Source organism: Acidithiobacillus sp. (assembly GCF_023256195.1).
In the GTDB taxonomy this organism is placed as follows: domain Bacteria; phylum Pseudomonadota; class Gammaproteobacteria; order Acidithiobacillales; family Acidithiobacillaceae; genus Acidithiobacillus_A.
The window spans coordinates 1-54,952 of record NZ_JAGDWX010000018.1 but is presented as its reverse complement, the minus strand read 5'-3'; the positions used below and the strand labels follow the sequence as shown (position 1 = coordinate 54,952).

The window sequence follows — 54,952 nt, the reverse complement described above, 5'->3', positions numbered from 1 at the left end:
CCGCGAGCTCTTCGGCGCGGCCGCCATCGTGCGCTCCAAGCGTCTGCGTCTGGTGATAGAGATCAAGGAAATGGCCGATATGGAGATGGCGGATATCGATCGTCTGCAGGGCAAGGTGGATCGACTCCAGATCCTCGGCGTAGAGTTCACGCGCCTGCGTCTGCCCGTGAGCCCCGCCCGCAATCTGGCCGTACTCGTGGAGGCCGCCGCACGCAGTCAGTACGTCAAGGAGTCCGGTATCGACATGCTCGCCGAGTTCGATGCCCAGACGCGCCTGGCCGCCGCAGGGTTGCCGTGACCGTCGCGCGCGATTTCATCGTCGTCAGCGGTCTGTCGGGTTCGGGCAAGTCCACGGTCCTGCAGGCGCTGGAGGATCAAGGCTATTACTGCGTCGACAATCTTCCCGCCACACTCCTGATACAGTTCAGTCGCACCCTGCGGGCGCGCGCGCCGGAGCAGGCTCTGGCGGCAGTGAGTGTGGATGTGCGCAACCGCGAGTTTCTCGACGACCTGCCCGCAGCACTGGCGCAACTGCGCCAGGAGGCGCAGCCCCGTATCCTGTTTCTGGAGGCGGATGAGGACACCCTGATCCGCCGCTACAGCGAAACCCGCCGCCGTCATCCTCTGACGGATGCCACCGACCGGAGCCCGGCAGCGGGACTGCGGACCGTCCTCAGGCGGGAGCGGGAAATGCTGCAGAGCCTCGCCGGCGAGGCCGACAAGCGCCTCGACACCTCGCGCATCAATGCCCACGAACTGCGCCTGCGGGTGCAGGCCTGGAGTCTGGCTTCGCAGCACTATCGAGGGCTGGTGCTGCTCCTGCAATCCTTCGCCTTTCGCAACGGCCTGCCTCTGGATTCCGATTTCGTCTTCGACTTGCGGGCCCTACCCAATCCCCATTATCACCCGGAACTTCGAGAGCTCACCGGTCGCGATCCCGGGGTTCGGGATTTTCTGGCGGCGCGTCCGGAGCTGGTACGCGCCCGCGACAGCCTCAACGATTTTCTGCAGCAGTGGCTGGCGCCTTTCGCCCGCGATCATCGCAACTACGTCACCGTTTCCCTGGGTTGCACGGGTGGCAGGCATCGCAGCGTGTATCTGACGGAGGTGCTTGCCGATCTCCTGGCGCAGGAAGGTCGGCGGGTGCTCATCCACCATCGCGAACTGCAGATTACCGAGATGCGTCCGTGAATCGCATCCTGTTGCTGACTCACCGCGGTCTTGGCCGGGGTTTTTTGGCCGTATTGGAGCATATCTTCGGCACGGTCCCCGATGCCGTGGAGCTGCGGGAAATTGGCGCAGACAGCGACCTGGAATGGGAAAAGGTGTGGCTGCAAAATTGCATTCGGGGCCTGGCGCCGGCGGATGCCCTGCTGATTCTCACGGATCTTTTTGGCGCAACACCCACCAATATCGTCCCTGTGGAAATGCTCGGAGCGCGTGCCCGACTGGTGACGGGTATCAATCTGCCCATGCTTTTGCGCGCCCTGTCCCGCCGCGAGATGCCCCTGGAGCTGTGGTTGGATGCGGTGCTCTCTGGCGCTCACGAGGGAATTCGTGTTTTTCCCCATAAGGATGGAGTTTCGCTGCCCTAGCCGTTTTTTTCGTTCTTTGCTCTGTTCGGCATATTGAGTGCGGGTACGGAACTGCTACAATGGCGGCCTCGGAATGCTCGACAGCGGGGCGCAGCCAATGGCTCCGTGCGTGCTGGTGCGCCGGACTTTTTTTGACTATGCTTTAACTGCTCGTTATCCAACTCAACAAAGGAGACTGTCATGAGCAAGTTCACCACCGCTTTGAAGGTTACTGCGCTGATTCTGCCCTTGGGTCTGGCCGGTTGCGCCACCACCTCCGACCTGAACAAGGTTGCTGCCAAGGCCGACGCCGCGCAGTCCACGGCCAACGAGGCGCTTGCGAAGGCTAATGCTGCTCAGAACACCGCCACTGAGGCCCTGAGCAAGGCCAATGCCGCACAGAGCACCGCCGATCAGGCCATGAGCACTGCCAATTCCGCCAATCAGAAGGCTGAAGAAGCCAATGAGAAGGTGGAGCGCATGTTCAAGAAGGCGATGATGAAGTAAGACCACCGAAAGTTTTCGGGAAAAGCCCCGCCGACGGCGGGGTTTTTTTTGCAAGAGCAACGACTATTCCGCCGGAGGCAGGATGGCAACGAGTACCGGCACTCCTTCGGCTCGGTGCAGAATCTCCAGAGCGCGCGCCGGCGCGATCTGCACACCTTTGGGCGCGCTTTCCTTCAGCCAGATCATGAAACGGGCCTCGATTTCGGCGGGACTGGAGTCATCGTCCAGTACGGGATTGACCTGCAGGTACAGATGATCTCCTCGCCGCCCCCACAGCCAGGGCTGGTTCACGACGGTGACGGTGGTGCCCGCCGGCACGGCGGCATAGAGTTTGGCAATGTCTTCGGGGTAGAGACGGATGCAGCCGTGGCTGACGCGCATGCCTACCCCCCAAGGTTTGTCGGTACCGTGGATAAGATAGCCCGGCCAACCCAGGCGCAGCGCGTACTGGCCCAGCGGGTTGTCGGGCCCAGCGGGGACCACGTCCGGAAGCATGTCGCCATTTTGCGCATGCTCAGCACGGATGCTGGCCGGCGGCGTCCAGGTGGGATCCTTGACCTTGCTCGTCACCCGCGTCTGCCCTAGAGGCGTGCGCCAGCCCTCGCGGCCGATCCCGAGCGGGTAGCTCACCACCGTCGCACCCTTCCCGCCCTGCGGGTAATAGAAAAGACGCATGGCGGCGAGATTGATGACGATGCCCTGGCGTGGCGCGTCGGGCAGTACGGTCTCGCCCGGGATGAGTACCTGCGTCCCGGCACCGGGGAGCCAGGGATCGACTTTCGGATTGGCGAGACGCATCTGGTCGTAGCCGATGTCGTGGCGGCGAGCGATGTCGATGAGGGTATCTTCGTAGCGGGCCTCGGTATACGCGAGGCTGCCGATCACATTGTCCGGCGGCGGTGGCAAAGGGAATTCCGCTGCGGTGACGGAAGCCGCACTACACAGACAGGCGAGCGACAACGCAATACGAGTGACGATGTTCAAGTAAGCTCCCTCTTGGGTTCTGGACTCACGGTCGGGTCGACCCGATCTGTGTGCCTGCCGCGCTCAGCCCATGGCGCTTGGCCGCCGCAGTGCTCCCATCATGGTAAAGACCTTGCTGAACCTTAGCAATCGGGTGTGGCCCGCGCTGCTGGGATGGAACTCTCCCAGGGCGTAGACCCCGAGCACCGGCAAGGCACCAAAACGCTCCTTCCATAGGACGAGATCGTCGTCCTGCTGGCCAAAGAACTGCGCCCCCCGCCCGACGGAGCTGCTGATCCACGCCGTCTCTGCCACCACATCGCTGGCCGCGAGGGCGTCCAGGGCCAAGCGGGTATCGCGCCGTGCAAGCTCGGGATCGCGGACCGCCAGATAGGCCCTGGCACCGTGGCGCAGGGGTCGCTCCAGCCACAGACCGCTCTGACCGATATCGGTAGCGGTGATGGACAGGAGTTCCGGCTCCATGTCCTCGTCTTCCGCCACTTCCACCACCACGAAACGATCCAGGGGCAGTTTACGGGATTGGCGCAGGGCGTAGGGAATATTGCGGGCCAGCAGGGGTAGTGCTGAGTAGCGCTCCAAGGCCAGGAGCAAGGCACCTTGCTGACGGCGCACGGGCAGTAGCTCGGTGAGCGCCCGCAGGCCCCGCGAGGCCTGACTCCGCGCCTGCAATGGTCCCACCAGTTGCAGGCACAGACCACCCGGAAGCGGTCGACCGTTGGCCCCTTGCCACTGGCTGATGTGACTGCCAACGGCACCGAAGGCGCCGCCGGGGCAAGTTTCACCATAGTGGGGCGGTCCGACCCTGGGCCGGTCCCACAACAGGAAGGGAGTGCCCGCCAAAGAACGCGCCGACTGGGCCCAGGCAAGACCGAGGGGCGCAGCGAAAAGCTGTACCGCACAGGCGGAACTGCCCAGGGCACTGCCGTCCTGGGTGAAGACGCCGGGAAAGGTACCGACCACGAACTGAAGACAACCGAGTTCGGTCCGCGCGCGACGCAAGGCCTCACGCGGCAGCAGGAGGTGCGGCGGGCTGAACAGCACGATGGCGGCGGTGATCTCGGCCTGCCCTATGGCCGCGCGCGCCATGGTGATGGCTTCGGTCAGGAGGGCCGCCGGCGCCCGCGCACCCGAGGCGAAACCGGTGCTTAGCTGGGGCTCCGCTGCCAAAGAGTCTTGTCGGGCCAAGCACAGCAGGAGAAGAGGGCACAGCTGCCGCAATGTGGTTTACGCGCCGTGCAGGTGTAGCGACCGTGCAGGATCAGCAGGTGGTGGGCATCTTTGCGCATTTCCTCCGGGACCACCTCCATGAGGCCTTTCTCTACCGCGAGCGGGGTCTTGCCGGGGGCGATCCCCAAGCGATTGGCGACACGAAAAATGTGCGTATCCACGGCGATGGTGGGTTCACCAAAGAGGGTGTTGAGGACCACGTTGGCGGTCTTGCGTCCCACTCCAGGCAAGGATTCCAGCGCTTCGCGCGTGTTGGGGACCTGTCCGGCATAACGCTCTACCAAGACCCCCGCCAAGGCGTGGACGTGCCGTGCCTTGGCGTTGAAGAGACCCAGACTACGGATGTGGGCGCGGATACCGTCCTCGCCCAGTTCCCACATCGCTTCGGGTGTGGGTGCTGCCGCGAACAGGCCGGCGCTGCAGAGGTTGACGGCCTTGTCGGTGCTCTGCGCCGAGAGCACCACCGCCACCAGTAACTGAAAAGGACTGGCGTAGTGAAGTTCCGTGCGCGGGTCCGGGATGCTTGCGCGCAGCGCTGCAAAACATTGCGCCGCGCGCTTCCTGCGGGCCTGCTTCAAGGTCGGGAGGGAGTGCCGGGCAACTCAGACGTGGCGATAGCGTCCGATCTCCGGAGCTTCGGGGCGGGGATGCTTGGCCGCTACGGCGTTGGCGTCCTCTATCCAGTGGTGGTGCTCTTCTTCCAGCCGGTGCAGGGCATCGGGATCCAGCTTGGGCAAGATGCTGCCCTTGATGAACTCGCCAAGGTCCAGCAGGCGGGTAGCGATGGCATAACCGTGCAGGTGGAACTCATGATCCGCGTGGGTCCCGAAGTGGAAATGCTCGCCCTGAAAGAGCACACCCTTGGCTGCCAGCAGATCCGGGTCGTTCATGACGAAATTCTTGGTCCAGGTATACCAGTGCTCGAAGTACTTTTCCTGTGCTTCCAGGCCCCAGTTATGGGCCTCGAAGAAGGCAAAAACGGAAACCCTGTTGGCCTTGCCGGAAAAAGGAAAGTGTCCTGCCATGCTGTACTCCTTGGGATCGTTCATGAATTATCGCGAGCCATTATAGACCCGTTGCCGGGTTATGGGGTAGCGCGGCCGGCCACCCAAGCGACCTCGCGGCAAGACGAGCCTCGTCCAGGAGGTTCGTAAAAACGCTGCCGCCGCGTTTTGCGCGCCGCCCTTCGCTGTGCGGCACGGGACCTTAGAGGAGGCTGCGATAGAGGTCCCGATAGGCAAGGGCGGCACTTCGCCAGCTATGGTCTTCGCTCATGCCGCGCCGTTGCAACTCGTGCCAGAGTGCGGTCCGCCGGAAGTAGCGCTCGGCGCGCAGGATGGCGGCACGCAGGGTATCGACCTGCGCCGGGTGGAAGACAAAACCGTTGCCGAGCTGGGCCATGGGTCCGTCGACATCGTGGACGGTATCGGCAAGACCACCCGTTTCCTGGACGATGGGGACGGTACCGTAGCGCAGACTGTACATCTGATTGAGGCCGCAGGGCTCGAAGCGGGAGGGCATCAGGAACATGTCGGCACCGGCCTCGATGCGGTGGGACAGGGCCTCATCGAAGCCGATCCGCGCTGCCATCTGGCCACGGTGTGTAGCACCGAGTTCGCGCAGACGCTGCTCCAGCGACCGTTCGCCACTGCCCAGAACCACCAGCTGCAGACCGCGCTTGAGGAGTTCCGGGGCGAGGGCGAGGACGAGGTCCGAGCCCTTCTGTTCTACCAGGCGACTGATCATGCCCAGCAGCGGCACGTGCGGATCCGGAAACAGCCCCAGCTCCTGCTGCAGGCGCGCCTTGCAGGTGGCTTTGCCCTGCAGATCGTCGGCGCTGTAGTGGGCCGGTAGGTAGGGATCGGCGGCTGGATTCCATTGCTCGCTGTCGATGCCGTTGAGAATTCCACTGAGCGCGCCGCTGCGGGCCCGTAACAGACCATCGAGCCCCATACCGAATTCCGGGCGCTGGATCTCCCGGGCGTACGTGGGGCTCACCGTGCTCAGGTGATCGGCGTAGACGAGGCCCGCCTTGAGGAAGGAAAAACTGCCGTAGAGCTCGGTCCCCTGCGGATGAAAGTCCGTGACTGGCAGATGCAGGCGCTCCAGAACCGCGGGGTCGAATCGACCTTGATAGGCCAGATTGTGGATGGTCAGGAGCGTGCGCGGTCGCGCTGCGCCGATGCGCGCCTCCAGCTCCAGCAGATAGGGCACAAGCCCCGTCTGCCAGTCGTTGGCGTGAACGAGCTCCGCCTGCCAGGAGAGTTCCGGTACCCGTCCCTGGGCAATTTCTGCGGCAGCCCGGCACAGACGGGCGAATCGCTCGGCGTTGTCGGGCCAGTCCTCACCCGCGGGATTCTGGTACGGGGACCCCGGGCGCTCATAGTCCGGGTGTCGCAGGAAAAGCCACTGCGGATGATCCATCGGGCTCAGGATTTCCACCCGCTCGCCACTGAACGGCAGCCAGAGATCGGCGCGATGGCGCAGCTGCGCGGAATCCGGCCGACCATACCAGGGGACCAGCACGCGTACATCTTCCCCTGCCGCCAAGAGCTGGCGGGGCAAGGCGCCGCTGACATCCCCGAGGCCGCCGGTCTTGGAAAAAGGGGCCATTTCCGAGGTCACGAAGAGGATCCGCAAGGGCTGCTCCCGTTTTGCCAAAGGGACCATACCCTAGCACGAAAGCCCGTGGGCTTCATCGCCTTTTTTGAATATTCCCGGTGTCTCCCGTATATTCCTCAAGGATTGCGACCCCTCGCCGCAGGGGGCTTTGGCCAAGGAAGACGGGACATGGATATCTGTGAACGTTTCAAGGAGTTTCGGGATCGCGGGCGACTGGTGGTGTACTTCCCCAACACCCATCAGGATGAGGAGCCCGAGGCCTACGCCGTGTTTCTGGCGCTGATGCGACTGCGCATGGGCGTCATGATTCTCGCGCCGGACCTCCCGGAACGCTACGAACCCGTCTACCGGGACGCCATCAAGTACCACCTGCAGACCATCCGCCACAGTCGCCTGTTCACGAGCTTCGTGCCCATCAAGACCCGCGTCTATTTCGTCGAGACGGCAGCGGTGCGGGACGACTTCTACGGCTGTGCCGATTTCTGTGTTCCCGGGGGGAGTCTGGTCGGGGGTTCCGTGGATCTGGCGAGCCCCATCCAAGCGGGCTGCCCCATCGTTCTGGGACCCAAGGCCAGCGATGCCGCGAGCCGGGCCCTGGTGGCCGCAGGCGGCGCCGTGCAGGCCGACAGCATCGCCGCTATCCCGGAACTTGCCAAGGCCTGGCTTACGGAACCGGAAGCGGCCCGGGAGGCGGCTGGAAAGGCCCGCGCCTGGTGGCAGACCCGCTGAGCGGACAGACCATCTCTCTGCTCGGGTAGCGGGGGCTATGCCTCAGGCGTAGTGGCGCTCGATCCAGTCGCGGTAACTGCCGTCCAGAATGGGCCGCCACCAATCGGGGTGTTCCAGGTACCAGCGGATGGTCTGACGGATCCCCTCGGCGAAGGAGAATTGCGGCGCGAAGCCTAGCGCGCCGCGAATTTTCTGGGCATCGATGGCGTAACGGCGATCGTGGCCGGGACGATCGCGCACGTGCTGAATGAGTTCGGCCGATGGCCGTCCACGGCTCGGAGCCGCCAGGGGGTAGCGTTGCAGCCAAGCATCGTCCTCGGCAAAGATCGCATCCACTTCAGCGCAGATGAGCTGGACGATATCCAGGTTGCTCCACTCATTGCAGCCGCCGATGTTGTAGCTCTGCCCCACCTCGCCGCGTTCGAGGATCTCGGCAATCCCGCGGCAGTGATCCTCGACGTACAGCCAGTCGCGAATCTGTCGGCCATCGCCGTAGATGGGCAGAGGCTTGCTGTGGAGGATGTTGACGATGACCAGGGGGATGAGTTTTTCCGGGAAATGGTAGGGCCCATAGTTGTTGGAGCAGTTGCTGGTGGTCGTCTGCAGTCCATAGGTGTGGTGGTAGGCCCGTACCAGATGATCGGCGCCGGCCTTGCTGGCGGCATAGGGTGAGTTGGGTGCGTAGGGTGTATCCTCGCGGAAGGGAGGGTCTTCGGGACCCAGGCTGCCGTAGACCTCGTCCGTCGAAATGTGGTGGAAGCGATGGGGCACGGACCCCTGGGGTCCGTCCAGCCAAACCGCCTTGGCTGCCCGCAGCAGGCTGTGGGTACCCAGGATGTTGCTGCGGATGAAGGCGTCGGGTTCGTGGATGGAGCGGTCGACGTGGCTTTCCGCGGCGAAGTGCACCAACACATTGAGGCGATGATCCCGCAACAGCCGCTCCACGAGATTCTGATCGTTGATGTCGCCCTGGACGAAGCGAAAGCCCGGCCGCTTTTCCAGACCGGCCAGACTGTGCCGGTTGCCGGCGTAGGTCAGGGCATCCAGTACGACCAAGGTGGCGTGGGGATGCTGATGCAGCCAGTAGTGGCAGAAGTTGGCACCGATGAAGCCGGCACCGCCCGTCACCAGCAGGCGTCTCTCCGGGAAGATGTCGTTGTTCGGCATGGTGGCTCTCTTGGAATCAAGCGGTGGATGAAGTCGCCTGGGCGCTGAGCACCCGGCGCAGGGCAACGCGCCAGTGCGGCGCCGCGCCCAGGGCGGCGTAGGCCTCGGTCTTGTCCAGCTGACTGTTGGCTGGACGCCGGGCCGGAGTCGGATAGGCACTCGCAGGAATCGCCTCGATGGGGATGCTGCGGGAGAGCAGACCCAAGGCCAGGGCCTCTTCCTGGATGGCCACGGCAAAATCGTACCAGGAGGCGACGCCGGCGTCGGTCCAGTGCTGGGTACCCCGGAAATCCCGCTGTGCGGTGGCCTGCCAGAGGGCGTCGGCGAGACTCAGGGCGGAGGTGGGGCTGCCCACCTGATCGCAGACGACGCGCAACCGTGGCCGGGTTTCCATGAGTCGCAGCATGGTCTGCAGAAAGTTCTGGCCCCAAGGAGCATAGACCCAGCTGGTGCGCAGAATGAGGGCGTCTTCGCCCAGGGTTTCGCGGATGGCCTGCTCACCCGCTGCCTTGCTGGCACCGTAGACGTTGACGGGTGCCACGGCATCCCGAGGTCGATAGGGCTCTCCCTGACTCCCCGAGAACACAAAATCGGTGGAGATGTGGAGCAGTTCCGCACCCAGGGTCGAAGCGGCGCGGGCAAGGTGGCCAGGGCCCACGGCATTGATGGCCTGGGCCCGGTCCGGTTCCGATTCGGCCCGATCCACGGCGGTGTAGGCGGCTGCGTTGATGATGATCTGCGGTCGGTGGGCGCAGACGCAGGCGGTGACCGCTGCCGCATCGCTGATGTCCAGTTGCTGGCGATCGACGAAGATGGCCTGGACCCCTGCTGGCACACTCTGCGCCAGGGCACGCCCCACCTGGCCCCCCGCACCCGTGATGAGAACCCGCTTGGAGGTTTTGCGCTTATCAGCGTCCATAGCGGTCGAGCAGGTCGTGCAGGGCAGGATAGAGGATGGTGGAGGACGATTCGCGTCCCGCGGTGGCAGTGGGTGGGTAGGGATAGAGAAATTCGTAGAAGTTGTCCATGGGCAGGCCCTGGGTATCGTAGGCTTGGACGCGAATCTCCGCACCCTGGCGCTCTACCCATATGTGGCAGGCGCGAAGACCGCGGGCACTGGGCAGCTCCGTCTGGAAGGGCGAGTCGGCGGCGCCGCAGGCGGCACGCGGGGCAGCGTCGCGCCATTCCCGCAGAAGACTGTCCTCGAGCTTGGCAGCGACCTTGGCCGAGGGCAACAGCAGGGCCCGCCGATCGGTCCAGGCGGCATCGACGGCCGCACGGTCCTGTGGCGCACTGATGGCCACGAGCTGGTGCAGGCGATCCAGGTTTTCCAGGGCCAGGGTGAGTTCCGTCCGGACGGCGGCCTGGCGATGGATGATGTGCACACTCAAGGCGATGGCGCCAATACCATAAGCGCCGATGATGCCCAGTAGAAGCCAGGCAAAAAGGCGGCGTGCGCTGGGCGAGGGGGCGGTCATCAGACGTTGCTGCGGCGCGAGTCGCGCCGCGGAATCTCACCGAGCAGGCTGGCCCGCTTCTGCGCTACGCTGCCTGGCTCGTAGTGCATCACCAGGTGGTTCTCCTTGGCAAAGTGGAGAATCTCCTTGTAGGCCTCGGGGCGGATCTTTTCGAGCTCCTCGTCCATGAGGATGGCGGCGTTGCCGTTGATGGTGGCAGGCTCGATGTACGGCAGGTAGTGGATCTTGTGGTCGCTTCCAAAGTGGGCGAGGCCCACGCCCTCGATGAGCATCTCCGCCCAGGCCGAGGGTCGGAACTTGCGCCCGCTGGCCGTGATTCCTTCAATGATGATCATGCAGCGCCCCTCCGTGAACCGGCGCCATAGCATACCGCAAAGCAGGGCGGTCAGGAAAAGTCAGGGGAAACACTCCAGGTCCGCAAGCAGGCTGCCGGCGGCGTCCTTGGCGGCCAGCGTAGGCAGGGTTCCGGGCGACAAGGGCCAGCGGACGCCCACCGTAGGATCGTCCCAGCGCAGGCAGCGCTCCGCCTCGGGCAGGTAGTAGTCCGTTGCCTTGTAGAGAAAGTCCGCTTGCTCCGACAGCACCAGAAAACCGTGGGCAAAGCCCGGCGGCACCCAGAGCATCTGCGCATTGCCGGCACTCAGGGTGGCGCCGGCCCAGCGGCCGAAATGTGGCGAACTGCGACGCAGGTCCACGGCCACGTCGAATACCTCGCCCGCCACGACGCGCACCAGTTTGCCCTGCGGCTGGCGGATCTGATAGTGCAGGCCGCGCAGGACCCCGCGCTGGGAGCGGCTGTGGTTGTCCTGGACGAAATCCAGATCCAGCCCGGCGGCGGCAAAGCTGCGGCGATTCCAGCTCTCCAGGAAGAAACCACGGGCATCACCAAAGACCCGAGGCGTGATGAGCAGTACATCGGGGATGCTCAGGGCTTCGATCTTCATGGCTGGCGTGGCTCCTCCTCGAGCAGGCGCAGCAGATATTCGCCATAGCCACTCTTGCGCAGGGGCTCGGCCAGCCGGCACAGCGTGTCATCGCCGATGTAGCCCAGGCGCCAGGCGATTTCCTCGGGACAGGCCACCTTGAGACCCTGACGTTCCTCCAAGGTGCGGATGAATTGGGCGGCGTTGAGGAGATCGGCGTGCGTCCCAGTGTCGAGCCAGGCGGTACCGCGGCCGAGAATTTCCACCCGCAATCGGCCGTGGCTGAGATAGAGGTTGTTGAGGTCGGTGATCTCCAGCTCACCGCGGGCCGAGGGGCGCAGCTGCCGTGCCAGCCGACTGCCATCCCCGTCGTAGAAGTACAGACCGGTGACGGCGAAGGAGGAGCGTGGCTGGGCCGGTTTTTCGGCCAGGCTGAGCGCCCGGCCCGTGGCATCGAATTCCACCACGCCGTAGGCCCGGGGATTGGCTACGTGGTAGGCAAAGATGGTGGCCCCATCCGCCTGTGCCGCGATTGCCTGTAGCTTGTCGCTGAGCTCGTGCCCGTAGAAGACGTTGTCGCCCAGTACCAGAGCCGAGGGCGCGCCGGCCAGAAAGTCCTCGGCGATGATGAGGGCCTGGGCCAGCCCTTCGGGTTGGGCCTGTTCCGCATAGTGAAACTCCAGCCCCCACTGGCGACCATCGCCCAGCAGTTGCCGAAAGCGAGGCAGATCGGTGGGGGTGGAGATGATCAGGATCTCGCGGATGCCAGCGAGCATCAGGGTGGACAGCGGATAGTAGATCAGCGGTTTATCGTAGACGGGCATGAGCTGTTTGCTCAGAACCTGCGTCAGCGGATAGAGACGGGTGCCTGAGCCGCCCGCGAGAATGATGCCCTTACGCATGCGGCTGCTCGCCGGCACGCGCCTGGCAGAGTCCGTCGAGGTAGCGCACGAAAGCCGGACCGACCTCCGGATGAAGCTGGGCAAAGGCGATGGTGGCCTGCAGGTAGCCAAGTTTGTCGCCGCAGTCGAAACGCTGTCCTTGGAAGCGGTAGGCGAGAACCTGACGCTCGCCCAAGAGATTCGCTATGGCGTCTGTCAACTGGATTTCCCCACCGGCGCCGCTGCCGAGATTCTCGAGAAAATGGAAGATGCGGGCCGGCAGAATATAGCGCCCCACCACACCGAGATTGGAGGGGGCCTCTTCCGGCTTGGGTTTTTCGACGATGCGGCTCACCTGATAGATGTTGTCGTCCCAGGGACGGGCATCGACGATACCGTAGCGGGAACTGTGCTCCCGCGGAATCTCTTCCACACCCAGTATGCCGGCCTGGTAGCGCCGATACTGCTCCACCATCTGCCCGAGCACCGGCTCCGTCGCCAGCATGAGATCGTCCGCCAGCAGCACCGCAAAGGGTTCATTGCCCACCACCGGGCGCGCCATGAGCACAGCATGGCCAAGGCCCAGGGGGTAGGGCTGACGCAGGAAAATGGTGCTCACATGGCTCGGCAGAATGGCCCGCACCTGTTCCAGCAGGGCGGTCTTCTGCTTTTTTTCCAGTTCCATTTCCAGCTCGTAGGAGACATCGAAGTGATCAGCGATGGCGCGCTTGCCGCGGCCGGTGACGAAGATGAGCTGATCGATACCGGCGGCGATGGCTTCCTCCACCGCGTACTGGATGAGCGGCTTGTCCACCACCGGCATCATCTCCTTGGGACTGGCCTTGGTGGCGGGAAGAAAGCGGGTACCCAGACCGGCTACGGGGAATACGGCTTTACGCACGAGCTCCATGTCGTCTCCTCACTGTATCGTTGGCGCCAGTATAGTGAGCCGCGTCGAGCGCGGCAAAAGTCGAGCTCAGTGCGGGGCCTCCCCCGCTTCGGTTTTATCCGTGGCTTCCGCGGCGGCCTTGACCGCCTGTAGTTTTTCACGCAGATGCCGGCCACTGCCCACACCGCCTGCCATGGCAAAGCGCAGTGCCTGCTGCGGCGAGAGCTCCGGCAGAGGAATGAGCTGGTCGCGTGGCACCACGTAGGTAAAGCCGCCGATGTTGTAGGCCATGGGGACGTAGACGGCCAGACAGTCCTCGCCCAGGCCCGGTATCTCGCTCAATTCGTCGCGAGTGACGAGGCCGATGACGTAGGCGCCGGCGCCGTTCTGCGGCACCAGCACGGCGCTGCGAAAGCCACGGTCCTTGCCGCCCAGCAGCAGTTCCACGGTTTCCTGGATGGTGCTGTAGATGCTGTGGAACACTGGGATACGCTCGAGCACGGCATTGATTCGTTCGAAGATCCAGGCCGACAGGGTGTGCGAGGCGAGAAAGCCGACGCCGAGGATGGTGACCAGGGTCAGCAGGATACCGAGGCCCGGAATGTCGACGCCGAAGAGCGCGTGGATCGGGCCGTTGAAGATCCCATCCACCCAGCGACCCACCATCAGGACGAAATAGATGGTCAGTCCGATGGGGAGGGAGATGAGCAGGCCTTGAACGAACCAGCGGCGCAGGTGCCAGCGCCGCGAGGAAGGGGCTTTCGGAGGACTGGATACCGGTAGCATGGTGCCTCAGCGAAATTCAGTAGTGGCCAGGGAAGCATAGCAAGGCCACCTCCCGGGGCAAAGCGGCAGCGCATCCGTCACAGATCGTCTTCGTCGCCCTGGCTCTTGAACTCTTGAGGCGTGAGTTCGTGCTTGCGCATCAGTTTATAGAGATCCGTACGGTGGCGGCCGGCAATCCGCGCAGCGCGGGAGATGTTGCCGTCCGTCGCCCGCAGCAGGTTCTCCAGGTAGCTGCGCTCGAAGGCTGCCTTGGCGTCCTGCAGCGGTGGGAAGGCGCTGCGGCCGCCGGTACGACTGGCGTCGGGGATGGCCTCGGCCGCGACCCAGCCTTTTTCTGTCAAGGCAGCTGCCAGGGTGACCACGTTCTCCAGCTCGCGGACGTTGCCTGGCCAGGGCCGACAGATCAGCTTGTCCAGGGCCTCAGGGCTGAAGCCTTGGATGGGGCGGCCCAGGCGGGCAATCTCCCGGTCGAGAAAATGCTGGGCCAGCAGGAGGATGTCCTCGGGTCGCTCGGCCAGGCTCGGTACCCGCAGCGGGATGACGTGCAGACGATAATAAAGATCCTCACGAAAGGCGCCGCTGGCCGTCAGTGCGTAGATGTCTTGGTGGGTAGCGCTGATGACGCGGATATCCACGCGATACTCCTCCCGGGAACCCACAGGCCGCAGGGTACCCTCCTGCAGGACGCGCAGGAGCTTGACCTGCAGATTGAGGGGAAGATCAGCAATCTCGTCGAGAAAGAGCGTGCCACCATCGGCGGCGCGAATGAGGCCGAGATGGTCCTGGCTGGCGCCGGTGAAGGCCCCCTTGACGTGACCGAAGAGTTCGCTTTCGGCGAGGTCGGCGACGATGGCGCCACAATTGACGGCAATGAAGGGCCCCTGGGCGCGGGGACTGGCGGCGTGGATGGCGCGTGCTACCCGCTCCTTGCCCGAACCGCTCTCGCCGGTGAGGAAGACGCTGGCCTGCGAGTGGGCGACGCGGGTCAGTTCGTCCACGAGCTTGGCCATGACCGGGCTGCGGTGCAGGATCATCTGCCCGGCCAGATCCTTCAGCGTGGCCCGCAGTCGGCCAGTCTCGCGGCTCGCCTGGCGTTGCCGCAAGGCGGCGGCGACCAGGGATTCCAGCTCCTCACTGCTGAAGGGCTTGCCCAGATAGCCGAAGGCCTGTGCGCGCATGGCAGCCACGGCATTGGGGATGCTGCCGTGGGCGGTGAGGATGATCACCGGCAAATCGGGATCCAGCTCCTGCACCGCTTCGAGAACTTCCATGCCGTCCATCTCGGGCATACGCAGATCGGTGATGACCAGATCCGGGGTCTCCCGCTCCAGGGCCTTTACGGCCTGCATCGGCGCGCTGAAGGCCTGCACCTGGTGTCCCTCGCTCTCGAGCCATAGGCCCAGAAGCCGCAGGAAGTCGGGGTCGTCGTCGATGATGCAGATGTGCGCGGGGTCTATGCCGAGGGATTTCTGAGTCATTGCGGGGCCTTGCTGCTAAGACTTTCCTGCGCCTGTTGATGTAGGAGCTGCTCCAGGCGCTGCAGGCGCTGCGCCGCCGATTCTTCCGCCGCGGATCGGGCGGGGGTGGTAGCGGGAGCAGCGGCACGCGGGCTTCTGGTCGCCTCCGCCGGTGGACAGGAAAGGCCGTGCTGCTGCGAGCGGCTGTAGGCCACCAGGTTCTGCCATGGCCGAATCTCTGCGGCGACGCTGGGGTTCTGGGCGGCCAGCTGCAGTTCCCGACCGGCATTGTCGACACTGGTACGGTTCAGTGGCGTCTGCTGCAGATAGCTGCGGGCGAGAGCGAGATGGATGCGGGCGCAGTCGACGCCGTCGGCTGCGCCGCAGTGGCCAAGGTCTGCCAACAGCTGCGCCCGACTGGAGTTGGGGGCAGGTTGTGCCGACGGCAGTATCTGGGCGCAGGCAGCGAGGGTCGGCAGGGCCATGAGCAGAAAGGGTGTGCGAAGGTTCATGGGCGCGACTCTCTGGGGGGTGGACAGGGGAGCCAGACCTCGGCGCTGAGACCCCCTTGTGGATGATTGCGCACGCGGATCTCGCCGTGCTGGGCCAGTACGAGTTCGCGGGCGATGGCCAGACCGAGACCCGTTCCGCGTGGCAGGTTGCTGCTGGCAGAGACCTGAAAGAAGCGTTCGAAAACGCGGCCCAGGAGTGCCTCGGGTATGCCCGGCCCGTGGTCGCGAACCTGAATCCGCACTCCGCCGCCCTCCGCCTGTGCGGCGACGCGGATGGTATCGCCGGCGACGCTATATTTGTGGGCATTGCTCACCAGATTACTGAGGATCTGGAGCAGACGCTTGGGATCGGCGCGCACCTGGAGTCCCTCGTCCACCGCGATCTCCAAGGTCTGCTGGCGACGGTCCAGCAGGGGCTGCATCCGGCCACGCAACTCCTGCAACTGCGCCGACAGGGGCAGGTCCGTCAGCGAATACTCCAGACTCTGCGCCTGCAGCGCGTGCATGTCCAGCATCTCCTGGATGGCGACGTAGAGCTCCTGGACCTGGCGGGAGATGATCTCCAACACCTCGCGCTGGGCCTGCGAGAGCTTGCCCAGGCGCTCGCTGAGCATCAGCTCGGCGCCAGAGCGGGCCGAGGCCAGTGGGGTTTTCAGTTCGTGCGACACCTGGCTCAGAAAGACGTGGCGCAGGCGCTCCTCCTCACGCAGGCGGCTCTGCATGGTCTCGATGCTCGCCGCCAGATCGCGGATCTCCTGGGGACCCTCCCGTATCAACCGCGTTGCCCGCCCTGCGCCGAGATCTTCCAGAGCGCGGCGGATCTCCCCCAGAGGACGCGTCAGCGCCACCGCGACCCGCCAGGGAATCCACAGGGCGAGGGCCGCCGTCACCGCCACCAGCAGGTAGAGCAGCCAGACCGCTCGGGTCCGTGCTTCGGCGGCCTGTTGTGACTCCTTGAGAAAGAGTTTCTGCAGACTGCCGTGGAGCTCTGCCAGAGCAGCGTCCACGCCTCTCTGGCCAACATCCGCACCGTTTGCCTGGATAGCCGCGCGACCGTATTCGGTGAGGGCGCGACTGAGGGCGAGGACCCGACTGCCAAGCTCGGGATGCTTTTTCTGGACGATGGGCAGCAATGCTTGCAATTCCTGCTGTTCCCTCTGCACCAGGGCGTGAAAGGTGTGCTCATAGCCGCTGTGCGGCAGCACTCCCGCCAGGCGCCGGTAGAATTCGGCCTGTCCCTGAGTGTCACGGATCTCCAGAAGCTGCCGTTGCACCGGCAGTGCCGTATCCAGCAATACATCGCTGCTGCTGCTGAGGCTGTGGATGGCCTGCAGGGCGAGGGCAACGAGCAATGCCACCATGAGGAATATGAGTATGGCAGCGGCTCGTACCCGCCGTGGGATGGACCCGGCTCGACTTCGGTCCTCGGGTTTGCCGGAAAACCAGCTCCGTTCCGTCTCCAATCCTTTGACTACGCTCATGACTGAAACCCCCGCAGTGCTTTGGGGCCCCCTCGATTCTGGCAAGCAAGGCACCAGTGTACGGGAGCGACAGTCTTTCGCCCACTGTAGTCATCTCGCTACGGCAGCGGAAGTCCTGTGTCCGGGAGCGTCTGGCCGGTCCATGACGATGGCGTGGCCGTGGGCGTCGGTATTCGTCTACAGAAAGACCGCTCCCGGGGGACCGATGGCTCGCGCCGCGGCCACTACTTACCGCGCTGGAGCAGGTTTTTTCTCGGCTGGCACGGACTCTGCTTAGGCAAACTGCATAAAATCAGAAAAATACCATGTTCTAATGAACCGACGGTGAAGGAGTCACGATGCAGATACTAGCTTTTTCCTCAGAGCGACCGCGCCACCAGTACCGTCAGGCCCTGTGGGATGGGGCGAGCCACGAGGCGCTGCTTCTGGATTTCACCAGCGCTGCTTTGGAGGCGGATCTGGACCAGCTGCTGGAACAGGACCCGGACATGCGGCCGCGCTATATCCTGGTCAGTCATAGCGACCCCGATCTCAACGAGGCCGCGGAACGCCTGGCTCTGCTCCTGCCCGATGCCCGCCTGCTCTTGCCCAGTGAGGGAAACTGGGACCAAAGCGCCATAGGGCCTCTGTTCCTGGGTCGGCAACCACTGCAGCTCATTCGTCTGGGCAATGGCCATTGGGGCGTCCACGCTCCGGGACACTGCCTGTGTACCGCCGTCTGGGACCGCCACGGTCGCTGGCGCGGAGACGAAGTGGGCTATCAGCGAGTCCGGCATCTGCCAGCCAGTACGCGCCTGTACAGCGCCGGACTGCCCGACAGCGGGCTCGCGGTGGCAAGCTGGCACGCCGCGCGTGGACAGGTGCTGACGCTGGCGCAGCAACGGAAGCACCGCGCCGCCTGAGCGCGTCTCAGGCTTTGTTGGCCTCATCCAGAAGCCGCTGGGCGGCCATGTGGATGCTGTCGTCCAGTTCGATCCCACCGAGCATACGGGCGACCTCGTCTCGTCGTCCCTGAGCATCGAGTACCCGCAGGCGACTGCGGGTTGCCCCATCCTCCACCACTTTCTCTACCAGGAGCTGGTGGTGTGCCTGGGCCGCCACCTGCGGCAGGTGCGTCACGCACAGCACCTGCTGCGCCTTACCCAGGCGGCGGAGCAGACGACCGATACGCTCGGCCACGGCGCCACCCACACCCACATCCACTTCGTCGAAGATCAAAGTGTCGACCTGCTCCGGCTCCGCCAGAATCACCTGCAGGGCGAGGCCGATGCGGGCGAGTTCACCGCCAGAGGCGACCCGGGCCAGTGCTTGCAGGGGATGTCCCGGATTGGCGCTGAAGTGCAGTTCCACCCGGTCCCAGCCTTTGCCTTGCCAAAGGCTGGAATCCTCAGGGTAGCTCTCAATCTCGACCTTCACCGTGGCGTGGGGCATGCCGAGCCCCTGGATTTCGGCGGCAATGGCCGCCGCCAGTTGCGGTGCCGCGGCGTGGCGCGCGCTGCTGACCCGCTGCGCTTGCTCGCGGTAGGAAGCCTCGCTCTGGTGCGCCGCTGCCTGCAGACGCCGCAGACGCTCCTCATCCTGCTCCCCGTCGCCTATTTCCGCGCGCAGCTCTTGCAGCAATGCCAGCAGTCCGGGCATATCCTTCTGGTGCTTGCGTTGCAGATCCTGCAGTACTTGCAGACGCTGGCCGATCTGTTCCAGACGCGCGGGATCCGCCTCCAGATCCTCGTGGTAGCTGCGTAGGAAGCGGCAGGCTTCCTGCACCTGGATTTCCGCACTGTCGATGAGCGCGGCGCTGTCGCCGAGCTGAGCATCCTTCTGGCAGGCTGCCAACAGAGCGTGCTGCGCCTCCCCCAGCAGACCCAGGGCACCGCCGTCGTCCTCCAGCGCCGCCAGGGCCGTCGCCACGGCTTCCCGAAGCTGTTCCACGGCCCCCAGGCGACGCGCCTCATCGCTCAGTGCTTCCCATTCACCGGCGCGCAGACCGACCCGCTCCAGTTCCTCCAGCACGAAGCGGCGCCACTCCCGCTCTGCCCCGCTGCGCTCGCGCTCGCTGCGGTACTGCTCGAGGGCATCCTGAGCAGCACGCCAGGCGCGTTGCCGACGCGCCAGCTCGTCCAACTCCTTGTCCAGGCGCGCGAAGCGATCCAGCAGGGCGCGCTGGCGCTCCGGTCGCAGCAGACCCTGCTGCGCGTTCTGGCCGAGCAGTTCCACCAGATACTCCCCTAGTTCACGAAGCTGGCTGCCCGCTACCTGACGACCGTTGACGAAGGCCCGACTGCGCCCCTGCCGGGGGATGAGTCGACGGACGATGCAGTCCTCGGTATCGTCGTCCAGACCCTGATCGCGCAGCCATTGGCGGGCCGGCGAAGCCTCCGCCAGGCTGAAGCCCGCGGCGATCTCCGCCTGCTCGGCGCCAAAACGCACCAGATCGGCGCTGGCTTTGTCGCCCAGGATCTGGGAGATGGCATCGACGACGATGGACTTGCCCGCGCCCGTCTCTCCCGTCAGCACCGTCATGCCTGCAGCAAGTTCCAACTCCAGGGACTCGATCAGGGCAAAATTACGGATCTCCAGGCGGGTCAGCATCGCTCCTCACCCGGCAGCTCGCCCCAGTGCAGCTTGCGCCGCAGAATACCGTAAAAATCGTGGTCCAGCGGGTGGATGAAGCGCGCCTCACAGGGAGAGCGGCGGACCCGCACCTCATCGCCTGCCTGCATGGGATAGGAATGGTGGCTGTCCAGGCTCAAGGCGGCGGGGTGGCGGGCAGCCAGCAGGGACAGGCGCAGTTCCAGTCGGTCGTCGATGGCGATGGGCCGTGCGCTCAGGGTGTGCGGGCAGATGGGCACCAGCAGCAAGGCCGGCAGTCCGGGGCTCAGGATCGGTCCTCCCGCCGACAGGGCATAGGCGGTGGAGCCCGTCGGTGTGGCGATGATCAGACCATCGGCACGCTCGGTGTAGAGGGGGCGATCGCCGAGCTGCACGCGCAGCTCCACCATGCTCTCACCACAGCCTTTGTGGACGAAGACCTCGTTCAGGGCAAGGCCGCTGACGACGCGGAGCTCATCGCGCCAGAGTTCGGCCACCAACATGCTGCGACGATCCTCCCGATAGGCGCCACGGAAGATGGCTGGTAAGGTCTCGTCGATGGTATCCAGGGGAATGTCCGCGAGAAAGCCGAGTCGCCCCTGGTTGACGCCCAGGACGGCAACCCCGCTGCCGGCGAGACGTCGGGCCGAGCTCAGCAAGGTGCCGTCGCCACCCAAGGAAATCACGAGATCGAGGTCAGGGTCGGGGTCGTCCAGGTTCAGCAAGGGCAGGCGCAGATCGTGCTGCAGTGCCGGCGCGCACTGGCTTTCTAGAAAAACCTCGGCACCCAGGCTGTGCAGCAGGGTTGCCAGGCGCGCGAGACCTGGTCCCGAACCCGAGTCTCGATACTTGCCGATGAGCAGGACGCGCGGAAAGATGGGTGCCATGCTGTTAGCGTACCTTGGGCCATGGCCGGCGCCAAGGGGCGGCTGTCGCCGCGACGGGGCGCCCCACCGTGCCGACCCGAGCGTCGCGGGCCTTGGAGGCGAAGGCCGCGGCGCGCTATCCTCAACCACGATCTTTACCTGGTGAGGAAAGCCTGTGACCGTCCGAATCGATTTTCCGATCCTCAATCGTCTGGGTCTCCACGCGCGCGCGTCGGCGCGCTTCGTCAGCATTGCCGCGCGTTTTCCCTGCCAGGTCTGGGTGGAGCGCGACGGTCAGCGAGTCAACGGCAAGAGCATCATGGGTCTGATGACTTTGGCAGCGGCCCAGGGCAGCACGCTGCAGCTGGAAACCTCCGGCGAGGCCGAGCAGGAGTGCGCCGATGCCCTGCTGGCGCTGACCATGGATCGATTCGGAGAGGGGGAGTGAGCTTCGAGATCAGCGGTATTCCTGCGGCCGCTGGCATCGCCATCGGTACGGCGGTGGTATTGGAGGCCGCCGCCCTGGATATTCCGGAGTATCTCGTGGAGCCAGAGGCGGCCGAGGGCGAGGCCCAAAGGCTGCGCCGGGCACTGGGCTTGGCTCGGGAGGAGTTGCTCCGTGTGCGAGAGGCCATTCCCGGCGACGCGCCACAGGATACCCGACTCTTCATCGACGCCCACCTGCTGATGCTGGATGATCCGGCCCTGCGCGATCGGCCCCTGCGTCTGGTGCTGGACGAGCACCGCAACGCCGCCTGGGCGCTGCATCATGAGCGGGAGCGTCTGCTCGAGATCTTCGAACGCATGGAAGACGCCTACCTACGTGCCAAGCGTGAAGATATCCTGCAGGTGACGGACAGGGTGCTGCGCCACCTCGTGGGTGTGCACGCGCCAGAGCTGCCGGTGGGGGATGAGCGCATCATCGTGGCGGCGGAAATGAGCCCCGCCGATACGGTGCTCCTCAAGCAGGGCAAGGTTCTGGCCTGGGTCACGGACTTTGGCGCGGCCACCTCGCACTCGGCCATCCTCGCACGCAGTCTCGGGCTGCCAGCCGTCGTCGGCACCCACATCGCCAGCCGGCTGCTGCGTACCGGGGACACCGTCGTCGTCGACGGCGAGCAGGGGACGGTCCTGGTGAACCCAGACCCGCTGTTGCTGGAACAGTATCGTGAGCTGCAGGCGCAGCGTCTGCGTCGCCTGCAACTGCTGGAAGAGCAGCGTGATCTGCCTCCCGTGACCCGCGATGGTCTGTCGCTGCACCTCTACGCCAATATCGAGCTGCCCGAGGATGTCGACTGGGTGTTGCGCAGCAACGCCGAGGGTGTGGGCCTCTTCCGCAGCGAATTCCTCTTCATGAACCGCGCCGACAGCCCCAGCGAGGAGGAGCAGTTCCAGGCCTTCAGTCAGGTTCTGAAGGCTCTCGGCGGGGCCCCCGTGACCATCCGTTCCGTGGATATCGGCGCCGACAAAGGTCTGCGCGATGACGAGTTCCGGGCGGCCCACGGCGTGCTCAATCCGGCTCTCGGCCTGCGTGGTCTGCGGCTCTGTCTGCGTCGCCCAGAGTGGTTTCGACCGCACCTGCGGGCCATCCTGCGAGCCTCGGCTCTGGGGCGCGTGCGGCTGATGTTGCCCATGGTCAGCTCCCTCGTGGAACTGCGGCAGACGCGGGCCCTGCTCGCCCAGATTCAGGAGGAATTGCGGCGGGAGGGACACCCCTTCGATCCGCATCTGCCCGTGGGCATCATGGTGGAAGTACCGGCGGTAGCCATGGCAGCCCACAGCTTTACCCGCGATGCCGATTTCTTCTCCATCGGCACCAACGACCTCATCCAGTATGCCTTGGCGGTAGACCGGGGCGACGACGACGTCAACGTCCTCTTCGACCCGCTGCACGTCGGGGTGCTGGCCATGATCCAGCATACCATCGCGGCTGGGCAGACCGCCGGGATACCCGTGGCTATGTGCGGCGAGATGGCTGCCAATCCGGCCCTCACCCCGCTGCTCATTGGTCTGGGTCTGCGCGAATTCAGCATGTTCCCGGGGGCGGTTCCCGAGGTGAAGGCGCAGATCCGCCAGACCTCCGCCGCTGAGGCGCGCGTGCTCGCGCTGCGTATTCTGGCAGGAGAAGATCTTGGCGCGAGCCCGGGGCAATCCGAGGATCTTTGAAGGCCGGGGGCTGCTGCCGATCCTCGCCCTTGGTCTCTTGCTGGCGCTACTGCTTTTCTGGCTGGCGCAGGGGCCTCGCTACCTCGTCGCCCAGGCCCTGAGTGCCGGTGTAGGTCAGAGGGTTCGCCTGGCTGCCAACCCCGGCTTTTTTCTGGACCAGGGCGACCTCGGCATCGTGCTGCGCGGTCTGGTCATCGGACCCTCGCCGGACCCCTTGCTACGGGTGCCCCGATTGCAGACGGAGCTTTCCCTGGCCGAGCTCCTGCGGGGACATCTGCGTCTGCGTCGGGTGTCCGCCGATGCCCCCAGGATCCGGGGTCCCTGGCCGGGCAGTGGCGCCGGCGCCAGCCTGCCGCCACTGCCGCGGGAGCTGCTGCTGCGTGGTGCGACTCTCCAGTGGACGCAGGCAGGGCGAACGCTGCACCTGAGGCATCTGGATCTACGCTGGCAGCAGGGTCGGCTGGATGCGCGCGGGCGCTGGTCCATGCCCGGCGCGGCGGGCGATTTGACTCTACAAGGGCGTCTGCCGACATCGGCCGGCCCACAGATGGGCGAGCTGCAACTGGCGATCCGCAGCAGCCGCGGCAATGATCGCCTCCACCTCAGACTGCAGGGGCTGCAGCGCGACGGCGCCAATCTTGCTCTTGCACGGCTCGAGGGCGAAGGCCACTGGCGCCGTCGGGACTTTTTTCTGAATATGGATGGGCTCACCTGGCAGGCGCAGAGCGCCCGATTTTCCTGTGTGCGCGCACAGGTACAGACCAGCGGTGCCGCCCTTGGACTGCGCGACTTTCGCTTCGATTTGCGGCCATCCCAGTCCTTCGAGACTCGCTTGCAGATGCACATAGCAAAGCCGCAGGCGATCGCTCAGGAGTTCGGTATCCACACTCCACACTTTGCGGCGGCGGCGCGCACTGCCCTGGATCCCCTGCAACTGGAGGGCGAGTTGAGCGGGCGTTGGCCAGCCGACTGGTCCATGAGCGCTGTGGAGGGGCGCCTGGGGACAACCCATTTTCGCGGCCGGCTGCAGCTGCGGCTGCATCCCCTGCGGCTCGACCTCGCTCTGAGCATCCCCTCCCTCGACCTTGACCCTTACCTCCCCCGGTCGTCGCCCCGCACCACCCCCAGCCCTTTGCCAGTATTGCCTACGCAGTGGCCGGTGCAGGGTCGGGTCACCATCGGGCGGCTGCACTGGCAAGGCTACACGGCGCGGGGCGTGGTGATGGAGATCCGGCCCTGAGGCGCCGACAGCAATCTCCAGAGGCCGGCACCTTGGCGTTGGCAGAGGAGCGGCTCGGGCTCGCGCAGCTGCTGCTGCCCTGGTATCGCGACCATGGCCGGCACGAGCTGCCGTGGCGACAGACCCGGGACGACTATGCCCTGTGGCTGGCCGAGGTCCTCCTGCAGCAGACCCAGGTGCGCACTGCCTTGCCTTATTATGGGCGTTTCCTCAGCGCCTTTCCGAGCTGGCAGGATCTGGCCAGTGCGCCGCTGGATGCCGTCCTGGCCCAGTGGAGTGGGCTCGGATACTACGCTCGGGCACGCAACGCGCACCGCGCGGCGCAGATGGTGGTGCAGGAGCACGGTGGCCGATTTCCGCCGACCATGGCCGCTGCCATGGCGCTGCCTGGTGTCGGGCGCAGCACCGCGGCAGCGGTCCTGGCGAGTGCCTATGGCCAGGATCAGGCCATTCTCGATGCCAATGCCCGGAGAGTGCTGTTCCGTGCCGCGGGGCTCGTCGGCGAACCCCGCAGTAGTACCAACGACCGGAAGCTGTGGCGTATCGCCGAGGCGGAGACGCCCGCCGGCGCCGCCCACGACTACAACCAGGCGATTCAGGATCTGGGTGCCGTCCTCTGCCGTGCCGCCCGGCCCGATTGTCCAAACTGCCCGGTGCAAAGCCGATGTCGTGCTGCCGCCCTGCCCAAGCGCCGGGAACTGCCCAGGGAGGGTGACCGCAGTGCGCGTCCGCGGCGCTACGCCACCCTGCTGCTCGCGCGGGACGACGGCGGGCGCGTACTGCTGCAGCGACGGCCCGAGCGCGGCATCTGGGGTGGGCTATGGTCCCTACCCAGCTTGGACGATGAGCAGATTCTCGTGGATAGTAGTCTGCGCGCGCAGGTTCTGGAGCGCTACGCCGCTGCCGTGGGCCTCGTCTTGCACGAGCAGTCCCTGGGTCCGGTGCAGCGCCACACCTTCAGCCATTTTTCGCTGGAATACGCCGTGCTCCACGCAAGCTTGCGCGTCCAGGCGGTGGCCGACAAGGGTTCTCCGCTGCTCTGCTGGGATCTTGCCGCCGCCCTCCAGCTCGGTCTGCCAAGTCCCATCCGACGGCTGCTAGAGCAGCTGGATTGAGCTACACTGCGCAACCGTATTCTGCTTTCGTGAACGACAGGAGTGCTGGCATGACCCGTATGGTGCATTGTGTGAAACTGGGGCGTGAGGCAGAAGGTCTCGATCGTCCCCCCTATCCTGGCCCCCTGGGGGCGCGCATCTATCAGGAAGTTTCCAAGGAGGCCTGGGCCGACTGGCTCAAGCATCAGACCATGCTCATCAACGAGTATCGGCTCTCTCCCATCGATCCCAAGTCTCGCAGTTTTCTGGAGAAGCAGATGGAGGCCTACTTTTTTGGAGAAGGCGCCCAGGCCCCTGAGGGCTACGTTCCGCCCAAGGAATGAACTGTTCCTCTTTCCCGACAAAGGCGATGCAGCAACGACGCGGATTTGCACGGATCGCCGCGGTGCGCGTCGCCGGAAGGTGACGCATGCACAGCTCGGTGCTGGATCGCAGCAGCTCCGGGTGAAAAGTCTATCAATAAATGCATCTATATGACTGTCATTACTATTTTGATGGATGGGGGAGCGAACTCCAAGCGCGTCTGGTGAGGCTGCGGGAGCGCGTCCAAAGGCTTCGACGCAGAACCCAGTACAAAAAACCGACGCCGCCGCCGTTCCTGGGGCCACAGAAATCCCGCAACACTCTGAATAAAAAGCGATAAAGCGTGCTGGCATGGCTTGTGCATTGGTACCTGCGCCGCCCATGCGGCCCGCATCTGCGGTGGATCATCACCTATCTGGAGAGCTTTTTTATGAAGAAGATCATTGCGTTGAGCGTCGCCCTGTCTTTCCTCACCGCCAGCAGCGCTTTCGCTGCCGAGGCTGCCGCCCCCGCCGCTGAGCAGGGTTCTGAGATGGCTGCCCCCCACAAGGCTCCGGAGAAGAAGATGGAGCACAAGGCCTACCATCACCACAAGAACACCCATCACAAGAAGGCGATGGAGAAGAAGGAAGAGGCCAAGGAAGCCGCTCCTGCGGAGTAAGTTACCGCATCGTCAGCCCCCTCTGGGGGCTGCGCCGAAGGCCTGGATCCCATTGGTTCCGGGCCTTTTTTCTGGACGCAGCCCAGCGGCCAGGATATCGATTCGGTCCGGCCACGGCGGTCCCGAAAAAAAGACACCCCGCTAGGAAAGCGGGGTGTGTGGCCTCACGCAAGACGACCCGCACGGGGCCGTCGAACCACCGGCTCAGGCGGGCGACTTCATGGATTTCAGGAAGATACTGGCAAAGCGCACCACGTAGCGCAGCACGTACTGGGTATCCTTGGCGAAAAAGATCTTGATCAGACCAAAGATACCGCCGCCGCGATTGCTTTCGTCCTTCATCTCCTGCTGCGTCTGAGCCAGGGCCTTGGCGGCCTTGTCGACGCCGCTGGCAAAGGCCTGATCCGAGGGCATGAGGGGTACGACCTGTGCCATGACGAGATTGACCTTGTGTAGGAGGCCGGCCTTCTGCAGGTTGCCGAGCAGGGCGAAGAGCTCGGGCAACATATCCAGCAGCTTGGCGTCGTGCAGGCCCTGCACGATTTCCCGCACGCGGCTGGCGATGGATTCGGCGTCGCCTTTGAGAGCCTTGCCACCCAACTGCGCGATCTCGAGCCAGATGGTCGCACCCTGAGCGATGTTCCCGCCGATGCGCTGGATGGTACCGTCCCGCCACATCTCCCCCAGGAAGTCGGCCGCGGTGCCGAAGGCGATATTGAGATCACCCTCCGTCGAGAAGATGTTTTTGAGGTGGATACCCTGGGCCTCCAGGGACTGGGCGGCCGCCGCCATGGACTGGCTGAGCGTCTCGGCCATGACCAAAAGACCGTCCACCCGATCGGCGAGGCTCTCGGAATTGCCCTGTGCCAGGGCCTTGGCGCGCTGCGCGATCTTCAGCCACTTCTCGGCTTCACTGGCCAGCTCATCCAGTTTATCGGGTAGCTGCATCTCGCTGACCATGTCCTTCACCACATTCAGGCCATCCTTGCCCGCCTGCAGGAAGAAGCGCAGGTTTTCCCCATAGCCGGCGAGGTGCTCGATCTGGTCCAGCAAGCCTTCCACGCGGGCGGCCAGATCCGGGGCATCGCCCTGGGCGAGGGCCTTGACCCGCAGAGCGATGCCCAGCCAGCGCCGCCCGCCGCTGCCGATGGTGGCCAGAGCGCCACTCATATCTGCCGACTTCAGCAGCTCCGGAGCCGTATCCGTCAGGGTACCGATAGCCACGCTCATCTGTCCGGCGAGAATCTCGCCCATGTTGAGAATACCGTCCAGACGGTCGTGCAGGCTGGGGGCATCGCCCTGGATGAGGCGCTGCGCACGCTTGGCCAGCTGCAGCCACTGATCCGCCATTTCCTGAATCTCGTCGAGACGGTCGGGGAGGTCCAGCTGGCTGACGACGTTGCCGATCACGCCGACGCCTTCTCTGGCGCTATTGGCCCAGTACTGCAGATTGGCCGCCGCGGCGCGCAACTTCTGCACCATGTCCTCCGGGGAGTCGCCGATGAGCGGGCAACGCAGTTCGCCACTCAGGGCCGCCAGGGACGCGAAGAAGCCGGATTTCTGGAGGTTGTTGAGGATGGTGATGAGCTCGCCGAGGGTCTTGTCCAACTGTGCTTCCTTGACCTCGGAGAGCAGGGCCTTGAGACGTTCCGTGCCGCCCTCGACGGTGAGCATGCCCTGCAGGCTTTCCACCGTTTCGCGCAGGGCGTCCAGCTGCGGCTGGTATTTGGCGAGGAGCTTTTCGGTGTCGATGGCGTTGGGCAACTCGGCGAGCACGTCGCGAAGCATCTGCAGGAGACTCTGTATTTGCAGAGCAGCATCTCCGACCTTGCCCAAACCCTCCCACTGTTTGGGCGTCAGAGGAGTAACGGTGTTGTCCGAGGATGCGACTGCATTTGCGTTGGCCATGACGTGCTATTCTCCCGCTAAAATATGGCTGTACCAGGCTAGTTCTGGTGGAATGGAGCTCTACTCAAAGTTTTCCTTATTTACCACAAAAAACACGGCGTTCCCAGTCCGACACCGCTCTGGCCTCGCTGTGGCACGGTACGCCAGGTGGGCGGGCGGGTGCATGGGCCGTATCATCGCGCAACCTTGGCCGGAGGTCTTGCAAACATGCTTTATGGCAGCAAACGAGAGACTTATCGACAGGTGTTCATCGATCAATGGCAGCGCTATCGTCAGGGGCTGCCGCCGGATGGCATCGGTCAGCGCATCGTTGCGGTGATCCTCGAGCATCCGGAATACCATGGGCTCCTGGAGCACCCGGACCAGGCCCTCGCCGCCGATTTCTCACCGGTCCAGGGCGAAACCAATCCCTTTGCCCACATGGGTCTGCACGTAGCCCTCCTGGAGTTGTTGGCAAACGGGCAGCCGGCAGGTATCGTCGAGGCTTTCGCCAGACTCACCGCACGCTTGGACCGGCATGCCGCGGAGCATGCCTTCGTCGAGTGTCTGGGGGAGTTGATCTGGCAGGGCCAGCGGGTAGGCCGCGAACCGGATCTTCAGGAACTGCTCCCCTGTGTGCGGCGCCTGCACCCGGATGATGGAACCGGAAAACGCCGCTTCGGGAGGGACCCCGACGACGGACTTTGAGGAGGTAGACGATGCATAAGCGGGCAGGGCAGACAGGTGCCGAACAGGTGCATTGGCGGCTGGAAGATCTCTACTCCGGACCGGCCGACCCGCGCCTGGAGGAGGACATGGCCTGGGCCGAGGAGGCCGCGATGGCTTTCGCCGAGACCTATCGGGAAGCCTTACCCAGCCTCGGTGCCGCGCAACTGGCCGAGGCCCTTGACCGCCTGCAGGAGATCCGCCAGCGCCTGGCCCGGGTCGGCAGCTATCGCTACCTGAGCTATGTCACGCACGCCGACGAGGCGAGCTACGGTGCCGCCCTGCAGGCCTATGAGGAGCGCGCCACGCAGATCGGCAATGCCCTGATCTTTTTCGATATCGCTTGGGCACGCCTGGATGAGACCCGAGCCCATGAACTCATGGCGGCGACGGAGCTGGCGTCCTGGCGTCACCTGCTCCATCACTGGCGCGCCTATGGCGAGCATCTTCTCAGCGAGCCCGAGGAGCGGCTCTTGGCGGAGAAACGGGTGACCGGGGCTGGCCTATGGGCGCGCCTCTTCGATGAGACCCTGACGGAGATGCGCTTTTCCCTGCGCGGCAAGAGCCTGAGTGAGCAGGAGATCCTGAGCAAGCTCTCGGATCCGGACCGGGCCTTGCGCCACGATGCGGCGGAGGCTCTCAGTCGCGGGCTGGAGGGGCGACTGCACACGCTCACCACCTGCTTCAATGCCATTCTCGCGGACAAGGCCCTGGACGATCGTCTGCGCCGCTATCCCCACTGGCTGGCAGAGCGCAATCTCGCCAACGAGATCGACGACGCTACGGTGGCGAGTCTCGAGACTGCCGTGGTGGCGCGCTACCCCCTGGTCGCCCGTTACTATCGGCTCAAGGCGCAGCTACTCGGTATCGACCGACTCATGGACTACGATCGCTACGCCCCCCTGCCGGGCAAGTCCCGCACCCACGACTGGCAGGACTGCCGCCGCATCGTGCTGGCGGCGGTCGCGGACTTCTCGCCGGAAATGGCCGCCATCGGTCAACGCTTCTTTGACGAGGAGTGGATCGACGCGGCCCTGGCCCCGGGCAAGCGGGGCGGCGCCTTCGCCCACCCCGTCACGCCCGACGTGCACCCCTATCTCATGGTCAACTATACGGGCCAGACCCGCGACGTGATGACCGTGGCCCACGAGCTCGGACACGGTATCCATCAGTATCTGGCGCGGGAGCAGGGTTTCCTCAACGCCGACACCCCCCTGACCACGGCAGAGACCGCATCGGTCTTCGGGGAGATGCTCACTTTCGAGCAGCTTCTGCGGGAAGAGAGCGATCCACGCGGGCGCCTGGCGCTCCTTTGCGGCAAGATCGAAGATACCTTCGCCACGGTCTTTCGGCAGATGGCGATGCATCGCTTCGAGGGGCAAATGCACGAGGCGCGCCGGCGGGAGGGCGAACTGAGTCGCGAGCGGCTGGCGCAGCTCTGGCTTGCCACCCAGACCGAGCAGTTCGGTGATTCGGTCCACTTCAGCCCCGGCTACCGCTGGTGGTGGAGCTACATACCGCACTTCATCGGCTCGCCGGGCTACGTGTATGCCTACGCCTTCGGCGAACTCCTGACCCTGGCGCTCATCCAGCGTTATCGCGCCGAGGGTAAGGCCTTCGTCCCGCGCTACATCGAGATGCTGCGGCTGGGCGGTTCCCGCAGTCCGGTGGAGGTGGTTGGGGTGACGGGTGTCGATCTCACGGATCCGAACATCTGGTCCAGCGCCCTGGATTACCTGGAAAGTCTGGTGGTGCAGGCCGAGTCCCTGGCGCAGGAGTGCGGCGATGTCTGAGGCCTGGCGCGACGAGCGGGACAGCCTGGGGGTGGTACGGGTGGCGGCGGACGCCCTCTGGGGCGCGCAGACCCAGCGTTCGCTGGAGCATTTTGCCATTGGCACCGAGACCATGCCGCTGGAGCTGATCCACGCCCTGGCGCAGATCAAGGGGGCAGCGGCCCTGGTCAATGCTGAGCTTGGTCTGCTCCCCGCCGAGCTGGCCGCCGCCATTGCCGAGGCGGCAGCGGAGGTGGCGGCGGGGCGCTGGGATGCCCATTTCCCCCTGCGCGTCTGGCAGACGGGCAGCGGCACCCAGAGCAACATGAACGTCAATGAGGTCATTGCCAATCTCGTCAACGAGCGCCTGGGATCGACACGGGGCAGCAAGTGTCCGGTGCACCCCAACGACCACGTCAACCTGGGGCAGTCCTCCAACGATGTCTTTCCGACGGCCATGCACCTGGCGGTGCTGCAGCAGGTGCACGAACACTTCCTGCCGCGCCTCGCCGCCACGCGCGCGCGATTTTGCCGAGATCCTCAAGATCGGCCGCACCCACCTCATGGACGCTGTACCTTTGAGCCTGGGGCAGGAGTTTTCCGGCTATGCCGATCAACTGCGTCAGGGCGAGGACGCCCTGCGGGCAAGCCTTTCGGGGCTCGGCGCGGTGGCCCTGGGGGGGACGGCGGTGGGTACGGGGCTCAATACCCACCCGGACTTTGCCCGACGGGTCTGCGCTCGGCTCGCCGATGCCACCGGTATGCCCCTGCATCCGGCGGAAAATCCCTTTGCGGCGCTGGCGGGGCATGAGGCGCTGACGACCTTGAGCGCTGCCCTGCGTACTCTCGCCATGTCGGCCATGAAGATAGCCAACGACATCCGCTGGATGGGCTCGGGACCGCGGGCTGGTCTGGGCGAGCTGGCGCTACCGGAAAACGAGCCGGGCTCTTCCATCATGCCGGGCAAGGTGAACCCCACCCAGGCCGAAGCACTGACCATGGTCTGCGTGCAGGTCTTCGGCAACGATGCGGCGGTGGCCTTTGCCGCCTCCCAGGGGCAGTTCGAACTGAATGTCTTCAAGCCGGTCATAGCCAAGAACGTGCTCGACTCCCTGCGGCTTCTGGGTGACGCTCTCGATTCCTTCGGCCGTCACTGTCTGGATGGCCTGCAGCCGCGGCGCGAGGTCCTGGGCCGGCACCTGCACCGTTCCCTCATGCTGGTCACGGCTCTGGCGCCGCGCCTCGGTTACGAGAAAGCGGCGATGGTCGCGCAGTACGCCCACCGGCACGACCTCGATCTGCTGAGCGCGGTGCTTGCCCTGGGCTACCTGGAGCGCGAGGAGGCGGAGCGGCTGCTGCAGCCCGAGCAGATGCTGGGGCCGGCTGCGCCACAGACCGCGCCATAGAGATAGTCGCCATTCCCACTCTTCTGGCCACGAAAAGGAAGCGTTCATGATCTTGATTCTGGATACCGACCTCACCGAAGAATCGCCGACCTTTCAGGCGCTCTTGCAGCATCTGCGCGGCCTGGAGGGGATCGAGCATCGGGTGCATCGGGTGCAGGGAGCCGAACAGACCCTGCGCGAGATCTATCTCATTGGCAACACCAAGGCCCTGCGCATCGAGGATATGGAGGCTTTACCAGGGGTTGCCAGAGCGATCCGGGTGTCGCGGGAATACCGGGTGCTGGGGCGACACGCGGGGGACGAGCGGCCCACGGGCTTCGATTACCGCGGCGTCCACTTTGGCCAGGATAACCTCAACGTTTTCGCCGGACTGTGTGCCGTGGACACCCGCGAGCATGTGGAGGCCATGATGCGCGCCCTTAAGGACAACGGTCAGGTGTGCACGCGCATGGGGGCCTACAAGCCCCGCACCAGTCCCTATGCCTTCCAGGGCCACGGTGCCGCCTGTCTGCCTTATGTCTTTGAGCTGGCCGGTAAGTACGGCATCCAGGTCATCGCCATGGAGATCCTCCACGAGGCGCACATGGATGAAATCCGCAAGGCCCTGGAGCAGACCGGGCAGCCTACCGGCGTCATGCTGCAGATCGGCACCCGCAATACCCAGAACTTCGAACTCCTCAAGGCGGTGGGACGGCAGCGGGATTTTCCGGTGCTGCTCAAGCGCGGTTTCGGCATTACCCTGGAAGAATCCCTCAATGCCGCCGAATACCTGGCTTCCGAGGGCAACGATCGCGTGGTCTTCGGGCTGCGTGGCATGAAGACCAACCTGGGAGACCCACATCGCAATTTCGTGGATTTTGCCCAGGTGCCGGTGGTGAAGCGGCTGACCCGTATGCCCGTCTGCATCGATCCCTCCCACTCCGTCGGTAGTCGGGAGGTGGGACCGGACGGTATCCCGGAGGTGTTTCAGGTGACGGCGCAGGGCGTGATCGCCGGCGCCAACATGATCCTGGTGGATTTTCATCCCGATCCTGCTACCGCTCTGGTAGATGGACCGCAGGCCCTGCGTTTGGAAGAGTTGCCTTGGTTCCTGGAGGACGTGCGTCTGGCGCGGGAGGCCTATGAGGAGCGTCGGCTGTTGGCGGAGGCGCAGCACTTCGCCCGCAGCTAGAGCCAGACCAGGCGATTGCGTCCTTTCCTTTTGGCTCCACAGAGGATGCGGTCCGCTGGCGTCCGTCCCTCGGTACGATCGGGCACGCGCAGATAGCAGAACGAGGCGCCGATGAGAAAAAGGGCTTGAAACCGCTGGGGCCGGTCAATGGCGGCGATGATGCCGATCATGGCGCCGACGGGGTGGCCAATATACAGGATCGGCGGATTTTGTAGCCCTTGGTGCAGATGCGGGAGGACAGCGGGCGGCCGCAGGAGATCGTCTGCGTAGGCAAAGGGGTTTTCGTGGTGTTCTCGGTCGTAGCGTGCGACCGTATCGGCGGCAGAGCCTGCCAGGACGTAACGGATGTAACCAACGTCTTCAGCTAGGCAGCCCAACAAGGCGCCTCACAGCGTCTTGTCCAAGCCGAAGCCGTTGACAAAAGAGGGCGGGCACCGTGCCCGCCCTGCTCAGGTCAACAGAAACCGTCTAATGGGTAGCTACAAGTCTTGTCTCGATCAAGGTTGGGCCAAAAGCTAGACACAGGTGAAGCCAATCGTCCGGACGCCCGCAACTCACCCAACGAGCCGCGTTGCGCCGCAAAGGCCCCAAGGATTCGTCAATTAGTTGTTGCCCTTGAATATTCCTGCGCCACCCCGTCTTCCCCATAGCGTACATAGGTGCCGTAGCGCTCGCCGCCGGGACGGCTCGGCAAGAGGAGCAAGAAGATAAGGGCAAGACCGAGGATCGGGACGAAATTCAGCAGGACCCACCAACCAGACAATCCAGCGTCGTGCAGGCGTCGGATGGTGATGGCGTACAGGGGGATCATCATGCCGAGTAAGAGTACGAAGAACCCCAAGACAAGAACCGTCCCGAAGATCCCCAGTCCCCCTTGATCTTGGGGAAAAAGAACCATGAGCAAAGCGACTGATCCCAAAAGCAGCAGGTAGAAGCTCAAAGTGAACCACCAAAAGGCAGCACGCTTCGTACGCCCTTGAAAATTCGCGTAATTCCGATAAATTTCGTACTTGTAGATGTCCAACAATCCCATGCACTCCCTCCTTTCGTACCGGTCATAGGCAGGACGCACCATGCGGCCTGCCGGCCAAGGTGGGGCGCACGGGTAGTGTGGATGCACCGAAGCCGCCCGTACGCTCCCCCCACTTGCTGTGGTGTTTAGTTTGGCTGCACGAGCGGCCCGCGGTTTGGACGCAAGCGGGCGCAGTCTGCGCCGCGCGCATCGCGCGATGCTCAGTATAAGGACTAAGTTATTGAAAAGGCAATAAGGAAGGGGATAGCGCCGTCCGGGGTGGAGGCCGCGGACCGGCTACTTGATACGCATGCCGGGGACGGCGCCGCTGTCGGGGGAGAGAAGGAAAGGACCTCCCTCGGGGCCGCTCGCGGCCAGGACCATGCCCTCGGAAAGGCCGAAGCGCATCTTGCGTGGGGCGAGGTTGGCGACCATCACCGTCAGCCGACCCTGCAGATCCTCCGGACGATAGGCGGCTTTGATGCCGGCAAAGACTTGGCGCGGCTTGTCTTCGCCGATGTCGAGACTGAGGCGCAGGAGCTTTTCCGCTCCTTCCACTGCCTCGGCAGCGACGATACGGGCCACCCGCAGCTCCACCCGGGTAAAGTCGTCGATGCTGATGGTGGGCGTGGCTTCTGCCCCTTCCGCGCTCCCGCCCGGCGCCTGAGTCTTGGGAGTCTGGTCGGTGGGCTTGGTCTTCGGAGCCTCGCTGGCCGGGCTTGAGGGACTGGCGATGAGACTGTCCACGATGGTCTTCTCCATTCTTTGCAGCAGGTGCTGGTAGGGCGCGATGTCGTGATCGAGCAGCGGTTCGGCCGTGGCGTCCCAGTCCAGGGGGCAGTGCAGGAAATCCAGGGATCGGCGCGCCAGTTGTGGCACCACGGGGCTCAGCAGGGTGACCAGCAGACGGAAGGCGTTGAGGGTCGTGCTGGCGACGCGCAGCAAGGCTTCGTGTTGACTGGGGTCTTTCGCCAGAAGCCAGGGGGCGGCGCGGTCCACGTAGGCATTGACGCGATCTGCCAGAGCCATGATGTCACGGATGGCGCGGGCATAGTCCCGTTCGGCGTAGGCCGCACCGATCCCTTCCCGTTGCGCCGCCAGTTCGCGGTAGAAGTCGGTGTCCTCGCCCAGGCTCGGGGCCAATCGACCGCCACCGTACCGATGGATGAAACCAGCGCTGCGAGCCGCGAGATTGACGACCTTGCCCACCAGGTCGCCATTGCCCTTGAGCAGGAAATCTTCGAGGTTGAGGTCGATGTCCTCCGCACGCGGATGGAGCTTGCTGGCGAAGTAGTAGCGCAGGAACTCCGGCTCCAGGCGCTCCAGATATTGGGCAGCGGTGATAGAGGTACCGCGGGACTTGCTCATCTTGGCGCCGTTGACGGTCATGAAACCGTGGGTGAACACGGCCGTCGGCAGGCGATAGCCGGCGCCCTTGAGCATGGCCGGCCAGAACAGGGCGTGAAAGTAGATGATGTCCTTGCCGATGAAGTGGTAGACCTCACTCTCGGCATCAGCGCCCCAGTAGGTGTCGAAGTCCCGGCCGTGCTCCTCGCACCAGCGGCGGGTGGCGGCCATGTAACCGGGCAGGGCGTCGAGCCAGACGTAGAAGAACTTGTCCTGAGTATCGGGGATGGGGATGCCGAAATAGGGCGCATCGCGACTGATGTCCCAGTCCGCGAGGCCCGTCGCAAACCACTCGTCCAGTTTGTTGGCCATCTCCTCCTGCAGGGTACCGCTGTGAATCCACTGCCGCAGAAAGTCGGAAAAGTCCCCCAGGGCGAAGAAATAGTGCTCCGTAGGGCGCCGCTCGGGGGTGGCGCCGGAGATGGCGGAGACGGCATCCAGCAGGTCGGTGGGGCTGTAGGTGGCACCGCAGACTTCGCAACTGTCCCCATACTGATCGGCAGCTCCGCACTTGGGGCAGGTGCCCCGGATGAAACGGTCCGGCAGGAAGATTCCGGCTACGGGGTCGTAGGCCTGCTCGATCTCGCGCACGACGATATGCTCTCCGGCGCGTAGACGGCGATAGATTTCCTGAGAGATGGCAAAGTTTTCCGGCGAGTGGGTGCTGTGATAGCAGTCGAAGCCGATGCCAAAGGCGGTGAAATCGCGCAGATGCTCCGTCTGCATGCGGGCGACCAAGGTCTCCGGCGTTATGCCCTCACTCTGGGCTCGCAGCATGATGGGCGTACCGTGGGCATCGTCGGCGCAGACGTAGGTGCAGTCGTGGCCCCGCAGCTTGTGGTAGCGCACCCAGATGTCCGTCTGGGTGTACTCCACGAGGTGGCCAAGGTGCAGAGGCCCGTTGGCGTAGGGGAGAGCACTGGTGACGAGGATCTTGCGTTTCATAGTCCGCTAAATTACCTGCCTTGCCGGCGCGGAGCAATGGGCGGCGGACGATCTGGCGCGGCAGATTCGTTGCCTTTGTGGCATACTGGGGCTTTGTGGTTCAGGAGTTGCCATGTCCAGCCATGCCTTGCCCCGGCCCGATTACGCTGGCCGCCGCCGTCGCCTCATGGAGCGGCTCCCCGGTGGGGTGGCCATCGTCCCGACGGCCGCTGAAAAATTCCGTAATGCCGATGTCCACTATCCCTTTCGCCCCGATTCCGATTTCTGGTACCTGACCGGCTTTGCCGAGCCCGAGGCGGTGCTGGTGCTGGTACCGGGTCATCCCGAGGGCGAGCAGTGGCTGTTCTGTCGGCCACGCGACCCGGAACGGGAGACCTGGGACGGTCGTCGTGCAGGTCTGGAGGGCGCCAAGGAGCTCTGTGGTGTCGACCAGACTCGCTCCATCGCCGAGCTGGACAGCCTGCTACCCGAGCTTTTGCAGAACCGGGAGTTGCTCTGCGCACCCCTGGGACGTTCTGCCGACTTCGACGCCCGCCTGATGCTCTGGCGTAATCAGGCCCGCAGCCGCTCCCGGGCGGGCATACGCTACCCCCAGGAGCTGGTGGATCTCGGTTTTCTGTTGCACGAGATGCGGGTCATCAAGGATCCGATCGAGCAGGAACACCTGCGTGCGGCCGTGGGGATCAGTGCTGCTGGTCATCGCCATGGCATGCGGGTCTGCCGTCCTGGGATGACCGAATACCAACTGCAGGCAGAGATCGAGTTCGTCTTCCAGCGCCTGGGCGCGCGCAGCGTCGCCTATCCCAGTATCGTCGGCGGCGGGGTCAATGGCTGCATCCTGCATTACACCGAAAACAGCGACGAACTCGTGGACGGCGACCTCGTCCTCATCGACGCCGGCGCGGAATACGGCAATTATGCCGGCGACATCACCCGCACCTATCCCGTCAACGGCGTCTTCAGCCCGGCACAACGAGAAATCTACGAGCTGGTACTCGCCAGCCAGAAGGCGGCCATCGCCGCCCTCGTCCCCGGCCGCTCCGTCGCTGACTACCACGAGGCGGCGGTGGCTGTGCTGGTGGATGGTCTGCGCGATCTCAAGATCCTGTCGGAAAGCCGCGAAGCCATTCTCGAGCAGGGGCTCTACCGCAGTTTCTATATGCACCGCACCGGCCACTGGCTCGGTCTGGACGTACACGACGCCGGTTCCTATCGCCAACGCGACGGCAGCTGGCGACCGCTGGAGGCGGGCATGGTGGTGACGGCGGAGCCCGGACTCTACTTCGCTCCACAACACCCCGCCTGCCCGGAGCGCTACCGCGGCATTGGTATCCGCATCGAGGACGACTGCCTGATTACCGAGACGGGCGTGGAGATTCTCTCGGCGGCGGCACCCAAGGAGATCGAAGAGATCGAGTCCCTCATGGCCCTGGGCAGTTAACCGGCGTGATCCGTCGCCCGCCCGCTCAGGAATCCGTGCTGGATGGCAGCTTGGCGGGCAGGATGCGCAGTTCCGCTTCCTTGACGCCAAACTGCACGGCCTCGTGCACCGAGTCCATGAGGATGTCCGCGGCCATCTTGTAGCGGGCATTCATGGTGTCCCAGACCACGCCCCGGACCACCTTTCCCGAGGATAGAACGATCTCCACCCGCTCACCGCAGCGATTGCCACCGTCCTTGCGAAAAAAGAGATCCTGCGACAGGGCGATCTGATCCGGTCGGGTGGGGCCACAGGCCGAAATCTCGGGATCGCTGCTGGTCTGCCAGGGCACGGCGTTGTAGGCGGTCACCCGGTGCAGATAAAAGACGCGATGGTCCAGGAGCAGGGTACCATGGTCCTGGTCCTGGAGCGTCGTGCTCGTAGCCGTCGCAACGGTCGGGGTGAGGTTCAGGGACGCCGACGCTGCTGCCGGGGCGTCCAAAGGCTGGGCCCAGGCCCAGGAAAGTTCTGGCCGCGCCAGAGAGAGGGTATTGGGGAGCGCGAACGCCAACAGGGCGACACCGGCACCCACGAAGATACCTTTGAACAATCTTCAACTCCTTTTGCCTAGTGCGATCTTCGCCGAGATCTCTGCGCTTTATAAAGCGCTTTTATCCACCAGCAATGGTTTTTGGGTCGCAAACTATCTCAAAAAAACCTGCCTAAATCAATAGCCTGCTTATACGCCTTGCTAATCAATGAGATGAGATCAAGTTACTGAAGTCAGTAGAAAAAAACCACGCAGCAGGAGATTCGGGACCAACTCGCCCTGCCCGAGCCGGGCCTGCAGTAAAGGGGCGTCACCGCCCGTCAGGAGGAGGCCCAGGTCCGGATAGCGACGGCGCCCGTCCCGCAGGGCGGCATCCACGGCCGCTGCTGCCCCCGCCGTCACCCCCAGCAGTAGACACTCCTCGGTGGAGTTACCAAAATCCACGGCGCAGGATTGGGGGGACAGCGTCGGAAGCTGGGCCGTGTGCTGGGCCAGCGCGCGCAAGGAGAGGCCCAACCCTGGTAGGATACGGCCACCGTGAAAGCGCCCATCGGCCAGCAGATCCAAGGTGATGGCGGTACCCGCATCCACCACCAAAAGGTTTCGATCCGGCCAGTCCCGGGCGGCGGCGAGCAGGCAGCAGCGGCGATCGAAGCCAAGACTCTGGGGCGGCTCATAGGCGTTGGGCAGCAGTGCGTGAAAACGCTCCGCATCCCAGTCGCGTATCTGCCCCGAGGCGAGGCATGCTCGCCAGAGCGCTTCCCGCTCCGGGACGACACCGCCAAGGTAGATGGGTTCTTCCGCCAGCCAGGAGGACCAGGGCGATGGTAATCCGGCAAGTATCTCGGCAATGGCGGCGCCGCTGGGACGGCGCTCGACACGAAAGTTCCGTCCGTCTTCGGTGTGGGCGATCTGCGTGTGGGTGTTGCCGATGGCGATGAGGATCATGGGGCCGGTCGAATACGGACATCCGCGGCATCGAGATACCGTTCCTCACCAGCGATCTGGACGCGCAGACGGCCAGCGTGGTCGACGCCACGGGCCTGTCCCAGCCGGCACTGGCCATCACGCTGGACTTCCACTGTCTGGCCGCAGAGGCGGTCGGCCGCCGCCCAGCGCTCGGCAAAGGCGGTGAAACCCGCGCTGGCCAGCAGCGGGAAGTCTACCTGCCACTGCCGCAGGATCGCGGCGGCCAGGGCGTTGCGGTCGACCCGCTGGCCATGCTCGGCAAGGCAGGTGCCGCTGGCATCCAGACCCGGGTCCAGGTGGCAGTTGAGACCCATGCCCAGCACCCAATCCTGCTGCCCGCCCCGCCGCCGACCTTCGGCGAGAAAGCCGCCCAGCTTGCGTCCGTCCAGCCAGAGATCGTTGGGCCACTTGACCCACAGTCCCGGGAGTTGGGCAGCCAGCACCTGGTATGCGCTCAGTGCCGCTACCAGGGGCAGGCTCGCCGGCGGTTTGGCCGGGGCAGACAGGCGCAGACTGAGATAGAGGTGGCGGCCAAAGGGCGAGTACCAGCTCCGGCCACGCCGACCACGCCCTGCCCATTGTGCTTCGCTCAGACAGAGCTGGAGCTCGGCCTGTTCCAGTATGCGGGTATTGGTGGAGTCGCAGAAGGGCAGAATCTCGGCGGGCGGTAGACCCGGGCCAGCCAGCTTGGCGATGCGCGCGGCATCCAGGCGCTCGGCGGGATAGTCCAGAACCGGTCTATCGCGGTCGAAGCGCAGCGGCAAACCCCAGTGCCTCGCCTCGGCGAGGACTACCGCTTGGGTCGAGGCATCCAGCCTTGCCGCCGCGCTCTCTGCCGCCGCCCTTGCCCCGTTACCGGCGGCAGCAGTCATCACCTGGCGCAGCAAGGCCGAGGGTTCAGGAGCGGATATGACCGTCCCCCAGCACGATCCACTTCTGCAGGGTCAGGCCCTCCAGGCCTACCGGCCCGCGTACGTGCAGACGGTTGGTGGAAATACCGATCTCTGCCCCCAGACCATACTCGAAGCCGTCGGCAAAGCGGGTGGAGGCATTGACCATCACCGAGCTGGAATCTACCTCCCGCAGGAAGCGGCGAGCCGTCGTGATGTTTTCGGTGACAATGGACTCCGTGTGCCCGGAGCCATAGCGGGCGATGTGGGCGATGGCGGCATCGAGGTCGTCGACGATCTTGAGGGAGAGGATGGCCGCCAGATATTCCGTGGCGAAGTCCTCTTCCGTCGCCGCCACCGCCCCAGGAATGCGGGGCAGACTCTCGCTACAGGCACGGATCTCCACGCCTTTCTCGCGCAGAGCCGTCGTCAGGGGCTCCAGCAGGTCGTCCACCCGGTCGCGATGGATGAGCAGACTCTCGGCGGTGTTGCAGGTGCCGAGCCGCTGGGTCTTGGCATTGACCACGATCTTCAGAGCCTTGGTGGCGTCGGCGTCGCGATCCACGTAGACGTGGCAGTTGCCGTCCAGATGCATGATGACCGGCACCGTGGCCTCCGCGCGGATCCGGCTCAAGAGACCCTTGCCGCCCCGGGGAATGATCACGTCCACCAGATCGTCCATACGGATGAGGGCTCCCACAGCCTCCCGATCGGGAATCTGTAGGTACTGCACCACGTCCAGGGGCAACTGCGCCCGGCCCAGCGCGGCACGCAGACGCTCGGCGATGGCCAGATTGCTGTGCAGGGATTCGGAGCCACCGCGCAGGATCACGGCATTGCCGGATTTCAGGCAGAGACCCGCGGCATCGGCCGTTACATTGGGGCGGGACTCGTAGATCATGGCGATGACGCCCAGGGGCATGCGCATGCGCCCCACCTGGATACCGCTGGGGCGATAGGCCAGATCGGTGATCTCCCCCACGGGATCGGGGAGGGCGGCGATCTGCTCGAGGCCCGTGGCCATGGCCTCGATGCGGCCCTCGTCCAGGCGCAGGCGATCCATGAAGGCCGGATCCCGACCGGCCGCCTCGGCGGCGCGTAGATCCTTGCGGTTGGCGCGCTGGATATCCTCGGCGTCGCGGCGCAGGAATTCCGCCATTCCCAGCAGTGCGCGATTCTTGGCACCGCTGTCGCTGCCCAGCAGCTGCCCCTGGGCCCGGCGCGCGCGTTGGCCGAGGGTGCGGACTTCCGCCTCGATTTTCTGAGTCATACGGTCTCCTCGCTAGTGGCAGGCCAGAGCAGGGCGGCCTTTCTTGCCGCAATGCCCATGGCGTAAAGCCGCATTGTGCCTTCAGGGGCGGGCAGCGGCAATGCGCAGGGCAAGGCTGCCGATGGCCGGCCACAAAGGACTCGGATCCTGACCTTTGATGCGCGCGTCGATGGCGCGGCAGCTGGCCAGGCCGTCCCACAGCGTCTTGGCCGGGATGCGCGCCGCTGCCTGGCGCAGCCACAGACTCCGGGGAGGGAAGAGTCGCTCCTCGCGACACAGGGTGGTGGCGTCTTCGCTCTGCAGGCGTAGCAAGAGCCGCAGATCGCGGTGCAGTGCCCATAGCAGCAGCACGGGCTCGGCGTCACCGCCTCGCAGCCGGCCCAAGATGTGGTCTACCCGTTCCATCTCGCCGCGCAGCGCGGCATCGGCCAGTTCAAAGACCGTGAAGCGGCTATCATCGGCCAGCTGTTCCCGGATGGTAACGGCATCGATGCGGCCCTGGGCAGACTCGCCCAGTCGCAGGATGGCCTGCTGACAGGCCGCAAGATTGCCGGCGGTCAGTTCGCAGAGCAGCTGCAGGCCCGCGTCATCGGCCGCGAGGCCGGCCTGGCGCAGTCGCGCTGCCACCCATTGCGGCCATTCCTGGGCGTTGGGTGGGTACAGGATGAGCACTGCCGCCGATTTTTCCAGCGTGCGGAACCACTCCTGCTTCTGCTGCCCGGGATCGGGGCGGGGGCCGACCAGACAAAGGCGGGTCGTTTCCGCGGGGGCGGCGAGCCAGTGTGCCAGGGCCGTGGTAGCGGCCTTGGGCAACTTCAGATGATCCAGCTGCAGGATCAGGCAGCGATTCTCGGTGAAGAGGGAGAGGGCGTCGCGCTCGTCCCGCAGTGCTTCCCAGGGTTCATCCTGCTGGTAGAGCCGCTGGCGTGCGGTGTAACCCTGCACTCGGGCCGCCTCCAGATAATGCGCCAGCGCCTCTTGGCGCAGCAGGATCTCGTCGCTGAAGATGGCGGCAACGGCGGGCAGAGCCTGCTGCACATGCGCCGACCACCGCTCGCCCTTGACGCGCATCAGTGTCCGTCGCGCAGACCCTGGTTATAGAGGACTCGACGCAGGATATCGCGGGCCCCTTCTTGGAACAGCAGGCGCTGGTCTTCCTCCTGCTGTACGTTGGTGGCGAGGGGGTTGGAGCTGTTATAGGTAAAGCTGTGCTCCACCAACAAGGGTTGCGGTGGCAGCAGGACCCGATCCCCCTGGCGCAGACTGATCTCGGCGTGCAAGGTATTGAGAAACTCCAGCGCAACGCCGGTACTGGGACTGATGCTGATGATACGCTGGCTGACATAGGCATTGCTGATGTGCAGCACCGGTGCGGTGGCAGAGCTGTGATTTCCGTCGCGGGCAAGTTCCCGCTCCACGGCAGTGGCCAGCGACCCCCCCGCCGGCCCCGAGGCAACCACCTGCAGGCCCTGCAGGCGCGGTGGGATGGTGCTGCCCGTGGGCAGGTGAAAGCCACAGGCACTGAGGCTCGCCCCCAACAGCAGTACCGTCAGCCGTAGCGCAGGACCCGAAAACTGGCGTCGCATCAGGAGAGCACCAGATTGACGAGTCGGCCCGGCACGACGATGACCCGTTGCAATTCTCTGCCTTCCACGTGTTTCTGCACACGGGGGTGGGCCAGGGTCAGGGCGCGGATTTCCGCCTCGTCGGCGCTCGCTGGAAAATCCAGACGTTCCCGCAGCTTGCCGTTGACCTGGACGACCAGGGTCAAAGTTTCGGTCAGCAGCGCCTCGGGATCCACCTCGGGCCAGGGAGTGTGGGCCAGGGCCGTCTCCCCACCCAGCGTCATCCAGCAGGCCTCGGCCAGGTGTGGCGTGAAGGGTGCCAGCATCCGTACCAGGGCGCGCAGGCCCTCGCCCAGAACGGCGCGGAGCTCGGCATCATCGCCATCCACCCGCGCCAGGTGGTTGGTCAGTTCCATGCACGCGGCGATGGCGACGTTGAAATGCTGACGTTCCTCCAGGTTGAAGGTCACCCGCTCTATGCATTGATGAATGGCACGACGCAGATCTCGGGCGGCCGGTGAGAGTTCCGTAGGCAAAGGGCTGGGCCGCTCACCGTAGTCCTGTACCAGGCGCCAGACCCTTTGCAGGAAGCGATAGGCCCCCTCCACGGCGCTGTCGGACCACTCCAGCGACTGCTCCGGGGGGGCGGCGAAGAGGATGAAGAGCCGCGCGGTATCGGCCCCATAACGATCCAGCAGCTCCTGGGGGTCGACGGTATTGCCCTTGGATTTGCTCATCTTGGCACCGTCCTTGAGGACCATGCCCTGAGTGAGAAGGCGGCGGAAGGGCTCATCGAAACGACCGTCCGCGGGCAGGAGCCCGAAGTCGCGCAGGAGCCGATTGAAAAAGCGGGCGTAGAGGAGGTGCAGCACCGCGTGTTCGACCCCACCCACGTACTGATCCACAGGCATCCAGGCCTGGGCACGCCCGTCCAGCATGGTTTGGGCATCGGGACATGTGAAACGGGCAAAGTACCAGGAACTCTCCACAAAGGTATCCATGGTGTCCGTCTCGCGCTGTGCCGGTCCGCCGCACTGGGGGCAAGCTACATCGCGGAAGGCCGGATCTTCCAGCAGTGGTGAGCGGGGGTCCTGCAGCTGATAGTGGGTGGGCAGGATCACCGGTAGATCTGCCTCCGGCACCGGTACGACGCCGCAGTGGGGGCAGTGGATCATGGGTATGGGCGTGCCCCAATAGCGTTGGCGCGAGATACCCCAGTCGCGCAGACGCCAGTTTACGGTCTTGCGGCCGAGTCCCTGGGCGGCCAAGGTCTCGGTGATGCGGGTCTTGGCTTCCTCCGAGTCGAGGCCATCGAAGGGTCCGGAGTGGAAGAGGCGTCCAGGACCCGTATACGCGGCCTCTGGCTGCTCATCGGTCGCCGCCCCGGGCTGTTGGATCACCGGGCGAATGGGCAGACCGTACTTCCGGGCAAATTCAAAGTCGCGCTGATCGTGCGCCGGTACGGCCATCACCGCACCCTCGCCGTAGCCCATGAGCACGAAATTGGCCGTCCACACCGGCAGGCTTTCGCCGGTCAGAGGGTGCCGCACCGTGATGCCCAGGGGATGGCCCTCTTTCTCCTGAGTCTCCACCGTGGCCTCGGATACGGCGACGTGCTTGCAGCGCTCGACGAAGGCCGCGAGGGTCGGATCCGCACTGGCCCTGGCCAGCACCAGAGGGTGCTCCGGCGCCAGGGCCACGTAGGTGGCCCCCATCAGGGTATCGGGACGGGTACTGAAGACCTTGATGACCGCGTCCTCGCCCACCAGGGGGAAGTGGATCTCGGCTCCCTCGGAGCGACCGATCCAGTTGCGCTGCATGGTCAGCACCTGCTCCGGCCAGTGTCCTTGCAGCTGCTCGAGGCCCTGTAGCAGTTCCTCGGCGTAGGCGGTGATGCGCAGGAACCACTGACGAATCTCCCGGCGCTCCACCAGCGCTCCCGAACGCCAGCCGCGGCCATCCACCACTTGTTCGTTGGCCAGTACGGTCTGATCCACGGGATCCCAGTTGACCGTGCTTTCCTTTTGATAGACCAGTCCCTTTTCCCAGAGCTTCAGGAACAGCCACTGCTCCCAGCGATAATATTCCGGGGTGCAGGTGGCAAACTCCCGGGACCAGTCGTAGGACAGACCCAGGCGCTTGAGCTGACCGCGCATGTGGGCGATGTTCTCGAAGGTCCACTGCGCCGGTGCCACGCCATGTTTCAGCGCCGCATTTTCGGCGGGCAACCCGAAGGCGTCCCAGCCCATGGGGTGCAGCACGCTCTTGCCGCGCATGCGCTGGTAGCGGGCAATGGCGTCGACGATGCTGTAGTTGCGCACGTGCCCCATGTGCAGCTGACCCGAGGGATAGGGGAACATGGCGAGGACGTAGAATTTTTCACCGTCGGGCTCGGCGGGGGCGCGGTGGTCTTCGCGCGCTTCCCAGAACTTCTGGATTTCTGCCTCGAGGGTCTGGGGCTGGTAGGATCGTTCGTTCAGGATGTCACTCATGGTGTACTGGACTTCCGTCGGGGACAGGGTGGACTGCCTGCAGTGCAGGTGAGCGTTGTGAAGAAAAGCGGACGCCGGGCGACAGCACGACTCAATGCCGCAGGCGCCGGGGAGCGGCAGCGGCCTTGGTGGGGGCCGGCTTGCTGGCCGGTACGCGCACCGGCTCGGGCGGGCGCGGACGATACAGAATCAGAATCCGGCCGATTCGGGCGACAGCCTCGGCACCGCTGCCGGCCAGGATTTCGGCGACCATGGCATCCCGGGCCTCGTGTTCCAGAGCGGGCAGGCGCAGCTTGATGAGTTCATGGTGGAGCAGGACCCTGTCCAGCTCTTCCATGAGGGCGGGACCGAGGCCCGCGCTACCCACCATGAGGACCGGCTGCAGCGGGTGGGCGCGCGCCTTCAGGGCCTGTCTTTCTTTGCTGCTCAACATGCTATGCTTTCCCGATGACTAAGAGTGAAGAGTGTACGGCCCAGCCTGCGGGTGGTCAAAGCCGCGGGCCCCGATGTCGTGTCCTGGGGAGTGCAGGTGGCGCGCAGCAAATCCAGTAAGCAGTGGTTACGCGAACATTTTCAGGATCCCTACGTACAGCGGGCGGCACGTGAGGGCTATCGCTCTCGGGCCAGCTACAAATTGCTGGAGATCCAGGACAAGGACGGGCTCCTGCGGCGAGGGCTGCGGGTCCTGGATCTGGGGGCGGCACCGGGCGGCTGGACCCAGGTAGCCGCCGCCATCGTCGGGCCCGAGGGACGACTCGTCGCCGTGGACCGCCTGGCCATGGATCCCGTGGCGGGAGCCCTGGTGATCCAGGGAGATATCTACGATGAGTCCGTCATCGCCCAATGCCGTGCCGCCTTTCCGGAGGGCGTCGACCTCATCTTGAGCGACATGGCGCCAAATCTCTCGGGTATCGCCAGCGCCGACCAGGCGCGTGCCATGGCCCTGTGCGAACTGGCGCTGGATCTGGCGCGAGAATGGCTCGTCCCGGGCGGCAAGCTGCTCATGAAGGTATTCATGGGGGCCGGAGCGCAGGAGCTGCGCCGAGAACTGCAAAGTTCCTTTCGCCGCATCGTCGTGCGCAAGCCCGAGGCCTCGCGCGCCCGCTCCGCAGAGCAGTACTGGCTGGCTCTGGATTATCGACCGCGCCCCTGAGACGCCGATGGGGGCTTCGACCCCAGGCGCGCTGACGTCTTGTCCCCCTATCCGTGGACAGCTGCGAATACTCCGCCCTATAATGCGCTTTGCGCGCGGTTAGCTCAGCTGGATAGAGCGTTGGCCTCCGAAGCCAAAGGTCACTGGTTCGAATCCAGTATCGCGCACCATATCTAGCAAGGCCTTGGATAATCATCCGGGGCCTTTCCTTTTTTTGGTCCCCAAGGAGCCACGGCCCGTTCTCTTTCCGGCAGAAGCCGAGGGGCCAGGCCGGGTGATTTATACTGAGGATGCCGGTGCTGAAGCAAGCGTTACCACGAGCACCCGTGGGAGTGGATGGCGCCTTGCGGTACAGCTTTGAAGTTCGAGCCCGGTGATGCAGGAACAGGGCCTTTCGGGCCCCAGGAGCAAGCGCGTGCCTATGCAGATGGATCACATCGTTCTCAATGTTGAAAACATGGAGGAGATGATCGCCTTCTACCGGGAGGTTCTCGAGCTTCAGCCGGAGCGACTGGATGCTTATCGTTCCGGCAAGGCGCCCTTTCCTTCGGTGCGCATCAACGAGCAGACCATCATCGACCTCTTTCCAAGAGACTTTTGGGCGAAGCCTGGGCAACACAGGGTGGATCCCGGCAACCTCAATCATTTTTGCCTTTCCACGACGAAGACGGCATGGGATCACCTAGTAGAACGACTCAGAACCCATGATGTGCCCGTAGAGTCCGGACCCGTGCGGCGCTATGGTGCCCGCGGCACGGGGATCTCGGTCTATTTGCGGGACCCGGATGGCAATCAGATCGAGCTGCGCTACTATGCCGAGGGTGATGCCGGTGATGACCCCTCCCTGGGCTCCTGAGCGGCTGCGGCACGCGGATGCAGGCTGTAGAGGTCAGGTCCCCATAGAGTCTTGGTCGGGGACCCCGGTGCCTTGTCCTCGGGACGGAGCCAAGTCCGCGGACAGACACGAGCCTACACGCATCGTCGCAGCAAGGGATGGATGTCAGGAGCGCCTTTCGTGAGGAAATCGCGGCCTTTCAAAGGCAATAAAAGTTTTCTGCCCAGCAAGATCTGTGCAGCCTGTGGGCGGCCCATGACCTGGCGCAAGGCCTGGGCGCGCTGCTGGGATGAGATCCAGTATTGCAGCGACGCCTGTCGGCGCAAGGGATGCCGTGGCGGCGTCCCTGCCGGTCGCCACGCCGACCCTTGAGTCTGTGCGACCGGTTTATTCCCTCGCCGAATCTTTGTCGATCGCGGCCGGGTGAGAGGACGACTCGCCACCTCCCTCGCGCTCACGGATCTCTTCCAGCCAACGCTCCCTCAGGTTTCGCGGCTGCGACTCCAGATCCAGGGTCTCGGCGTCCAGGTCGGCTCGCAGTTCATCGAAGGTGCGCTGGCTGATGAGGCCCGCCTGCTGGGCGTCCAGAAGCCGCTTTTTTTGGCGCGCCAGAAGGCGCTGGTACAGTCGCGTGAAATCCCCCTGAAGGCGTTTGGCGGGATCAAAGTCGAGGCTGCCCAGGCTCGCCCGGGATTCCTCCCGAATCATGGTAAAGTGCTTGCGGATGAGCTCGATGGCCTCCTCGGAATAGAACTCCTCGCGGCTCAGGCGTTCCAGATCGTCCAGGGTACTCTGAGCCAGGCGCAGACGCATGCGGCGGGCCTCCAGGATGCTCCAGCGATCACTGGGATCGATGATGCCGAGGCTCCTGGCGATGGGAGTCATGGTCAGACCCTGGATGAGGATAGTCAGCAGGACGACCCCGAACACCAGGTTGACCAGGATCTCGCGATAGGGAAAATGCGGCGGCAAACTGAGCACCAGCACCATGGACAGAGCCCCGCGTACGCCGCCCCAGAGCAGGATGAAGTGCCAGATCCAGGGAATGTGCGAGCGGGTCTTGCTGAGCAGGGCGCCGACGCCGTAGACCACGCTGGCACGGGCGACGGTGATGGCAACGTAGGCGGCCAGAATCAGGGGCCAGACCCGGAACAGCTCCGGCAGGTGGATGGTAAAGCCCACCAGGAGGAATACCAGGGAGTTCAGGACGAAGCCCAGATACTCCCAGAAGGTATTCACTGCCAGGCTGACACTGGGCGCCATACCTTGGCGGATACCCGTCGCGCCACAGACAAGACCCGCCACCACGGTACTGATGACGCCGGAGTAGCCCAGCTGATCGGCGGCAAGAAAGCTCCCATAGGCGGCCAGGATGGTGAGGGTGATCTCCACCATGGCGTCGTCCACCCGCTTGATCCACTCCGCCGCCAGCCAGCCGATGAAGCCCCCCACCAGAATGCCGCCGCCGACGATCTCAAAAAAGCTCGTGGCCAAGGTCGTCCAGTGAGCCGAAGCGCCCGTGGCGATACCGAGAAAGAGCGTGAAGAAGACGATGGCAGTACCATCGTTGAGCAAGCTCTCGCTTTCCACAAGCAGGGTGAGGCGAGCGGGGGCCTGCAACTGACGGAAGATGGCGACGACCGAGATGGGATCGGTGGCGGCCACCATGGCGCCAAATACCAGAGCGATGCCGAAGGGCATGACCACGCCCTCCAGATCGCCGAGAAAATGACTGCTCCAGACGAAGACCGCGGCGGTCAGAACGATGGACAGCAGAACCCCCGGCACTGCAAGACCAAAGATGGCGAGGCGGTCACGCCAGAGGGCGGGCGCTGGCAGATGATAGGCGGACTCGAAGATCAGGCCCGGCAGAACCACGTTGAAAAGCAGGTCCTGACTGAGGACGGGCGCCTGAAAAAGCTTCAATGAGCCGAGGAGCAGGCCGCCCAGGACCAGCGCCACCACATAGGGAATGCGCACCCGATTGGCGACCACCGCCAGGAGCGATGCGCAGACGAAAAGGATCAGAAGGGTTTCGGGATTCATCCTGAGGCCTCAACCGACGGGGTCGATGGGCCTTCAGGATACTGGAAAATGGGCCGGGGTGCCCGCCGGGCGTACTGGCGAGGCGTCCAACGGCAAAACGCCTGGACGTCCGGTTCCGTGGACGTCCAGGCGCTTCTATCGAAAATAGGCCGTAGGAGTGCGCGCTCCGCTCAGCCGCCGTTGAGGGTTCTTTCGATGCTGGGCAGGGCGGCGCCGACGCCGGCGCCCACCGCACCACCCACTGCGGCGCCAAGGGCCGGATTGCCACCAGCCACAGCGCCCAGTACCGCACCACCCGTGGCACCGATGGCGCCGCCACTGAGGGCGCGCTGGCCCGTTGGGCTCATGTTCGCGCAGCCGGCAAGGCCGATCACTGCCAGGGCCAGGACACCGGCCCGCGCTACCGTTCCAAGGTTTTGAGTCGTCATAAGGTTCCTCTCTTTATCCGTGTAGAGTTATGGACCCAGGGTCCTGGGAAAGATTCCATTGCGACCATCTGAGTTACTCTCAATCGTCGTCCCAGTGTTCCCAGTGTCTATCGTGATGGCCACGTGCCCAGGGTGGCGGACCGTGCCTTTTCCAGCGTCGTCCTTCCGGCACGACATAGTACCCGGGCGCCGGCGGGGCCACGTAGTACACGGGCTGTGGCGGAGGCGCGACAACCACCGGCGGGGCGTAGTAATACCGTGGAGCCTGACCCAGGTACAGGCTTGCCCCGGGGATCGCGACACCCAAAGAAAAATCGTCCGCTTGCACAGTCTGACTGCACGCGCCTGCGAGCAGAGCGCCCCCCAGCATCAGGCCGAAGGCGGCCGTCCGATATCGTCTGTGTGCTTTCATAGGTCATGCTCCGACAGAGTTCTCGAAAGCTTTTGGAAGCACATATCGTGCCATATTCTCTGAGTCTGGTTTTGCTGGGTTTGCGGCAGCCGTTCGGGCAGCTGTTGTAGCAAAACGTCGACAATTCTTGAAAGGACCGTCTAACAAGCTGACTCTGTTGAAGAATCCTGTCGCACCAGCTCTTTTCTTGGGGCGCGGACCGGCGGCACCGCGCCTGACTGGCATCAAGTCTATCGCCCGCTTTATTCGGCAAGGCCCATGGCTTCAGGGTAAGAGGGCAATCTGCTCCAGACCCAGGGTCTCTGGAAAGCCGAAGAGTAGATTCAGATTCTGCAAGGCCTGGCCGGCAGCGCCTTTGACCAGATTGTCGATCACCGAGAGCACGACGACCTGTCCCGGCCGCGGCTGATGCACGGCGATCCGACAGACATTGGCACCGCGTACGGACCGGGTGGCCGGATGGCTGCCCCATGGCAGTACGTCCACAAAAGGCTCATGGGCATAGCGCTGCGCGTAGATCTCCTGCAGCTGCGCGTCGCTCAGCGAGCGATTGAGGCGCCCGTAGAGGGTAGCGTGGATGCCGCGGATCATGGGCATGAGGTGTGGGCTGAACTGCAGCTCCAGATCCCGTCCGCAGCTGCGGCCGAGCACCGCCTCGATCTCGGGGCGATGGCGGTGGCCGCTGACGCCATAGGCCTGGACGTTGTCCGAGGTCTCCGCGAGGATGAGGCCCAGGCGCGCCGTCCGCCCCGCGCCACTTACCCCGGATTTACAGTCGGCGATGAGGCTGTCCAGGTGCAAGAGGCCCGCCTGTAAGAGCGGCTGCAGGCCAAGGATCACCGCCGTGGGATAACAGCCGGGATTGGCCACCAGGCGACTGCCGCGGATTTCCTCCCGAAAGAGTTCCGGTAGGCCGTAGCTGGCCTCGGCCAGCAAATCCGTGGCACTGTGGGCGAGACCGTACCAGTGTTCATAGCTGGCTGGATCTTTCAGACGAAAGTCGGCGCCAAGGTCGATGACCCGAACCCCCGCGGCGACCAGACCTGGTGCCATATCCATGGCAACGCCGTGCGGTGTGGCAAAAAAAACGAGGTCGAGCTCTCGCAGGCGCGCCAGATCCGGTGCCTCGTAGCGCAAGGTCGTGTGGCCGCGCAGATTAGGGAAAAAATCCACCAGCGATTGTCCCGCCTCCGTGCGGGAGGTAACGACCTCCAGCTGTAGCTCGGGGTGCCCCGCCAGCAAGCGCACCAGTTCAACGCCGGTATACCCGGTACCACCGACAATCCCCACACGAATCATGGCCGCCACCTAGAGTCTGATAAAGGGTCATGGGCTGCAACGAAAAAGCCGCCCTGAGGCGGCTTTCGGCTGGAAGTGCAGCAGAAATCAGCGCTTGGAGAACTGATGACTGCGCCGCGCCTTGTGCTTGCCCACTTTCTTGCGTTCTACCTCGCGAGCATCCCGGGTGACGAATCCGGCACTGCGCAGCGGGCGCCGCAAGGTTTCGTCGTAGCGCATGAGGGCGCGGGTGATGCCATGACGAATGGCGCCGGCCTGGCCACTGGCGCCGCCGCCGCTGACATTGACGAGGATATCGAACTGGCTGCCATGACCCGTCAGTTCCAGCGGCTGGAGGACCACCATGCGTGAGGTCTCACGGCCAAAGTACTCTTCCAGGCTACGCTTGTTGATGATGATCTTACCCGAACCGCGCCGCAGATAGACGCGTGCCGTAGCGCTCTTTCGACGTCCGGTACCGTAATACTGTTCCATGGATTCTTTCGCCTTAAATATCGAGAGGGCGGGGCTGTTGTGCCGAGTGCGGATGCTCGGCGCCGGCATAGACCCGAAGCTTGCGATACATGGCCCGCCCCAGAGGATTCTTGGGCAGCATGCCCTTGACCGCGATCTCGATGACCCGTTCCGGGTGCGTCTCCATCATCTTCTCGAAGGATGCGCTCTTGAGGTTGCCGACGTAGCCGGTGTGGCGATAGTACATCTTGTCCTTCGCCTTATTGCCGGTGACGGCGACCTTGGCCGCGTTGACGACGACGATGTAGTCCCCGATGTCCGCGTGCGGCGTGAATTCGGGCTTGTGCTTGCCGCGCAGACGACGGGCAAGCTCCGCCGACAGGCGCCCCAGCACCTTGTCGGTTGCGTCAACAACGAACCAGTCCCCCTGCACCTCGTGGGACTTGGCGGAATAGGTTTTCATCGGGAAACTCCGGTTAGGGGTTCTTTGCCAAGGGTGCAAAGACTACCGAGCGCTGGGCCTGCTGTCAAGGCAATCGCTGACAGCGCTCCCGTCGTCGCGGGCATGCTGCGTTGGGGTATCGCCGTAGTCTGCTTGCGCCGCCTGCTCTCCACGGGCGGCGCGCAGATTGGCGCGCCAGAGCGTCCAGAATCGCCGATAGCGTACTCTCTCCTCATCCAGCGCCAGGAGACGGCTGGTGATCTCTGCTGGTGAGGCCTCGGGCAAGGACTGGATGATGCTCTGCCATTGCCGCTCCAGCACCCACTGGCGCTCGGAGACGGCGGCGAGGACCTCGGTGAGGTCCGGCGGATTCTGATTGTGGGAGCTGCGGCAGCGGCTCAGTCGGCTGAGTAGGTGTATGGCACTCACGGTGAATCCTTTTTTGCGAAGGTTTTGCGGCAATATCCCTGTGGGTGAGTAGACCAAAGACGAGGCATAAAGTTGCGTCCACAGCCATGAAAAAGGGGCCCATCGGGCCCCGTTCCTTTCCTTGCCAGGCTGGCTCAGTGTCCGCCGTAGACGCTCTTTTTGGTGAAGCGGCCGCGGAAGACCCAGATCTGGTACCAGTTGTACATGATCATCACCGGTACGAATCCGGTCATGAACAGGGTGAAGACCGCCAGGGAGTTGGCCGGATTGGCCGCCGCCTCGATGGTCCAGGTTCCGGGCACGATGTAGGGATACATGGTTGCCCACATGGCGACCCAGAGGGAGACCACCACTGCCTCACCCCAGAGCAGGGCGGTGAAGTTGCGGCCGCTGCTGTGACTGGTCATGGACTGGTAGGCGAAGAAGAGGGTCAGCAAGAGCCAGCCAGCCCAGATGTACCAGTAGGGACCGGTCCATTTGGCCGCGGCCCAAGGGAAGATGGCGTAGGACCAGACGATGGTGACGACGATGGCCGCCAAGGCCAGCAGCGAGAAGATGTTGGTCCAGGTCTTGGCCCGCTCGTGGATGACGTCCCCGGGGACGAAACGGGCACAGAGATAGAGACCGCCCGCGAGACCGGCGGCAATGACCGCGCCCACACCCGTCCACAGGGAGAAGGGACTGAGCCAGTGCATGGCCGAGCCGGAGAAGTGCAGGACTGGGCTGGTGTAGCCGCCGCTCTCGACCCCGGCAATGGCCAAGCCGGAACTCATGGGGAAGCCCTGCAGTGTGGCGCCCAGAGCGACGCCGGCGAAGAAGGTGGCAATGAGGCTGCCCAGCGCGAAGAACCAGCCCCAGATCTTGCGGCTGCTGCGGGCGTGAATGTGAAACTCGAAGGCTACCGCGCGCATGATGATGGCCCAGAGCGCCAGCATCAGCGGAATCATGAGATAGTTGAAGGCCGAACCATAAACGACGGGGAAAGCTCCGAAGAGTACGCCGCCGGCGACGACCAGCCAGGTCTCGTTGCCGTCCCAGAAGCCGGCCATGGACGCCATGATGGCGCCGCGTTCGTCCTCGTCCTTGGAGAAGAGGGCAAAGATGCCTGCCCCCAGATCCGCCCCATCCAGAGCGATGTAAAACAGAAACATCAGCGCCAGCAGCAGCCACCACCAGGTGGACAGTGCGGAGCTGATGCGCAGTATATCGTGAGTCAATTCCATGATGGCAATCCTCTTTATTGGCTACAGGGTCGGCACCGTGCCGACCCTGCAGTACGGTCTCCGTTACGGCCTCAGCGATTGCGTTCCATGACCGGCTTGGCGAAGCTCGGCCGGGCATGGCCACCGCCGGCTTGGCTCTCGTCCTCTTCCGAGTGGTGGAAGAGCGTCTCGGAAGGCGCGATGTCATCCACACCCTTGGCGATGACCCGGGTGAAGAAGTACCAGGCGCCCGCCCAGACCACGAGTTCGAAGACGATGTAGCCAGCAAACCAGACGATCTCCTGAGCGACACTCATGTGGCTGACCCCCTCATAGGTGCGCATCATGCCGTAGACCAGCCAGGGCTGCCGGCCGATCTCCCGCACCCACCAGCCGGTCCAGATGGCCAGGAAGGGCAGAAGGCTGGAGAGTACCAGGGCACGCAGGAACCAGGGACGCTTCTGCAGTTCACGCGCAGAGAGCTTGCCCCGCAGGCGCAGCCAATTGCCCCACAGCGCTACGAAGAACAGGAAGAAGCCGATGGCGACCATGGCCCGGAAGGCATAGAACGGTACCCAAACATCGGGGCGATCGTTGGCCGGGAACTGATCCAG

58 protein-coding genes, 1 tRNA gene and 1 pseudogene (1 of these 60 cut by a window edge) are annotated in these 54,952 nt (G+C 64.4%); 21 read left to right on the top strand and 39 right to left on the bottom strand.

The annotated features are described in order from the left end of the window. The 4 genes from hprK to Q0C23_RS03795 all read left to right on the top strand — a co-directional run. On the top strand, positions 1 to 298 hold the end of the coding sequence (gene hprK / locus Q0C23_RS03810) for an HPr(Ser) kinase/phosphatase (RefSeq protein ID WP_291511052.1). 650 nt of this gene lie to the left of the window's left edge; the window shows 298 of its 948 coding nt (coding positions 651-948); its start codon lies beyond the left edge, outside the window; the stop codon is at positions 296 to 298. Beyond that, a complete protein-coding gene (gene rapZ / locus Q0C23_RS03805; RefSeq protein WP_291511051.1) occupies positions 295 to 1,191 on the top strand; it encodes an RNase adapter RapZ in 897 nt (298 codons plus the stop codon). Before hprK ends, rapZ begins: the two co-directional genes overlap by 4 nt. Beyond that, positions 1,188 to 1,595 (top strand): PTS fructose transporter subunit IIA, encoded by a 408-nt coding sequence (locus tag Q0C23_RS03800; RefSeq protein WP_291511050.1) that lies wholly within the window; start codon positions 1,188 to 1,190, stop codon positions 1,593 to 1,595. The genes rapZ and Q0C23_RS03800 overlap by 4 nt, the downstream gene beginning before the upstream one ends. Positions 1,596 to 1,775: 180 nt before the next feature. Further along, on the top strand, positions 1,776 to 2,081 hold the full coding sequence (locus Q0C23_RS03795) for an Lpp/OprI family alanine-zipper lipoprotein (RefSeq protein WP_004870478.1): 306 nt from the start codon (positions 1,776 to 1,778) through the stop codon (positions 2,079 to 2,081). A gap of 63 nt (positions 2,082 to 2,144) precedes the next feature. Here Q0C23_RS03795 and Q0C23_RS03790 read toward each other — a convergent pair whose 3' ends face one another. From Q0C23_RS03790 to glgA, 5 genes are all read right to left on the bottom strand, one after another. Beyond that, complete coding sequence (locus tag Q0C23_RS03790; protein WP_291511049.1) at positions 2,145 to 3,065, bottom strand: L,D-transpeptidase family protein; 921 nt, start codon at positions 3,063 to 3,065, stop codon at positions 2,145 to 2,147. A 63-nt stretch (positions 3,066 to 3,128) separates the two neighbouring features. Continuing rightward, entirely contained in the window at positions 3,129 to 4,232 is a 1,104-nt protein-coding gene (locus Q0C23_RS03785; protein ID WP_291511048.1) for an FIST C-terminal domain-containing protein, read from the bottom strand. Beyond that, complete coding sequence (nth, locus tag Q0C23_RS03780; protein ID WP_291511047.1) at positions 4,211 to 4,870, bottom strand: endonuclease III; 660 nt, start codon at positions 4,868 to 4,870, stop codon at positions 4,211 to 4,213. Before nth ends, Q0C23_RS03785 begins: the two co-directional genes overlap by 22 nt. Before the next feature lie 24 nt (positions 4,871 to 4,894). Beyond that, positions 4,895 to 5,341: a hypothetical protein gene (locus tag Q0C23_RS03775; protein ID WP_291511046.1), complete on the bottom strand. Its 447-nt coding sequence runs from the start codon at positions 5,339 to 5,341 to the stop codon at positions 4,895 to 4,897. A gap of 157 nt (positions 5,342 to 5,498) precedes the next feature. Beyond that, a complete protein-coding gene (gene glgA, locus Q0C23_RS03770; protein ID WP_291511045.1) occupies positions 5,499 to 6,962 on the bottom strand; it encodes a glycogen synthase GlgA in 1,464 nt (487 codons plus the stop codon). Between the two features lie 120 nt (positions 6,963 to 7,082). Here glgA and Q0C23_RS03765 point away from each other — a divergent pair, with 120 nt between their 5' ends. Beyond that, positions 7,083 to 7,643, top strand: coding sequence for a 3-deoxy-D-manno-octulosonic acid transferase (locus Q0C23_RS03765; protein ID WP_291511044.1), 561 nt, complete (start codon positions 7,083 to 7,085; stop codon positions 7,641 to 7,643). 42 nt (positions 7,644 to 7,685) lie between these two features. Here the strand turns inward: Q0C23_RS03765 and rfbB are convergent, their stop codons facing one another. From rfbB to Q0C23_RS03710, 11 genes are all read right to left on the bottom strand, one after another. Next, entirely contained in the window at positions 7,686 to 8,810 is a 1,125-nt protein-coding gene (gene rfbB, locus Q0C23_RS03760) for a dTDP-glucose 4,6-dehydratase (RefSeq protein ID WP_291511043.1), read from the bottom strand. Between the two features lie 16 nt (positions 8,811 to 8,826). Continuing rightward, a complete protein-coding gene (gene rfbD, locus Q0C23_RS03755) occupies positions 8,827 to 9,729 on the bottom strand; it encodes a dTDP-4-dehydrorhamnose reductase (protein ID WP_291511042.1) in 903 nt (300 codons plus the stop codon). Next, entirely contained in the window at positions 9,719 to 10,288 is a 570-nt protein-coding gene (locus Q0C23_RS03750) for a hypothetical protein (RefSeq protein WP_291511041.1), read from the bottom strand. The genes rfbD and Q0C23_RS03750 overlap by 11 nt, the downstream gene beginning before the upstream one ends. Then, complete coding sequence (locus tag Q0C23_RS03745; RefSeq protein WP_291511040.1) at positions 10,288 to 10,623, bottom strand: DUF3579 domain-containing protein; 336 nt, start codon at positions 10,621 to 10,623, stop codon at positions 10,288 to 10,290. The genes Q0C23_RS03750 and Q0C23_RS03745 overlap by 1 nt, the downstream gene beginning before the upstream one ends. Before the next feature lie 60 nt (positions 10,624 to 10,683). Then, positions 10,684 to 11,232 (bottom strand): dTDP-4-dehydrorhamnose 3,5-epimerase, encoded by a 549-nt coding sequence (gene rfbC / locus Q0C23_RS03740; protein ID WP_291511039.1) that lies wholly within the window; start codon positions 11,230 to 11,232, stop codon positions 10,684 to 10,686. Further along, positions 11,229 to 12,113 (bottom strand): glucose-1-phosphate thymidylyltransferase RfbA, encoded by an 885-nt coding sequence (gene rfbA / locus Q0C23_RS03735; protein ID WP_291511038.1) that lies wholly within the window; start codon positions 12,111 to 12,113, stop codon positions 11,229 to 11,231. Before rfbA ends, rfbC begins: the two co-directional genes overlap by 4 nt. Further along, entirely contained in the window at positions 12,106 to 13,002 is an 897-nt protein-coding gene (gene galU, locus Q0C23_RS03730; protein ID WP_291511037.1) for a UTP--glucose-1-phosphate uridylyltransferase GalU, read from the bottom strand. Before galU ends, rfbA begins: the two co-directional genes overlap by 8 nt. A 66-nt stretch (positions 13,003 to 13,068) precedes the next feature. Then, on the bottom strand, positions 13,069 to 13,767 hold the full coding sequence (locus Q0C23_RS03725; protein WP_291511036.1) for a DUF502 domain-containing protein: 699 nt from the start codon (positions 13,765 to 13,767) through the stop codon (positions 13,069 to 13,071). 77 nt (positions 13,768 to 13,844) lie between these two features. Further along, positions 13,845 to 15,245 (bottom strand): sigma-54 dependent transcriptional regulator, encoded by a 1,401-nt coding sequence (locus tag Q0C23_RS03720; protein WP_291511035.1) that lies wholly within the window; start codon positions 15,243 to 15,245, stop codon positions 13,845 to 13,847. Continuing rightward, a complete protein-coding gene (locus Q0C23_RS03715) occupies positions 15,242 to 15,736 on the bottom strand; it encodes a hypothetical protein (RefSeq protein WP_291511034.1) in 495 nt (164 codons plus the stop codon). The genes Q0C23_RS03720 and Q0C23_RS03715 overlap by 4 nt, the downstream gene beginning before the upstream one ends. After that, entirely contained in the window at positions 15,733 to 17,217 is a 1,485-nt protein-coding gene (locus tag Q0C23_RS03710) for a HAMP domain-containing sensor histidine kinase (RefSeq protein WP_291511033.1), read from the bottom strand. The genes Q0C23_RS03715 and Q0C23_RS03710 overlap by 4 nt, the downstream gene beginning before the upstream one ends. A 338-nt stretch (positions 17,218 to 17,555) precedes the next feature. On the opposite strand from Q0C23_RS03710, the gene Q0C23_RS03705 reads away from it, so the two are divergent. Then, positions 17,556 to 18,119, top strand: coding sequence for a hypothetical protein (locus tag Q0C23_RS03705; protein WP_291511032.1), 564 nt, complete (start codon positions 17,556 to 17,558; stop codon positions 18,117 to 18,119). A gap of 7 nt (positions 18,120 to 18,126) precedes the next feature. On the opposite strand, the gene recN is transcribed toward Q0C23_RS03705, so the two are convergent. Together recN and Q0C23_RS03695 are read right to left on the bottom strand one after the other, a co-directional pair. Further along, positions 18,127 to 19,806: a DNA repair protein RecN gene (gene recN, locus Q0C23_RS03700; protein ID WP_291511031.1), complete on the bottom strand. Its 1,680-nt coding sequence runs from the start codon at positions 19,804 to 19,806 to the stop codon at positions 18,127 to 18,129. Continuing rightward, complete coding sequence (locus Q0C23_RS03695) at positions 19,800 to 20,693, bottom strand: NAD(+)/NADH kinase (RefSeq protein WP_291511030.1); 894 nt, start codon at positions 20,691 to 20,693, stop codon at positions 19,800 to 19,802. The genes recN and Q0C23_RS03695 overlap by 7 nt, the downstream gene beginning before the upstream one ends. Before the next feature lie 154 nt (positions 20,694 to 20,847). Between Q0C23_RS03695 and Q0C23_RS03690 the strand changes: the two genes are divergently transcribed. The 6 genes from Q0C23_RS03690 to Q0C23_RS03665 all read left to right on the top strand — a co-directional run bounded on the left by Q0C23_RS03690 (position 20,848) and on the right by Q0C23_RS03665 (position 26,157). Beyond that, entirely contained in the window at positions 20,848 to 21,120 is a 273-nt protein-coding gene (locus tag Q0C23_RS03690) for an HPr family phosphocarrier protein (protein WP_291511029.1), read from the top strand. Continuing rightward, positions 21,117 to 22,838 (top strand): phosphoenolpyruvate--protein phosphotransferase, encoded by a 1,722-nt coding sequence (gene ptsP, locus Q0C23_RS03685; RefSeq protein WP_291511028.1) that lies wholly within the window; start codon positions 21,117 to 21,119, stop codon positions 22,836 to 22,838. The genes Q0C23_RS03690 and ptsP overlap by 4 nt, the downstream gene beginning before the upstream one ends. Beyond that, positions 22,804 to 24,078 (top strand): hypothetical protein, encoded by a 1,275-nt coding sequence (locus Q0C23_RS03680; RefSeq protein WP_291511027.1) that lies wholly within the window; start codon positions 22,804 to 22,806, stop codon positions 24,076 to 24,078. Before ptsP ends, Q0C23_RS03680 begins: the two co-directional genes overlap by 35 nt. A gap of 32 nt (positions 24,079 to 24,110) precedes the next feature. Beyond that, the gene (gene mutY / locus Q0C23_RS03675) at positions 24,111 to 25,193 is read left to right on the top strand and encodes an A/G-specific adenine glycosylase (protein WP_291511026.1); all 1,083 of its coding nucleotides are present in this window, start codon (positions 24,111 to 24,113) and stop codon (positions 25,191 to 25,193) included. 50 nt (positions 25,194 to 25,243) lie between these two features. After that, positions 25,244 to 25,516 carry an oxidative damage protection protein gene (locus Q0C23_RS03670; RefSeq protein WP_291511025.1) on the top strand — a complete coding sequence of 91 codons (273 nt, stop codon included), beginning with the start codon at positions 25,244 to 25,246 and terminating at the stop codon, positions 25,514 to 25,516. A gap of 410 nt (positions 25,517 to 25,926) precedes the next feature. Then, positions 25,927 to 26,157, top strand: coding sequence for a hypothetical protein (locus Q0C23_RS03665; protein WP_291511024.1), 231 nt, complete (start codon positions 25,927 to 25,929; stop codon positions 26,155 to 26,157). 204 nt (positions 26,158 to 26,361) lie between these two features. Here the strand turns inward: Q0C23_RS03665 and Q0C23_RS03660 are convergent, their stop codons facing one another. Beyond that, positions 26,362 to 28,065, bottom strand: coding sequence for a hypothetical protein (locus Q0C23_RS03660; RefSeq protein ID WP_291511023.1), 1,704 nt, complete (start codon positions 28,063 to 28,065; stop codon positions 26,362 to 26,364). Between the two features lie 207 nt (positions 28,066 to 28,272). On the opposite strand from Q0C23_RS03660, the gene Q0C23_RS03655 reads away from it, so the two are divergent. The 4 genes and pseudogenes from Q0C23_RS03655 to Q0C23_RS03635 all read left to right on the top strand — a co-directional run bounded on the left by Q0C23_RS03655 (position 28,273) and on the right by Q0C23_RS03635 (position 33,119). Then, the gene (locus Q0C23_RS03655; protein WP_291511022.1) at positions 28,273 to 28,752 is read left to right on the top strand and encodes a DUF1841 family protein; all 480 of its coding nucleotides are present in this window, start codon (positions 28,273 to 28,275) and stop codon (positions 28,750 to 28,752) included. An 11-nt stretch (positions 28,753 to 28,763) separates the two neighbouring features. Then, positions 28,764 to 30,563 (top strand): M3 family oligoendopeptidase, encoded by a 1,800-nt coding sequence (locus Q0C23_RS03650; RefSeq protein ID WP_291511021.1) that lies wholly within the window; start codon positions 28,764 to 28,766, stop codon positions 30,561 to 30,563. Beyond that, positions 30,556 to 31,948 (top strand): annotated as a pseudogene (locus Q0C23_RS09850) (class II fumarate hydratase). The gene Q0C23_RS03650 and the pseudogene Q0C23_RS09850 overlap by 8 nt, the downstream one beginning before the upstream one ends. A gap of 46 nt (positions 31,949 to 31,994) precedes the next feature. Continuing rightward, on the top strand, positions 31,995 to 33,119 hold the full coding sequence (locus Q0C23_RS03635; protein WP_291511020.1) for a 3-deoxy-7-phosphoheptulonate synthase: 1,125 nt from the start codon (positions 31,995 to 31,997) through the stop codon (positions 33,117 to 33,119). Here Q0C23_RS03635 and Q0C23_RS03630 read toward each other — a convergent pair. The 3 genes from Q0C23_RS03630 to metG form a co-directional block, all read right to left on the bottom strand. Then, positions 33,116 to 33,496, bottom strand: coding sequence for an alpha/beta hydrolase (locus Q0C23_RS03630; protein WP_291511019.1), 381 nt, complete (start codon positions 33,494 to 33,496; stop codon positions 33,116 to 33,118). The two genes, Q0C23_RS03635 and Q0C23_RS03630, sit on opposite strands and share 4 nt — an antisense overlap. A gap of 221 nt (positions 33,497 to 33,717) precedes the next feature. Further along, complete coding sequence (locus Q0C23_RS03625) at positions 33,718 to 34,152, bottom strand: DUF805 domain-containing protein (RefSeq protein WP_291511018.1); 435 nt, start codon at positions 34,150 to 34,152, stop codon at positions 33,718 to 33,720. 276 nt (positions 34,153 to 34,428) lie between these two features. Continuing rightward, positions 34,429 to 36,483: a methionine--tRNA ligase gene (gene metG / locus Q0C23_RS03620; RefSeq protein ID WP_291511017.1), complete on the bottom strand. Its 2,055-nt coding sequence runs from the start codon at positions 36,481 to 36,483 to the stop codon at positions 34,429 to 34,431. Between the two features lie 112 nt (positions 36,484 to 36,595). Here metG and Q0C23_RS03615 point away from each other — a divergent pair, with 112 nt between their 5' ends. Then, entirely contained in the window at positions 36,596 to 37,924 is a 1,329-nt protein-coding gene (locus tag Q0C23_RS03615) for an aminopeptidase P N-terminal domain-containing protein (protein WP_291511016.1), read from the top strand. A gap of 25 nt (positions 37,925 to 37,949) precedes the next feature. Here Q0C23_RS03615 and Q0C23_RS03610 read toward each other — a convergent pair whose 3' ends face one another. The 8 genes from Q0C23_RS03610 to Q0C23_RS03575 form a co-directional block, all read right to left on the bottom strand. Beyond that, a complete protein-coding gene (locus tag Q0C23_RS03610; RefSeq protein ID WP_291511015.1) occupies positions 37,950 to 38,513 on the bottom strand; it encodes a hypothetical protein in 564 nt (187 codons plus the stop codon). A gap of 159 nt (positions 38,514 to 38,672) precedes the next feature. Next, on the bottom strand, positions 38,673 to 39,401 hold the full coding sequence (locus Q0C23_RS03605) for a type III pantothenate kinase (protein ID WP_291511014.1): 729 nt from the start codon (positions 39,399 to 39,401) through the stop codon (positions 38,673 to 38,675). Further along, positions 39,398 to 40,294, bottom strand: coding sequence for a biotin--[acetyl-CoA-carboxylase] ligase (locus Q0C23_RS03600; protein WP_291511013.1), 897 nt, complete (start codon positions 40,292 to 40,294; stop codon positions 39,398 to 39,400). The genes Q0C23_RS03605 and Q0C23_RS03600 overlap by 4 nt, the downstream gene beginning before the upstream one ends. A gap of 25 nt (positions 40,295 to 40,319) precedes the next feature. Beyond that, entirely contained in the window at positions 40,320 to 41,582 is a 1,263-nt protein-coding gene (locus Q0C23_RS03595) for a glutamate-5-semialdehyde dehydrogenase (RefSeq protein WP_291511012.1), read from the bottom strand. A gap of 81 nt (positions 41,583 to 41,663) precedes the next feature. Then, positions 41,664 to 42,653, bottom strand: a complete 990-nt coding sequence (gene holA, locus Q0C23_RS03590) for a DNA polymerase III subunit delta (protein ID WP_291511011.1) — start codon at positions 42,651 to 42,653, stop codon at positions 41,664 to 41,666. Beyond that, positions 42,653 to 43,168: an LPS assembly lipoprotein LptE gene (gene lptE / locus Q0C23_RS03585; protein ID WP_291511010.1), complete on the bottom strand. Its 516-nt coding sequence runs from the start codon at positions 43,166 to 43,168 to the stop codon at positions 42,653 to 42,655. Before lptE ends, holA begins: the two co-directional genes overlap by 1 nt. Next, positions 43,168 to 45,639: a leucine--tRNA ligase gene (gene leuS, locus Q0C23_RS03580; RefSeq protein WP_291511009.1), complete on the bottom strand. Its 2,472-nt coding sequence runs from the start codon at positions 45,637 to 45,639 to the stop codon at positions 43,168 to 43,170. Before leuS ends, lptE begins: the two co-directional genes overlap by 1 nt. Before the next feature lie 91 nt (positions 45,640 to 45,730). Further along, positions 45,731 to 46,072, bottom strand: coding sequence for a YhbY family RNA-binding protein (locus tag Q0C23_RS03575; protein WP_291511008.1), 342 nt, complete (start codon positions 46,070 to 46,072; stop codon positions 45,731 to 45,733). A gap of 96 nt (positions 46,073 to 46,168) precedes the next feature. Here Q0C23_RS03575 and Q0C23_RS03570 point away from each other — a divergent pair, with 96 nt between their 5' ends. The 4 genes from Q0C23_RS03570 (at position 46,169) to Q0C23_RS03555 (ending at position 47,999) form a co-directional block, all read left to right on the top strand. Further along, positions 46,169 to 46,792 carry an RlmE family RNA methyltransferase gene (locus Q0C23_RS03570; RefSeq protein WP_367273179.1) on the top strand — a complete coding sequence of 208 codons (624 nt, stop codon included), beginning with the start codon at positions 46,169 to 46,171 and terminating at the stop codon, positions 46,790 to 46,792. Between the two features lie 93 nt (positions 46,793 to 46,885). Then, positions 46,886 to 46,962: transfer RNA gene (locus tag Q0C23_RS03565), tRNA-Arg, on the top strand. 251 nt (positions 46,963 to 47,213) lie between these two features. Next, the gene (locus tag Q0C23_RS03560; RefSeq protein ID WP_291511006.1) at positions 47,214 to 47,648 is read left to right on the top strand and encodes a VOC family protein; all 435 of its coding nucleotides are present in this window, start codon (positions 47,214 to 47,216) and stop codon (positions 47,646 to 47,648) included. Positions 47,649 to 47,807: 159 nt separating this feature from the next. Continuing rightward, on the top strand, positions 47,808 to 47,999 hold the full coding sequence (locus tag Q0C23_RS03555) for a DUF2256 domain-containing protein (RefSeq protein WP_291511005.1): 192 nt from the start codon (positions 47,808 to 47,810) through the stop codon (positions 47,997 to 47,999). 15 nt (positions 48,000 to 48,014) lie between these two features. On the opposite strand, the gene Q0C23_RS03550 is transcribed toward Q0C23_RS03555, so the two are convergent. The 9 genes from Q0C23_RS03550 to Q0C23_RS03510 form a co-directional block, all read right to left on the bottom strand. Next, on the bottom strand, positions 48,015 to 49,673 hold the full coding sequence (locus tag Q0C23_RS03550; RefSeq protein WP_291511004.1) for a sodium:proton antiporter: 1,659 nt from the start codon (positions 49,671 to 49,673) through the stop codon (positions 48,015 to 48,017). 170 nt (positions 49,674 to 49,843) lie between these two features. Beyond that, on the bottom strand, positions 49,844 to 50,101 hold the full coding sequence (locus Q0C23_RS03545) for a hypothetical protein (protein ID WP_291511003.1): 258 nt from the start codon (positions 50,099 to 50,101) through the stop codon (positions 49,844 to 49,846). Positions 50,102 to 50,180: 79 nt separating this feature from the next. After that, entirely contained in the window at positions 50,181 to 50,513 is a 333-nt protein-coding gene (locus tag Q0C23_RS03540; RefSeq protein ID WP_291511002.1) for a hypothetical protein, read from the bottom strand. Between the two features lie 264 nt (positions 50,514 to 50,777). Then, positions 50,778 to 51,812, bottom strand: coding sequence for an N-acetyl-gamma-glutamyl-phosphate reductase (gene argC / locus Q0C23_RS03535; protein ID WP_291511001.1), 1,035 nt, complete (start codon positions 51,810 to 51,812; stop codon positions 50,778 to 50,780). An 87-nt stretch (positions 51,813 to 51,899) separates the two neighbouring features. Beyond that, complete coding sequence (rpsI, locus tag Q0C23_RS03530) at positions 51,900 to 52,286, bottom strand: 30S ribosomal protein S9 (RefSeq protein ID WP_291511000.1); 387 nt, start codon at positions 52,284 to 52,286, stop codon at positions 51,900 to 51,902. A 13-nt stretch (positions 52,287 to 52,299) separates the two neighbouring features. Further along, positions 52,300 to 52,728, bottom strand: a complete 429-nt coding sequence (rplM, locus tag Q0C23_RS03525; protein WP_291510999.1) for a 50S ribosomal protein L13 — start codon at positions 52,726 to 52,728, stop codon at positions 52,300 to 52,302. A gap of 42 nt (positions 52,729 to 52,770) precedes the next feature. Continuing rightward, a complete protein-coding gene (locus Q0C23_RS03520; RefSeq protein WP_291510998.1) occupies positions 52,771 to 53,136 on the bottom strand; it encodes a hypothetical protein in 366 nt (121 codons plus the stop codon). Between the two features lie 134 nt (positions 53,137 to 53,270). Then, the gene (cydB, locus tag Q0C23_RS03515) at positions 53,271 to 54,359 is read right to left on the bottom strand and encodes a cytochrome d ubiquinol oxidase subunit II (protein ID WP_291510997.1); all 1,089 of its coding nucleotides are present in this window, start codon (positions 54,357 to 54,359) and stop codon (positions 53,271 to 53,273) included. A 71-nt stretch (positions 54,360 to 54,430) separates the two neighbouring features. Beyond that, on the bottom strand, positions 54,431 to 54,952 hold a 522-nt coding region (locus Q0C23_RS03510; protein ID WP_291510996.1), incomplete at its 5' end, for a cytochrome ubiquinol oxidase subunit I.

Excerpts from the sequence above, each read along its gene's own strand:
- Q0C23_RS03625 (WP_291511018.1), bottom strand. The coding sequence starts at position 34,152 with ATGGGATTGTTGGACATCTACAAGTACGAAATTTATCGGAATTACGCG.
- rfbA (WP_291511038.1), bottom strand. The coding sequence starts at position 12,113 with ATGCGTAAGGGCATCATTCTCGCGGGCGGCTCAGGCACCCGTCTCTAT.
- Q0C23_RS03660 (WP_291511023.1), bottom strand. The coding sequence starts at position 28,065 with ATGGCCAACGCAAATGCAGTCGCATCCTCGGACAACACCGTTACTCCT.
- glgA (WP_291511045.1), bottom strand. The coding sequence starts at position 6,962 with ATGGTCCCTTTGGCAAAACGGGAGCAGCCCTTGCGGATCCTCTTCGTG.
- Q0C23_RS03605 (WP_291511014.1), bottom strand. The coding sequence starts at position 39,401 with ATGATCCTCATCGCCATCGGCAACACCCACACGCAGATCGCCCACACC.
- Q0C23_RS03635 (WP_291511020.1), top strand. The coding sequence starts at position 31,995 with ATGATCTTGATTCTGGATACCGACCTCACCGAAGAATCGCCGACCTTT.
- Q0C23_RS03715 (WP_291511034.1), bottom strand. The coding sequence starts at position 15,736 with ATGAACCTTCGCACACCCTTTCTGCTCATGGCCCTGCCGACCCTCGCT.
- argC (WP_291511001.1), bottom strand. The coding sequence starts at position 51,812 with ATGATTCGTGTGGGGATTGTCGGTGGTACCGGGTATACCGGCGTTGAA.
- Q0C23_RS03575 (WP_291511008.1), bottom strand. The coding sequence starts at position 46,072 with ATGTTGAGCAGCAAAGAAAGACAGGCCCTGAAGGCGCGCGCCCACCCG.
- lptE (WP_291511010.1), bottom strand. The coding sequence starts at position 43,168 with ATGCGACGCCAGTTTTCGGGTCCTGCGCTACGGCTGACGGTACTGCTG.
- rplM (WP_291510999.1), bottom strand. The coding sequence starts at position 52,728 with ATGAAAACCTATTCCGCCAAGTCCCACGAGGTGCAGGGGGACTGGTTC.
- recN (WP_291511031.1), bottom strand. The coding sequence starts at position 19,806 with ATGCTGACCCGCCTGGAGATCCGTAATTTTGCCCTGATCGAGTCCCTG.
- Q0C23_RS03545 (WP_291511003.1), bottom strand. The coding sequence starts at position 50,101 with ATGACGACTCAAAACCTTGGAACGGTAGCGCGGGCCGGTGTCCTGGCC.
- Q0C23_RS03745 (WP_291511040.1), bottom strand. The coding sequence starts at position 10,623 with ATGATCATCATTGAAGGAATCACGGCCAGCGGGCGCAAGTTCCGACCC.
- cydB (WP_291510997.1), bottom strand. The coding sequence starts at position 54,359 with ATGGAATTGACTCACGATATACTGCGCATCAGCTCCGCACTGTCCACC.
- Q0C23_RS03600 (WP_291511013.1), bottom strand. The coding sequence starts at position 40,294 with ATGACTGCTGCCGCCGGTAACGGGGCAAGGGCGGCGGCAGAGAGCGCG.
- Q0C23_RS03560 (WP_291511006.1), top strand. The coding sequence starts at position 47,214 with ATGCAGATGGATCACATCGTTCTCAATGTTGAAAACATGGAGGAGATG.
- Q0C23_RS03550 (WP_291511004.1), bottom strand. The coding sequence starts at position 49,673 with ATGAATCCCGAAACCCTTCTGATCCTTTTCGTCTGCGCATCGCTCCTG.
- Q0C23_RS03795 (WP_004870478.1), top strand. The coding sequence starts at position 1,776 with ATGAGCAAGTTCACCACCGCTTTGAAGGTTACTGCGCTGATTCTGCCC.
- Q0C23_RS03720 (WP_291511035.1), bottom strand. The coding sequence starts at position 15,245 with ATGACTCAGAAATCCCTCGGCATAGACCCCGCGCACATCTGCATCATC.
- Q0C23_RS03595 (WP_291511012.1), bottom strand. The coding sequence starts at position 41,582 with ATGACTCAGAAAATCGAGGCGGAAGTCCGCACCCTCGGCCAACGCGCG.
- Q0C23_RS03705 (WP_291511032.1), top strand. The coding sequence starts at position 17,556 with ATGCAGATACTAGCTTTTTCCTCAGAGCGACCGCGCCACCAGTACCGT.
- Q0C23_RS03670 (WP_291511025.1), top strand. The coding sequence starts at position 25,244 with ATGACCCGTATGGTGCATTGTGTGAAACTGGGGCGTGAGGCAGAAGGT.
- metG (WP_291511017.1), bottom strand. The coding sequence starts at position 36,483 with ATGAAACGCAAGATCCTCGTCACCAGTGCTCTCCCCTACGCCAACGGG.
- Q0C23_RS03725 (WP_291511036.1), bottom strand. The coding sequence starts at position 13,767 with ATGCTACCGGTATCCAGTCCTCCGAAAGCCCCTTCCTCGCGGCGCTGG.
- holA (WP_291511011.1), bottom strand. The coding sequence starts at position 42,653 with ATGCGCGTCAAGGGCGAGCGGTGGTCGGCGCATGTGCAGCAGGCTCTG.
- Q0C23_RS03775 (WP_291511046.1), bottom strand. The coding sequence starts at position 5,341 with ATGAACGATCCCAAGGAGTACAGCATGGCAGGACACTTTCCTTTTTCC.
- rpsI (WP_291511000.1), bottom strand. The coding sequence starts at position 52,286 with ATGGAACAGTATTACGGTACCGGACGTCGAAAGAGCGCTACGGCACGC.
- Q0C23_RS03710 (WP_291511033.1), bottom strand. The coding sequence starts at position 17,217 with ATGAGCGTAGTCAAAGGATTGGAGACGGAACGGAGCTGGTTTTCCGGC.
- Q0C23_RS03650 (WP_291511021.1), top strand. The coding sequence starts at position 28,764 with ATGCATAAGCGGGCAGGGCAGACAGGTGCCGAACAGGTGCATTGGCGG.
- rfbC (WP_291511039.1), bottom strand. The coding sequence starts at position 11,232 with ATGAAGATCGAAGCCCTGAGCATCCCCGATGTACTGCTCATCACGCCT.
- Q0C23_RS03540 (WP_291511002.1), bottom strand. The coding sequence starts at position 50,513 with ATGAAAGCACACAGACGATATCGGACGGCCGCCTTCGGCCTGATGCTG.
- Q0C23_RS03615 (WP_291511016.1), top strand. The coding sequence starts at position 36,596 with ATGTCCAGCCATGCCTTGCCCCGGCCCGATTACGCTGGCCGCCGCCGT.
- Q0C23_RS03695 (WP_291511030.1), bottom strand. The coding sequence starts at position 20,693 with ATGGCACCCATCTTTCCGCGCGTCCTGCTCATCGGCAAGTATCGAGAC.
- leuS (WP_291511009.1), bottom strand. The coding sequence starts at position 45,639 with ATGAGTGACATCCTGAACGAACGATCCTACCAGCCCCAGACCCTCGAG.
- rfbD (WP_291511042.1), bottom strand. The coding sequence starts at position 9,729 with ATGGACGCTGATAAGCGCAAAACCTCCAAGCGGGTTCTCATCACGGGT.
- Q0C23_RS03655 (WP_291511022.1), top strand. The coding sequence starts at position 28,273 with ATGCTTTATGGCAGCAAACGAGAGACTTATCGACAGGTGTTCATCGAT.
- galU (WP_291511037.1), bottom strand. The coding sequence starts at position 13,002 with ATGGAGCTCGTGCGTAAAGCCGTATTCCCCGTAGCCGGTCTGGGTACC.
- rfbB (WP_291511043.1), bottom strand. The coding sequence starts at position 8,810 with ATGCCGAACAACGACATCTTCCCGGAGAGACGCCTGCTGGTGACGGGC.
- Q0C23_RS03750 (WP_291511041.1), bottom strand. The coding sequence starts at position 10,288 with ATGACCGCCCCCTCGCCCAGCGCACGCCGCCTTTTTGCCTGGCTTCTA.
- Q0C23_RS03665 (WP_291511024.1), top strand. The coding sequence starts at position 25,927 with ATGAAGAAGATCATTGCGTTGAGCGTCGCCCTGTCTTTCCTCACCGCC.
- Q0C23_RS03765 (WP_291511044.1), top strand. The coding sequence starts at position 7,083 with ATGGATATCTGTGAACGTTTCAAGGAGTTTCGGGATCGCGGGCGACTG.